Raw genomic sequence first — 55,481 nt, 5'->3', positions numbered from 1 at the left:
CCAGGAAGAGCTGCGCGGCGGCGCCCAGGATCGCCTCGCGATTGGTCGCGGCCACCGCACGGTGGTACGAGGAGCGTCCACGTGTCATCTGTTCAGTATCCCATCGAGGCGAGTTCCTTGACTCACCATGACGAACACGACTAGCCTCATAGAGGTGAGTCGATCGACTCACCTCTATGAGAGAAGAGCGGCTTATGGCTACCGTGATCGTTCACGCGACCATCACCCTTGACGGGTTCCTGGCAAAGCAGGACGGCGGGGTCGACTGGATGTTCGGCCGACCCTCCGCTCCCGAGGATGGCGCCGTCGTCGAGACAGTGATGAGCCGGATCGGCGCGGTGGTCGGCGGCGCGAACAAGACCCAGACCATCGAGGACGGCGAGATCCCGTATGGCGGCATGCTGAAGGTCCCGGTCTACCTGATGACCCATAGCGCCCATGAGCCGATCGAGCGCGACGGCATCACGTACAACTTCGTCGTCGACGACATCAACGAGGCCGTCCGGCTGGCCAAGCAAGCGGCCGGGGACGGCTGGGTCAGCCTGCTCGGAGGAACCATCTCACGACAGTGCCTACGGCTCGGTCTCGTCGACGAGCTCCACCTGCACGTTGCGCCGGTCCTGCTCGGCGACGGCATCTCGCTGTTCGCAGGCCTCGGGCGGCACATCGAGCTTGAACGCCTCGATACATCAGCCTTCGCGAGTGAGGCTCATCTTCGCTACCGAGTCCTCCGTTAAAGACCCACCCCGGACCTGCGAGAACTCCACTAACGGCGGTTTCCGAGTTCCGATTCGCTCCGAGCGAGAAGAGATGAGGCGGCAGGCCGAGGCTGAGTGGGACGCCTAAGCGGTCAGATCTCGTCCTCGTCCTCGGTGGCGTTGGAATGCGGTGGGAGCGTCGCGGCGGGAACACTGTGGGGCCGGCCGGTCATCGCGTCCATTGGGGTGCAGGGCGGCATCCTCGTGTGGGACATCGAAGAGGACGGTCCGGCCGTCGAACTCGACGAGCCCGACGGCCTCGATGACCCGGCCCTCGGCCATTTCGCAGTGGCCACCGTGGACGACCGGGCGTTCGTGGTGGCGGCCGGGGAGCGGAACATCGCGGTCTGCGATGTCAGCGACCCCGACGCTCCGGTGTGGGCCGATCCGCTCAGTGTGCCGGGGGGCGGCATCGAGTGCCTCGACGTCGCCGTCGTGGGCGGTCGCACGATCGCGGCGACCGGCGGCCAGGACGGCGCTCTGTGCGTGTGGGACGTTGCCGACGGGCGCCTGCCGGCGGGGCCGGACACCGCGCACAGGTCGGGGGAACGGGACGCGCTCAGCGAGGTGTTCGCCGTCCGGTTCACCGAACTGAACGGCCGCTCCGCTGCCATCACCGCCGGCCGGGACGGCACTGTCCGTGTCTGGAACCTTCCGGAGTTCGGAAGCGACGAGCATGCCTAGCTGGCCGAGGTGGAGGCGGTCCGGTGGGATGTACAGCGAACTGGACCTGGTGATGCGCAAGCTGGTCGTGCAAGCGCGGCGCGGGTCGGGTGCGCCGCGGTCATGGCGGCCTTCGGCGAGGCGCCGGCGCGGGGCCTGAGGCGGAGTCAGCCGGGTGCGGGCCGTTCGATGATGAAGGCCTTGCGGCGCGGTTCGTCCTCGGCGGGGCCGGTGCCGGCCTGTCGTCGAGGTCAGCGTCAGTCGCGTGGGCTTGGAATGCTCGCACGTCGCGGGTTGGGCGGGGCATGAGACCTCCTGGCCATCGCGGAACCGACTGCGAACGATCAAGAACCAGCTAAGACGGTTCCAACATGCCATCGCGACCACGGGCAACCGGCTAAGGTGGTTCCATGCGAGCCGGGTTCCCTGACTTTCGCCTCGGTAACGTGCCGGCGACCAGCTTCACGGCGACCCTGACCGAGCGCCATGGCGACGCCGTGGAGCGCATTCCCACGCCGCGCCGGCTCGTCGACTGGCTGGCGGTGAACGGCCTGGCCGTGGACTCCTGCACCACCGCCCAGCTCGACCTCGCCCGGGAACTGCGGGAGTCGATCCACGCCGCCGCCACAGCGGCCGCGCTCCAGGAAACTCTCCCCGGCTCCGCCGTCCAAGTCCTCAATGACCGCAGTGCCGGGGGTCGAGCCGCCGCGATCCTGACACCCGAGGGCAAGCGCCGATGGCGGCTCAGCCCGGACTCCTGCGTGGAAGACGCCCTCAGCGTGATCGCCGCCGACGCGATCAGCATCATCGCAGGCGAACGGCCCGGAAGACTGGCCTTGTGCGCGTCACCGACCTGCCGAGCCGCCTTCTTCGACACCAGCCAAAGCCGCACCCGCAAATGGTGTGACATGAACACGTGCGGAAACCGCCAGAAGAAAGCGCGCTTCCACGCCAACCAGCGCAAACACCCCGGATCAGCGGAATGATCATTACGCTCGGTACATCCAAGCAGGTCCTATGTCTGCGACGCATTCATCGCGTTAGGCGCACCCCAACGGCACAGCTGAGAGCCATCCGCCGCCTTCGACCGTGAACTCCTCAGCTGGCTGACACACCGAGCAACCCCGTACTCCCTCCCCCACCCTCACCTGGGAATGCCTGGCCCCCTCGTCGCAGGCAGGGAGCCTCAACCGACCTGGCCATGGGTGCTGTCCCCGGAGCCATGCCGCGCACGCCGCAGCTCCCATACCGGGTCCTCGTGATGGGGACGCCCGGACAGCCACCTCAAAGAATGCCCCCGCGTGCCCAGCTGCCGACGCGTGGCGTTGATGAAGTCCAGCCGACGCTTCTCGGCCCGTCGTGTCTGATCAAAACCTCAGCAGTTGATCTTCAACAGGAACTTGAACACCAGTCTTGTGGAGCAGCTCGGGCAAGAGCCGCTTGACGGGCGCTCGGACGTGGACGCCGCTGAAGCTCTCACCCGGTTGTGCGTCGAGAGCTGGGGATATACGCCGCGCAGGGAGCCACCACGCTTGGCGACGATGACATCGCCATCGCGCTGCGGAGTCTGCGCGCTGTGCTGCGGCGCCTCGGCGTGGAGTTCACGCCCCCCCACCAAGGCGCCCACCGGGCCATCACCGCCGAACTCCACGAAGGAACCACGATCGTCGTGGTGGTCGGAGCAGACCTCCATCATCTGACCGGCACCGAACAGCTGGTGAAACTGATCAACGATCGCATGTTCGGGCTGGTAGCGCGCATGACCTATACCAGCATCCAGCCAAGCCACCCATTCCAGGTAAACCCGCACCGCAGTACGCCGCCAGTGCGGGGTGGCGAAGCGGACACCGGCGTCCGCCCCAAGATCGGGGTTGCTGCGTTCCTCAGGATCGGTGGCGAGCTCGACTGTGTCCGCATCCGCCTGTATCGCGTTCTCGGCACAGACACGGTTGGCCACCAGCGGCCCCTTTGGTCCGGCCCTACATCGGCAGATTCGAACCAGGCTCGACGATCACCCGGGTCGTGATGCGAGTCCGAGGTGATGGCAGGGTTGAGCCCGCGCACTGACGAAGCCGCGGGTTCTCAAGATCTGCCGATGCAGGGCCAGTGGCATCGTTAGGTTGGCAGTTCCTTACCGGGGGAAGAACCGGCCGTTGTACCACGTGCCGTTGCCGTCGTTGGAGTAGTCGTCGACGTTGAAGCTGTAGGCCCCGTGGTTTCCTCCCCACAGGTAGCCGGGCAGGCCCGAGGACGCGTTGATGTCGCAGATGAGGTCGTTGGTGCAGATCGACACGGTGGGGATGTCGCCGTAGAAATCGTCGGCGTGGGCGAGCGGGAACCCGACGAAGGGGGCGACGAGCGGGTGGGCCGCGGCCCCCGCGTTACCCGGGCCCGCCGGGCGCTTGGGGTCGGCGACCAGGACCGCGTTCACGTTGTCGATGGTCGGCCAGTTCTCCGTGACCCAGGTGTGGACCACCGCGGCGCCCAGCGAGTAGCCGAGCGCCTTGATGTGCTGGCCCGGGCACGCGTTGCGCTGGTTGCGGATGAGCCGGTTCAGCTCGTTGGTGCCCTCCCGGACGTGGTAGCCGGTGGGTGGGGAGGCGGGGGCCGGAGTGGCGTTGTAGCCGACCCGCTGGGTGACGTTGCCTGTCCAGATTCTGGAGTCGTTGTCCCAGGTGCCGCCGACCGCGATCGTGTATGTGCCCCCACACGAGGCCGCCTGCGCGGCGGGCGCCATCGGCACGGTGAGTCCGGTCAGCGCCAGCAGACTGGTCGATAGAGCGGAGAGTCTTCTCATTCGATCCCCTCTTCTTGGTGCGTTTGAGGTGTCGACCGAGCAGGGGTGTCGACCGAGCAGCGGCGCCAGGCACTCCCTATCCCTGGCGGATACCGGCCGTGGTCCCCATGTGGACCGCGCGGCTGCTCCGGTGAATGGACTGATGCTCGCTAGATCATCATCGAAACCGGGAGACGCCCTTCAAGCAAACATTTGTGTACTTTTGACGAAGGTCCCATGCCTGCCAGCTCAGCACGACTGCGACCCCCTGCTATAGATGGCGGCTGAGGGATGCTGGAACGGCGTGGCTGCCCCGGTTCCCAGGTTTAGACGTCGTCTCGTTTGGTGAGGTGGCGGTAGCGATTCACCCAGGACACCGTGCGCTCGACCACCCAGCGGTGACGGCCGAGCCGGTTGGAGGTCTCGATGCCGCGGCGGGCGATGCGCGGGGCAATGTTGCGGCCGCGCAGCCATCGGCGCAGGTCGGGGAAGTCGTCGCCCTTGCCGGCATATAGCTTGGCCGGACGCCGTCGGCGCGGACGGTTGCGCGAGCGGATGGGTGGGATGCCGCGCACCAACGGTTCCAGCCCGAGCTTGTCGTGAGCGTTGGCGGCCGAGATCCCGACAGGGATCGGCAGACCAGCACGATCGGTGAGCAAGTGGATCTTCTACCCACGTTTACCCCGGTCGACAGGGTTCGGACCGGTCAGGTCCCCCCTTTGGCGGCGCGGACGCTGACCGGGTCGATCGCGCACCGTGACCAGTCCCGCTCGCCGACGGCGCCGAGTTCCTCCAGCAGGATCCGGTGCGGCTTGGCCCACACCCGCGCGGCGGTCCACTCGGTGAACCGGCGGTGCACCCTCTGCCACGACGCGCCGAAGGCGGGCGGGAGCTGCCGCCAGGTGCAGCCGGTGGTGGCCACGAACACCACGCCGCCAAGATGCTCCGGTCATCGGCACCCCGCCGACCGCCACCTTGCGGCCGCGTCGGCGCGGGCGAGGTCACCCGCTGGAACAACTCCCACAGCCCGTCCGGCACCAGCCGTTCCTCAAAGCTCGCCACGGCTGCTCCAACGAACCTTCACCAACCGGGACACGGTCTTAGCCGATCAGTATCTCGATATACGGCGGAACGGGACCGAGTCCCGGTCGCCCTGGGGGGCGTGCCGGCTTCGGCGTGCCCCCCGGTGCGTGTTCTCTTCGATGTGCGTGAGCCCGCAGGGCGTGTGGGCTTTCGGTGTTGAGATCGTGGGCTGGGCCGGGCTGGGCTGGGCTGGGCTGGGTGCGGGAGAGGGCCGTGGTGCCTTAAGCCCGATCGGGAGTGGGCCAGAACGGGTTGGAAGGGTTATCGGGTGTTGGCGGGGTGGGGGGTGGTGTGGGCCGTCTGGTCGGCGATGACGTTGATGGCGGCGGCGATGGTGTCGGGGGGGTTGGCGACCATCTGGCTGTGGTTGGAGGGCACGGTCGCGAACACGGTGACGTTGGGGTGGGCGGCGAGGACGGGGTCGAGGTTGGCGCGCATCGTGCGGACCTCTTCCTCGGTGGCGCCCATGTGCTTGCCGGTGGCTTTGATGAAGGCCACCGGGCACCGGATGTGGGTGTAGTCGTCGGCGAATTCGGCGAGGATCTCGTTGAACTCGATGTTGGCTTCGGCGGCCTGGGCGGCCGACATGCGAGAGCCCAGGCCGAGCGCGGCCAGGATCTTGATGGGGATGGCGTTGCGCCGAAACAGCTTGCGGACCTTGGCGCGGAAGGCGTCGTCGATGGGGTCCATCGGGTAGCCGCCGTCGACGCAGACCACGCCGGCGACCCTGTCGGGGTGCCGGGCGGCGTAGCGGACGGCGAGTGCGGCGCCGTGCGACCAGCCGGCCAGGATGGGCCGCTGCAGTCCGGTGGCGTCCAGGACGGCGGTGATGTCGTCCAGGCAGCCGGCGAAGGAGTAGTCGCTGGAGGTGCCGGACTTGCCGCGGGCGCGTCCGTCGAAGGTGACCACGCGGTACCGGCCGGTCAGCAGGGGCAGCAGGCCCCTCCAGTAGCGCTGGGTGGCGTACATGCCGTTGAGCAGCAGTATCGGCCGGCCGGGGCCCTCGGTGTCGTTGCAGTCCAGCACGGTGTCGGCGACGGGGACCTTGAGGTTGCGGGACATGGTTGCCTTCCAGCGATGTGGGTCGGTTCGAGGTTGCCGGTGCGGGCGGTGATGCCCGCGATAGGAGGTGGGGGGAATGGATGCCGCGACGGGCTGACGATCGTCGTGGAACGCGTTGCGAGCAGTAGCCGGCAATCGCCGGTGTCAGCTGGTGGGCGGCGGGATCCATTCGGTGAGCTGGATCGTCACCCCGTTGGGGTCGCTGAGCCGCATCATCAGCTCCCCCCATGGCTCTCGCCGGAGCGGAACGGTGATGGCGGCGCCCGCGCGGCGCAGCCGCTCGTGCTCGGCGGCCAGGCCGGTGACGGTGAACACCACGATCGCGTCCACCAGTCCCCGTCCCGCGTGCTGCAGGTGATCTCGCGGAAACCAGCGGCAGGGCTGATCAAAAGGCCTGCGGGGCGCCCTCACGAGGGCTCGGGCCCGGTGGTGAGGGAACTGGGTCAGCCGACCGGGAGGCCGTCAAGGATTATGCGACGGGCGCCAAACCGGATCTGAGCTGTGGTTTCGTCGACATTCGCGGCCGCAGCGACGCTTGCGCTCTTGCCGATTGGTACGGCGGGGGACCGCCACGGACCTGCCTCCAACTTGATCGACCGGCGACAGCAGTGAGGTGGATGTTGGGCGAATGAGGTGACATGGGAACGGGATGTGCGAGCCGAGCCGTCATCAGGGCGGTTCAAGAGGTGCTTTCCGAACCGCCTGAGCGGCTTCCACATATTTTTCATTGACCCCGGTCCTCGCTGGTCAGGGTGAGGGCGATCATCCTGTGGTCGCGGCCGCAGCCGGCATCTGAATGTCAGGGAAGGCCTGCCCTGTTGACAGCCGTTCGATGAGGGTCAGTACGGCCTCTTTCCCGCCGTTCGTCGCTGCCCAACGACTTACCTGGCAGGCGGCTTCGGCGTACACACGGGGATCCGCCGATGCCGCGCGCAGCCAGTCGCCGAGTGTCGCCGGCAAAGCTCGGCGGGAGTCGAGCAGGCAACGGTCGCCGGCCGGGGCGAGGTATCGGGGATCATCACTGACCAGGACGGCCAGACCCTCATCGAACCACTGCGGGACTTTGGCGCCGTCCAGACGGGCGTGAAGCTCCACATGGGTCAGCTCGTGCGAGGCGATCACGGGATCGACGCCACGCGGAGAGAGCATCACCGACCGGTTGAGTACGGCGATGCCGCGTTCCCGGCCACCGCCGATCCTGCGGTAGCAGTCGTCCGAGAGGCAAACGAGGATGTCAGGAGTGCTTGCCCGTCCGCCGAAGAAGTCACGTACCCGCTTGTTCGCCTGCTCGACGACCTCGGCCACGTGCCGGCGCTCGGCCGGCGCCAGGCCGGGTTCGGCGTACACGCCGGGCTGGAGCCGCTCCAGGCCATAACAGCCAGGACAGGCGGTGGCCGCAACAGAGGGGAAGGCGATCGCGGTCAGCGCCACGGCCGCGGTGAGGAGAACCGCGGTGACCATGCCCACGATCCACCAGCCTCTCCGGCGCCGGCTCGCCCCTCGAGGGATCAGGGGCATATGGACCTCCTTGGAGATCGGGTGTCTGAGTGGCGCGGCGCCAGGCCGTGCTCGTAGGCATAGATGACGGCGCGCACCCGCGTGGGCAGCCCGAGTTTGCGCAGCAGACTCGCGACGTGGTTCTTGACCGTGCCTTCCTCGATGGTCAGGGCTCGGGCTATCTGCGCGTTGCTCAGCCCTCGAGCCAAGTGCCGGAGCACCTCGAACTCACGAGCAGTGAGCCGCTTTTGCGCGTCGGCGGGGGACGCGGGCGACAGGCTCGCGAATCGGTGGATCAACCGGGTGGTGACCTGAGGGTCCACCAGCCCGTGCCCGCGGTGCAGCGCTCGCACCGCCTCCAGGAGCAGTTCAGGGTCGCTGTCCTTGAGCAGGAACCCCGAAGCCCCCGACTGGAGTGCCCCGAAGAGGTACTCATCGGTGTCGAACGTCGTCAGCGCGAGCATCCCCGGCGGAGCTTCCATGCCGGCCAGTTGCCGGATCGCGGAGATCCCGTCGACGTACGGCATGCGCAGGTCCAACACCACCACGTCGGGGCGCCGCCACAGCGCCTGGTGGACGGCCTCGGCTCCGTCGGCCGCCTCACCGACCACCTTGATGTCGGGCTCGCCGTCCAGTGTCACGCGCAATGCCTCACGTACGGCCAGCTGATCATCGGCGATCACCACTCGGATCGTCACGCCGCCCTCCTTGAACCGACGGGCCTGATCGGCACCACGGCCTCCACCCGCCAGCCGTGATCCTGCCCCGGGCCTACCACGAACGTGCCGCCATGTTGATCCACACGCTCGCGCATGCCTCTGATGCCCCGCCCCTCCGCTCCGGCACGGCCGTGGCCGTCGTCAGTGATCGAGACCGTCACCGCGGCCGGGTCGCACACCACGTGCACGTCCACGTGGCTGGCTCCGGAATGGCGGACGGCGTTGGTGAGCGCTTCTTGTACGACGCGGTAGACCGTATGGCCGACAGCGGGCGGCAGCGTGATGCCGGACCCGGCGCGGTGAACCGAGATCGGCAGCCGTGGCGTGGAGAGCCGCTTGGCCAGGTTCTCGATCTCTTCCGGGTCCGGTCCGGTGGGTGCCTCACGTAGTGAGTCCAGAAGGGCGCGCACCTCGTTCAACGCGGTTGCGGACAGCTCGGCGATGGTGCCCAGCGCCTTGTCGGCGGTCTGCGCCTGGCCACGCAGGGCTCGGCGGGTGGCGGTGGCCTGCATGCGGATGGCGGTGAGGTGGTGGCCGACGCTGTCGTGGACGTCGCGGGCGAGCGCGGCGCGTTCCTCAGCCATGGCGCGGCGGGCCTCGGCGTGGTCGAGCCGTGCCGCCTGCGCGGCCCGCTCACCGTACAGCTGCAGGGCGAGGCCCATCGCGACCGGAGCGACACCCATGATGACCAGGTCGGTGACCACGGAAAGCCCTGCCTGTGCCCGCGGGATGAGCAGGCCGTAACCGGTGGTCCAGATGATGGACAGGCTCAGCACCAGCCAGGCGCGGCGCGGCAGGCGGAAGGCCGCCGCGCCGAACATGACCATGGTCACCAGCCGGCCTTGCCAGCCTGGGATCGCCAGTCCGAGCAGAGCTATCGCCGCTGACAGCAGCGCTCCTGTCAGCGGGAAGCGGACACACAGCGTCAGGGGCAGGGCTGCGGCGAGGCTGGCACCCGCCAGGAGGGGCAGCTCAGGCCATGGCGGCTCGCCGTCGAGTATGGCGAATGCGGTGAGCGCGGCCGTGGCCGCGAGCACGAAGAGTCCCTGTCTGGCGTACACAGCGGCAACGCTACTTCGCCGGTCCGCAGGAGGCGCCGCGCGGTGGCATCTGGCCCGTGGTCAGGTAGCGGTGCACGTGCTCGCGTACGCACGGGTGGCCGGAGAGGTAGAGCGCATGCCCGCCGATGGCCGGCAGGAAGCGGGCCCCGGGAAGCTGGGCGGCCAGCCGGCGGCCGTCCGCAGTCGGGGTGTTGTCGTCGTGCTCGCCGCCCGCGATGAGCACGGGGGGTAGGCCAGGCGCCTTGATGGGGTGAGGCGCGTACGTCCTGGTTGGCGGGAGGCCGGCGCAGTGATTGGCCATCACCCACACGGCCCGCCACCCGATGTGGGGCGTATCGCGACGCAGGACGCCCTCCAGCTCCTTTACCTTTCCGTAGCCGGGGTAGGGCAGATCCGCGCAGAGGATGACGCGCGACAGGTCGGGGTCCGGCGCTCCTTGCACCTTGGCGAAGAACGAGGCGTCGCCGGCCTGTGCCCGCGCGAGCCCGGCGGCCAGGCGCTCCCAGGTGGCCTCGTGGGTGAAGTGGGCGCGGGAGGCGATCTGGGTGTCGCTGATGCGTACGCCGGGACCGGCTTCGGGGGCGGGGATGGGCTCGCGGCGGGCCTTGGCCATCACCTCTTCCCAGACGGCCACCGGATCCTTGCCGTGCAGCGCGCAGGTGGCGGTGCTCTGGCACCAGGCGGCGAAGCGCTTGAAGTTGGCCTCCAGAGCCTTGGCCCGTGGCTGGAGCCAGGTGCGCAGGTCGGAGGTGGTGTGGTCGAAGACGCTGTCGAGATACATCCGGCCGACCTGGCGGGGGAACAACTCGGCGTAGGCCTGCCCGAGTACGGTGCCGTGCGAGTTGCCCAGGTAGGTCAGCCTGGCCTGTCCCAGGGCCTTTCTGATCGCCTCCATGTCGTGCGCGATCTGCCAGGAGTTGAGGCTTCCCGACAGCGGCCCGGCCTCTTTGGCGCATGCTTGCCCGAAAGCGCGGTTCTTTGCAGCGTACGCGTCGTATGCGTCCTTGTTCGGAAACACCCACTCGGCGGCGAACGGTGCGGGGACAGGGCAGTTGATCACGCCGGACTTGCCGAACCCTCGTGGGTCGAAAATCACCACGTCGAACCATTTGGTCAGATCTGCGAAGGACTCCTTCGCCTGACGGACAAGCGCGATCTGCTCGCCAGGCCCACCGGTGTTGACCAGCAGCACGCCCTTCTTGCCGGCCTGGTCCTGGGCGGGCAGCTTGGCGAGACCGATCGTGGCCTTCTGCCCTGATCGGCGGGCCCAGTCGGTCGGCACCTGGATCTGTGCGCACTGCAGACCGTCTCCGCAGTCCTGCCATGACAGAGGCGTGACCGGAGCGACGGCGGTGACCGGAGCAACGGCCGTGACCGCGCCAGCGACGAGTGAGGCGACGATGTTCATGCCGGAAGGATCGCCGTGGCCGTTCCGCCCACGCCTCCCCCTTTCTGCATATCTTTTCCAGCAGCTCGGTCAAGCCGCGCCGGTAGTGGTTGGTGTGGGAGGCCTTCAGTGCGGTCTGCGCAGTGCGCCGATAGACCGGCCCGTTGGTCTTGAACTCGTGCACCCGCTCGCGCAGCGTCTGTTCGCCGCCCCGCACCGCGGGGAAGATCACCTCGCGCACCGTGCCGTCCGGACTGGTCAGCGAGGCGTCGGCAATGGTCAACAGCAGGCTCTCCTTGCCCGACACCCGCTTGAAGGCGTTGATGAGCTCCTCGGTGACCTTGCGCTCGGCCCGGGCACCCACCCGGTGGACCGTGGCGATCAGTAGCTCGACCAAGGCGTCGGTGACCTCGCGTTCCCGCTCGACCAGCAACGCCGCCAGCAGGGTGATGGTGGCTTCCGGCGCGTTGCGCGCCCGCGTACGCAGGTGCGACGGCGATTCCACCGCGGCCCGGAACCACCACCCGGCCAGCACCTTTGGCTCCGCATCGGCGAATAATCCAGCGGGCAGGCGATGGCCCGGATGGCGGTGGGCTTACGGATCTCGGTGAGCATGAAGACGAGGCTGACGTTGCCCGGCATCGCCTTGATCAGGGACAGCACCGATCCCTGATCCTCGTCTAGGTTCTGTCGTCGAAGTTCACGTCCGCATCAGCGCGGCGGCCAGGGCGATGGGGGCGTGCCCGGCCGCGGGTCAGTCGGTGACCCAGTCCATGTGGTCGATCCAGTGGGTGAACAGCGCCCCATCGCCGTGCACTTCCAGTGCGGGAGCCGCATCCAGCGGGCGACGCCTGCTGAGCACCAGCAGTAGGGCGGCGGCCGGGCCGCGTACCGCGACATCCGCCTTGATGTGCGTGTGCTCCAGGGCGACCCTGTCGGTTTCCCGGCGTACCAGCCACTCCCCGGGCACGTCGGTCGCGTGAAAGTGCAGGGTTTGGCCGTTGCCGCGCATCGCGTCGGCGAAGTCCGGCCTGTTCTCCCAATAGCCGCGGGAGGTCATCGTGTCCAGCCAGTCCTCGACGGCCGCGACGGCAGACTCCGGCGCCAGCTCGTACCGTGCGCCGAGCGCTGCTGCCGCGTCCGCACGATGCACACACGCCTCGCCGAACAGCCGGCGTGACCAGAACGGCACGCCTGCGGCGTCGCCGGACGGATCCCATACCGGCGTGTCGTCGGTGACCGATTCGAACGCCTGCTTCGCCTCGGTCGCGGCGTCGGTCAGCCAGGCGCCCCACTGGGCCGAGTCGGTCGGGGCCTGGACGTAGCCGGCGAACGCCCTGCTCGGCTCGGTCATACGCTCGCCCACGAGCATCGCCACCATGCGTTGTGTCGCGGCGACATGGTCGACGAGATCGGCCAGCGTCCACTTCGGACAGGTCGGCACCGGAGTGGCCGCATCCCTGCCGTTCACCCAGGCGGCGAACGTGTACGTCTGCTCGACGACGCCGTTCAAATACGCGGACGTGTCCATCGCTGCACCTCCAGGTCGGCGTCGAGTTCCAGCCACTCCACTAATGTGAGTGTCTCGAAGGCGCCGCTGACGATCGTGGATGGTGATCCTTTTCTATGCCTGCAAGGCTAGAGCCTTTCCACCGCGTCCGCATCGGTCAAACGACTGGCGCTGAGCCGCCGGAAAACCAGGGAGCGCGGGTGACGACATAGGTCGAATTGCCCTGGCGGCTCGACCCGTCGTCTGCCCCCGGCCCCGGTGCTGGTGGCTGTCGAGAACCGGCTCTGTCCCACTCCATGGGTGACGGTTACGGGATGACAGCCCAGCACGTCGGCGACACCCACGACCAGCCTGCCGAGATGACCGACGACCTCAACACCACCGACGACACGGCCATCGCACGCCTACCAATCGACCCCACCAAACCCAAGGCCAGCTGGCTGTCGATCATCTGATCAAACCGCACACCCACATCAACGGCTCAGGGGGCCCCGTCGTCCTGGGCCGTTCGACATCGGAGATCACCCCAGGCCCCCACTCGGGCACATCGCAACCGTGATTGGCGGCGACCCGTCGCCGCAAAAGCCGCTAACGCCAACGGCTGCTCAGTTGCTCCTGATAGGCCCATTCCCGCCCCCTCGGAGGGCGGTCGCACGTGCAGCGGGTGCAACGCCTGCTTGCGCTCATCCAGTTCCTTGTGGTGGGCCAGGCTGAACGCACGCACCGCGCCCTCGGCCGTGGTGATCAGCATCAACTTGGCGCCCCAGCAGAAGGCATGGTGCGATTGGTCCATGCCGTAACCGGCGATCTCGCCCAGCCCCGAGCGGTTGACCGTGACCCGGGAGGCGCCGCAGCGCACCGGGGTACCGTCCATCAAACGCAAGCGGTCCCACCATGACGGGGTGGCCCGAGCCAGCCACAGCGCGACCGCCGACAGCACCGGGCCCAGATCGCGCAGATGCCGGTCGTACTGCGACTGGCACGGCAGGCGGGGAAACGGGTGCCCGATCCGCCCGGGTGCGACCCGCAGCCAGCGACGCTCGTCGTCACAGCGCAGCAGCACCTGGGCGACCGTGACACAGACCGGCTCGGCATCGCTCAGCGTCCGGGGCCGGCCCCGCCGGGGCAGCGGTTGCCGCCAGGGCAGGACGTGGTCGTCCAGGTGAACGTAGAGTGCGGTCACAAGGGCGTCCAAGTCTGTTTTCACACACCGACCATGGGCGCCCTTCCCCATGCCCGCACCCGGTTCAGCGATTTCCCATCAACGATCTAGTGCTTCGCCAGGCGGCTCTCGACGCAGTCGACGGCGTGCCGCACGGTGCGGATCCGCTTGGCCGTCTCATCGGAGATGTGGACGCCGAACTCGTCCTCCAGGGAAACAACGACCTCGATCACGTCGAGGTCGCCGAGCCCCAGGTCCCCGACGAAGGAGGCCTCCGCGGTGACCCTCGCCGGGTCGAGACCGAACTGCTCCGCGACAAGCCGCTTCACGCGTTCCTCAATGGTCGTCATGTCGACCACTCTCCCCCACCGTCCGCAGAGCACGCAGCGCTCTTCTTCCTGACTGAGGATAAGAGCCCGCTTCCGATCGGGCTCAGCCCCGGGTCCGGCGGTCGAGGGTGGATGCCGGCATTCACGGCTGCTGCTGCTGTGGGGCCTGTTCCTGGGCTTGGGCCTGGGTGAGGGTCTTGTGCACGACGCCGACTGAGACGCCGACGCCGGCGGCGATGGTGCGGATGGATTCGCCGCGGGCGCGGCGGCCGCAGTGGCGCAGGCGGTCTCGGCGGCGGCCGCCAGGGTCGGCAGGTGAACCAGGCCCTCGCCCAGGTGCTCGGGGTCGAAATCGACGGTCACCGGTCGCTGTCCGGCGGCGAACTGGTTGATGTGCTCGCTGGTGTAGACCCCGCGCGGGTAGACCTCCAGGGTTTGGCCGATGAGCTGGTCGATCGCCGCCAGGGCAGCGGGGTGTTGTGCTGGTGGCACAGCATCCGGTCGGCGTTGGCCTCGTCCAGCCGCGCTTCCAGCCAGCCGGTCAGCCGGGCCTGGCCGCGCCGCCAGCGGGGCCGCTCGCCCGCGCGTTCGCCCTCTTCATGGGGGAGGGCGAACGCCAGGTACCAGGCTTCAGCGGGGTCGGCGTGGGCGGTAAGTGCCTGTTCCTGAACCCGGAGCGTCGCTGATCATCATGGACACGATGTCGGCAGGTGAGCAGGTGGCCATGCCGACCCGGTGAGGGCGATACTGAGTCGGTGTTCGTCGTCCCGCTGAGCCCGTTTGCCTACCTGATGCTCGGCCTCGCCTTCACTGGTCTGGGCTGTTGGATGGCCCTGACCGCCCTGATCACCTTTCTGGCTGTGTTCGGGGGGCTGTTCCTGCTGATGGGTGTGGGCTCGCTGGCTGTTTGTGCCTGGCTGCGCCGGTCGGGTGTGGACTGGTTCCAGACCCGGTTCTAGCCACCGCTCCGGGCGGTAACTGGCTCGGCGGTGATCGCCTTCGCCGAGAACCGTTGGGGTGGCCGTCATTGTGGCGCCAGACCGAGCGGCGGCGTCGGGCACCTCGTGTGGGTGGTTCAGTCGGCGTACCGGTCGACGAAGAGATGGATGTGCTTGCGGTGGCCGCCGAAGGCGTTCACGGCGGTCATCAGGGCTCGCCAGCCATCCGGCGTCGCGGGGTACCGGTCGTCGAGGAACGAGAACTCGACTTCACCCCTGCTGTTCACGGACGCGTCGAAGTACGCGCCCATGCCGTGCTCGTCGCGGACGTCCCAGTGGTATCCGGGGGTTTCCCACACCTGGTAGGACATGTCGTCGTCGATCCGGTGGCGCGGCTCGGTGTGAAGGCGGTCCCGGGACGTGCTGATGAACGCGGGCTCCGGCAGTTCACCGCCGGGGATCCTCGGTACGGCACCGGCGTCGCGCAGGGCCGCGGCCAGCCGGGCGTCGGCGTCTCCCCCGGGGTCGGGGACGCGGCCTCGTTCCCATTCCTGGATGGAGTACGGCACGGGGCCAAGGTCACGGCCTACGCGCAGGTCGTACAGCGTGCTCATCAGCAGGTCGATCGAGCGCAGCCTCGGATCGTTCGCGCGGTCCCGCTGGAGTGCCGCCAGCCGTTCGGCCGCCCGGGGGTCACCTCCGGCGGCGCGGACGCGGAGCAGGGCCAGCGCCCTGTCGATGTCGCCGGCGTCGAGGGTCCGGTCGACCATCGCGGCGGCCTCGTCGGGGGACGCGCGGACGATCTCGATGCGGTCCGGCCGGGACGCAAGGTCGGCGAGGTGCTCGGCCGCCCACCGTTCGGGACGGCGGCGCAGGACCGACAGGGCGTCGTCCAGCGCGCCGTCCCGGACGATCATCAGCTCGATCAGGCAGGAGGTGGTGAACCGGTCGGCCGCGTTGGGGTGGTCCCGAAGCACGCGCATGGCGTCGTCCATCCGGCCGTTCTCCAGGAACAGGCCGATCAGGGGGCGCGCGTCGTAGTCGTTCAGGGTCCCGGACCGCAGGCGGTACGCCTCGGCGGCCCCGGCGGCGTCACCCTGTTTGCGGCACAGGTCCACGAGCCGGTGCGCCGCGCCGGGGCTCCGCTCGGCGAAGGCGCGAAGCAAGGGGATCGCCTCTGCGTAGCGGCGCTGACGTTCCATCTCCGCGACCAGGGGTTCGGCCGAGGCGTAGCCGACCTGGTCCGGATGTTTCCGGACGGCGAGGTCGGCCAGCTTCCGGTATCCCTTGTGGCGCAGGGCGAGGATGATCCGGTCCGACACATAGACGCCGCCGGACGACACGTGGGCGCGCAGGTCGGTGCCGCGGTCCCGGTCGAGCAGCCACATGACCAGGCGCTCGGCCGCGTCCGGATCACCGGCCCCGGCCCGTTCCCGCAGCTCGTCGGTCCTGTCGTGCTCGGCCAGCAGGTGCGCCAGCGAGCGGGCGGCCAGGGTCCGTTCCGCGGGCGACTCCGCTCGTTCGGCGCAGCCGCCGAGCACGGCGATCGCGTCGTCCACCCGGTCCCGGGCCAGGAGCAGGTCGGCCACCTGCGCGGCCGCGGCCGCCTCGGCGATCCCGTGGTCGCGGAGGAGAGCCAGCGCGGCCGGGGAGTCATCACGTTCGACGTGCTCGGAGGCCAGGGCGTCGACACGGCGGCGGACGTCACCCGGCCGGAGTCTGGTACGGAGCCACTGCCACGAAACGGCCACAACCAGCGCCTCGCCTCACGTAGGTCCCGGCAATGACGCCATGGTACGGGCCGTACACGATTCGGCACCGGGAGGGCAGGCGGGCGGGAAGGGGTACCGGCTCGCCTGCCCGGCTCTCTTGGAAGCCGCGGTCGGCAGAGCCGCCCCATGGCCGCCAACGCGGAACCGTTCGCGGTGGCGTCACCATGACGGACTCACGAACGGCTCGTACATCTCTGCCGTGCGGCCTGGCAGGGTCTGGGACCAGCAAGAGTCCAAAGTTCAGGAACAGGCACTTATATCGCTGCTGGCGGAGTGGCACGCTTCGAGTCGTGCATCGCGATCAGTTCTGGGTGTTCATCGATGACGCCCGTGCCGCGGCGGCCGGGAACGACGCTGACAGCGTCGCCACCAGCGCCATGAAGCTCATGGCCGGATGGGTCGGCCGCCGAGATCGCCGCGCTGGAACAGCCCCTCTGGGACGTGCTCACCGAGTCCTACCGCGGTGACCTGTGGGGAGCCGCCTACCTGATCAACGGCGGGGCATCCGATGACGGCTTCGACTACTTCCGCGGCTGGCTGGTCAGCCAGGGCCGCGCCGTGTACGAAGCCGCCCTGGCCGACCCCGACTCCCTGGCCGCCGTCCCCAAGGTCCGCGAAGCCGCATCGGCCGGGCACTGCCTGGAAGACGGAGCGATCCTGAGCCTTGCCTGGAACGCCTACGAGCACAAGACCGGTGAACAACTCCCACCCGACAACGCGACCTACTCCTGTCCCAACATCGATTCCGACTGGGATTTCGACAACGCCCCCGAGACCGAGCGTCGCCTCCCCCACCTCTGGGAGTTGTTCGGCAGGTAGTCCTCCCGATCGTTGGCGGCCCGTCGAGGCATGACCCCACACCTACACACGCGGCGCTCACCACCAGGACGACGGACGCCCCACCGCAACGGGCCGGGCTGCATCTGCTGGCTCGCACGCTGGCGGCGTTCCCGACCCTCTCGGCGCCTGCCTCTACCCCGGCACGACCGCCGAACGCGGTGGCCGGGTGTGCGGTCCTTCGGGACCGTCCTGGGCGCCGCGTCCGGCGCTTTGCGGCCTGACCCCATGCGTGCCCACCACCCCATGCGAAGCCGCTGCACTAGGCTGAGGGGCAGCGGCGGCCGCGCGCCCGCCCGCTCCGAGCCGTCAGTGCCTACGCCGCCGACGGCGACGAGGACAAGGGTCCACGACTCGCCCGCACCCGGTTCGGCTTCATGGTGTCGCGATCTCACCGGCCGGTGCGTAGGGCCTGCTGGGATGTGGAGCGAGCGATGACCGACAACAAGGCGTTCAAGCCGTGGCCCGGGCCCTGGCGGCCCGCCAGGGGCTGCCCTACGCCGAGGCCCGCCGGCGGCTGCTGAGCCAGCCGCATCCTCTGGCGCGCGGGTCGTCGAGGCCATCGCGCTGACCGGGGCCCGCATGGAGGCCGTCGCCGACACCGACAGCATCAGCGGAGACGGGGCCGCCGCTGTCTATGCCGACCATGCCGAGCACCTGCAGAGCATGCTGGACCTGGACCCGGCCGCGCTGCGCGTGGCACTGCAGAAGGTGTTGTCGTCCTGGGAGCGGCAACTGGCCTGGAAGGGCCAGCCCCTCGACGACGAGCGGGAGCGCGGCAAAGCCGCCGCCTACGTCCGCGACATCGCCACCATCCGCGCCGTGCTGGAGAACACCGAGAAAGGCCCATGAGGAGGATTGGTCCAGGAATTAGCGGCAGACGCTGTCACCTATGGTGATGCTGGGTGGCAAAACCGACGGCGCGTCGATCCTGTCCGGTCCACCGCCCGCATTACCGCAGGTAGCGGCGCCTGCCGCTAGCCGTCGTTCCGATCCTCCTCGCTGGCCGAGTTTCAGTCAGTGGCGCGTCCTCGCTGGAGTGACCAGGCGCTGTACGAGCCCGACCGGCCGTCGGCCGAAAGTCGGTGCGCGCTGCCAGGCCGCCCACCTCCAGCGGCGCGGGCAACTCGAAGATGGGTCAGTGCAGCTGTTTGAGCCACCGTTCCTGTCGCGGCGGGACCGGCCACAGTTGCAGCAGATGCTCCTCGACCACGCCGTCCTCGGCCAGGGTGAGGTGTTGCAGCTCGGCGCCGCGTTGGCGGCCGCGAGCGTGCAGTCGCAGGCGGTACCACCTGCCCTGCCGCTGGGCCGCTGTTCGGTCCGCTGTTCGGCCTGCTGGTGATCGAGTTGATCGGTGGCCTGGCGGACGCCGGGGGTGGAGGGCAGGGGGACGGTGAAGGTGCCCTCGCCCGTCAGCAGCGACTCCACTGTGATCGCGTCCGCCAGCTGCAGGCTGACCTCGATCACCTCCTCCCACTCCTGCAGGTCCGCGGCCGGGGGATGGGAGTGGACCTGAACGGTGACCGGCAGATCAAAGCCGTACATGCCGGTGAACGCACACGCCATGCGGTCGCTGACATCGACGGCGATCAGCGGGTGAGGGCCGGAGCCGCGGTCATACAGGGTGTCCAGGTCGGGCACATCCTGCTCGTCCTCGCCACCTTCCTCGCCGGCTTCCTTGGCACCGTCGGTGTGGGTGGTCAGCCAGTACTGGTGGTGGCTGGGATGCACGGTGCCCACGTCGGCGTGACCGTCGGCGCGGGCCCAGACCACGGCGGCGCGGAAAGCGGCGGCCTGGCCCTGGTCGCCGTCGCGGTCCAGGTTGTCGGCCGAGGCGGCCAGGTAGTCGGCCAGCCAGCGGCGCGCGATCAGCTGGTTGCCGACCGAGATCGTATGGAGCGTTCGGGCCGGGCCCACCGGGGGACCTGGTGCCGCGCGAGCGCGGCAGCGGCGAGCGGGCACCGCGGGGCCGCCCGCTCCTACCCAGGCGACTCGGAACGCCCTTGCAGCCGACAGCTCCATTCCCGTTACACACTGTCACTGTCTGGATCGGTGACGCTCCTCCTCGGGCGCGGAGTTCGGCCGGGATCGACGGCGCCCCGGTGACAAGGCCCGGTCGCAGGAGGGAGGTGGCAGCAGGGACGTCGCCGCGTCCGCCGGGTGGGCGGCGTCCTGGCCGCGCATGGTTGCCGCTGCTATTCGTCGAAGGGCCTGATGCAGGTCCTGGCGAGGGGACTGGTGGCGGAGCGGGCGCGGGCGGCGGGCCGCACCACACCGCACCGCACGCGAGACGACCCGCCTTTCCAGGGGGAGCAAGCCTGTGGGGCAGGAGCACCGGCCAGGGCCTTGTCTGCCCCGCCCCTGCGCAGGACCCGGCCGGCGCCGGCGCCGAGTTCCAGGATCGTCCCGCCCGGGCCGGTGCCGTGCACGTCCCTCACCGTCCCCGCGCGTGTACCGGAACGCTCATGCTCAGCGATCCGGGAGGCCCTGTCCAGACCAACGGCGCTCCCGCCTGACGGCAGGGGTCCCGGCGGGCGGAACCGGGCCTCTCCCCCACGGATGTGCCTAGGGGCACGCCTGCCGAGCCGCCGGGAGGTCGAGCGCCTTGCGGATGGAGCTGAATCCGAGGCGCTTGGTGCGCGCGCAGAACTTCTTCAGCGGCAGCTCGTACTCGGCGTGGAACACCGGCTTGCCCGCTTTGATGAACGGCTTCAGCGCGTCGCACTCGTCGTACTGCGCGCACTGCTCGTTCACCGCGAAGTCCATGACGCCCACCAGCTGGGGGATCTGGTCCAGGTCGTTCTTCAGCCCGATGGCCAGCCCGCGCTTGTGCGCCTCCTCGGCCAGCATCCGGTTGAACGCCAGCTGGTGCGCGGCGGTCAGCGGGAACCCGGTGTCGTGCTTGTAGCCGTCCATCCAGTCGGGCTCGACCCCGTCGAACCCCTTCTTCTTGCACTGGTCCAGCCGCGCCGCCCAGATCGGCCGCACGGCGTCGATCCGCCGGATGTCGACCCAGCGCTCGTCCTCCCAGCCCTGCACCTTCTTGCCGAGGACGTTCCTGGGGAACCGCTCGAAGTCCGGCCGCCACGTCTCGGCCGACCCGATCGCGGTGTAGCAGATGACCTTCCGGCCCGCCCGGTGCAGCGTGGCGACGGTCTTGGCGGAGGTCTCGAACAGGTCCACGTCGTACACGGCGGCGCGAACGGACGTGTCGACCTTCCCGCTGAGCTGCCACTGCCACGACACCCCGGCCTTCGGGCGCCACCACGACCGCGCCTGGGCCTGCTGCCCCGCGGGCGCCTTCCCGTTGGACGGGAGTGCCGTCACGTTCGCGCTGCACGCCACGGCCGTCAGCGCCACCGCGCCGAGCCAGCCCGCCAAAAAGATCTTCACGTCGCCCCATCCTGCCCGGTTCGCCGGGAACGAGAGGGGTTTTCCGCCAAACGCGCGGTGGCGACGGACGACCGGCCGCGGCCCTCACGGCCCTGGCCGTGCCCCTCTCCGCGGGTATGGCCTGGTGGGTCACCATCCGATCGGCCAGAGCGCCCCGTCCCCCGAGAGCATCGCGCCCCTTCTGGATCTCCGGCTCAGTGGTGGTGTGCGCGCGGGGACGGGTCCCCACCGGCGCAGTGGCGCGGGTCGTGCGTCAAGGCGTAGGACCGGTCGATCAGGTCGGCCATCGCCCGCTGGAAGTCGAGGCGCCGTTGCTCGCTCCAGCCTTCGGTCAGCCGGTCGAAGACCTGCTCCTGCCAGTCATGCGCGTGCTCCAGCATCGTCCGCCCGGACGGGGTGACCGTCATCTGGCGTCGGCGACCGTCCGCCGCCGACGTCCGTGTCTCCAGATAGCCGGCGTCCGTCGCGCTCTTGACCAGGCGGGACGCCCCGCTCTGGTCGATTCCGATCTCGTGGGCGACGGCGTTGACCGTCGCGGCGATCCCGCGCCGGGTCAGGGAGTGCACGGCCTCGGTGACCAGGACGAGCCGGCCCCGCTCGGCGACCTCGTGGTCTGCGGCCGACGCCCTGCGCGACCAGTGCCGGACGAACGCGAACAAGAGCCGGCCCGGTCCCGCCCCGCTCATTCGGTGGCCGCCATCTCGCGGCAGATGTAGGCCAGGTCCAGCGCCGCTCTGAGGTCGGGCAGCCGGAGGGCGGCGGACACCTTCGCGCCGGTCACCCGGAACACCGTCGCCACGCGGGTGGGAGCCTCGCTCCCAGGCCAGGTGGCGTCCTGTTCCACGACCATCAGCCGCTCACCGACCGGATGCCAGGATCGGGGCACCAGCCTGATCCCCGAGCGCTCCACCCACCCCGCGAACTGCTCGGGCGTGATCGGGCCCGCGCCCTTCGGCCCCAGGACGACGATCGGATCGGCGACCGCCTTCGCCGATCGCTCCAGGTCACCGTCGTTCACGCTCGCGTGCCACTCGTTGATGGCCGCTTCCAACGCCGCGCTCATGGCACAAGTCCATGCGAAACGCATACATCTCCGGAACGCCGGAGCCGGTCGGCGCGTCGCCGTGATCGTTTGAATGATCGGCGCTCTGGTGGACGTGACACCCCGGTCAGGCGACCGATTTCGCGATGACGTGGCGTCGGCCAACCTCCACGAGTGGACCTCGTGCGAGAGCGCCGCCACGCTGCGGTGCGCCGGGCTGTTCGACGTCCACAGCAAGTACTTCGACGACATGTACGGCCTCGCCATGTCGACCGGGGACAACGACTACGGCGGGAAGTACCAGGTCTCCCCACGTTCCCGCGTGAGAAGGCCTACGGTCAGGACTTCAAGAGCGTGTCCAGGGACGCGGACGCGCCGATCGCCGCGGGCAGGCGCCGCGGCAGCAGGACGAGGACATCCTCCGCCTGGTCGGCTTCCCGCTGGACGCGCGCCACACCGACCGCTTCGAGAAGGTCCGCGCCTGCTGCCCGCTGGTGCGTGTGGCCTCCGGCCCCCTTCGGGGTCGGTCCCGCCTGCGGACGTCGCCGTTCCTCGCCGTCGCCTCACCCGGCCGGGAGGTCGGTCAGTTCCTTGCGGACCTCGGCCGCCTGGATGTCCTCGCCGATCTGGAGGTAGCCGTCGAGGGCCGTCTGGAAGGCCCGGCGGGCCTCGTCGAGGCGTCCCAGGCGGCGCAGCGCGTCGCCCAGCATCTGGGCGACGACGGGGACCCCGGAGACGATGCCCTGGTCGCGCAGCGGGGGGATGGCCTGGGCGTAGTGGTCGGCCGCCTCGTCCCAGCGGTCCAGGGCGGCGTAGTCCTCGCCGACGCGGCGCAGGGTGAGGCCGAGGCTGAACTCCCGGACGCCGGGCGAGCCGCCGTAGCCGGGGGCCCGCAGCGTGGCCAGGAGCGTCAGGTGGTGGTGGAGCGCCTCGTCGGGGCGGCCGAGGTTGCGCAGGGCGTCGCCGAGGACGTTCACGGCCTGCGGGTAGCCCTCCTTGTCGTCGATGGACGCGAAGATCTCGGCGGCCTGCCGGGCGTGGGCGGCGACCTGCTCCCAGTCGCCCAGGTCGCGGGTGGCGTAGGAGGCGTAGGCCAGCGCCCACGCCTCCTGGGCGCGGTCGCGGGCGGCGCGGGCCAGTTCCAGGGCCTCCAGGGCGTGGGCCAGGCCGTCGCGGGGGCGGCCCTCGGCGGTGGAGGCCGCCCAGGACAGGTAGTTCAGGTGGGTGGCCTCGACGCGGGTGTCGCCCAGGGCGCGGGCGGCGGAGCGGGCCAGGCCGAACACCTCCGACCAGTGGCCCCAGTGGATCCAGCGGTCGGAGAACCAGTGCATGGCCTCGGCGGTGTCGATCACCTGGCGGTGGCGTCCGGCCGCGGCGGCCGCCCGCAGGGCGGGCAGCCAGTGGATGCTCTCGGTCTCCAGCCACGCCTGCGCCTCGGCGGGGGTGTCCAGCGCGACGAGGCGGCCGGGGTCGGCGGGCGGGGCGCCGTAGCCGGGCTCGAACCAGCGTCCGGCGGTGACGGCGGTGTCCAGCAGCCAGTTCTCCAGCTTGTCCCGGGCCGCCCGGTGCGCCTGCGGGGCCTCCTCGGCCAGCAGGCGGTCGCGGGCGAACAGGCGCACCAGGTCGTGCAGGCGGTACCGGGTCGGGTAGGGCGACTGCAACAGGCCGAGTTCGACGAGCTCGTCGAGGGCGTCCTCGCTGACCCGGGGGTCGCCACAGGTGAGGACGGCGGCCGGGGCCGCGTCGAAGTGCGGGCCGGGGATCAGCGCCAGGCGGCGGAACGTCAGGCGCGCCTCGTCGGAGAGCTGCCGGTAGGACAGCATGAACGCGGTGGCGACGTGCAGGTCCCCGGCCGACAGCGCCTGGAGGCGCCGTTCCTCGTCGGCGAGCCGGTCGGCCATGTGCGCGGCGGTCCAGGAGGGGCGGCTGAGCAGCCGGGTGGCGACGATCCGCAGCGCCAGCGGCAGGTTGCCGCACAGGCGGGCGATCTGGTCCAGCTCGGCGTCGGCGGCGGGCCGCACCGCGGTGATGATCTTCTGGAGCAGGCCGACGGCCTCGGCCGGTGACAGCTCGGCGAGCGGGAGGTGGTGGACGCCCTCCAGCCCGGCCAGCGTCCGGCGGCTGGTGACCACGACCATGCCGGGCCCGTCGGCGGGCAGCAGCGGGCGCACCTGGGCCTCGTCGGCGGCGTTGTCCAGGATGATCAGTGTGCGGAGGTCCCGCATCAGCGCCCGGTAGTGCCCGGCGCGCTCGTGCGGGTCCTGCGGGACGTGCCGGTCGACGACGCCCAGGCCGCGCAGCAGGCGGGCCAGCGCGTCGGCGGGGGTGAGCGGGGACTCGTCCATGCCGCGCAGGTCGACGAACAGGCGGCCGTCGGGGAAGGCGTCGGCCAGCCGCTCGGCCGCCCTGAGGGCCAGGGCGGTCTTGCCGAGGCCGGGGCCGCCGGAGACCACGACGGTCACCGTCGGGCCCGGGTCGGCGGCCGACTCCGCCAGGCGGGACAGCGCGGCCAGCTCGCCGGTCCGCCCGGTGAAGTCGCGCACACCGCGGGGCAGCTCGTTCAGGGGCGCGCGCGAACGCCGGCGGCGGCCGGTCCGGACGGCGTCCTCCAGCGCGCGCCGCTCCTCGGGGGACAGCCCGAGGGCGCCGGCGAGCGCGGCCACGGTGCGGCGCTGGGGCGCGCGACTGCGGCCGCGTTCCATGTCGCCGATCGCCCGGACGCTGACGCCGGAGGCGTCCGACAGCTCCTCGATCGTCAGGGCGGCGGCGTGCCGGTGGCTCCGCAGCAGCGCGCCGAACGTCGCCGGTCCCCCCATGCCGTCTTCCCTCACACCCCGCCCCGCGGCCGGCCCCCGGCCGGTCCTCCCTCCAGTTCTACCGTCGGCGCTCGCGGGCGAGAGCCGTGATGACCTGCCGTGTTGGTCACACTCGGGCGGAAGGTAGCGTTTCTGCCTGTTGTTCTGCCTGGTGCCGCCGGGATGGTCCTGGTCGGATGGCGGGCACGGACGGCTCGCCGCCGATCCGGCGGACGGAAAGGGGCATGGTCTCGTTGCAGCGCGAGTCCCGCGACGACGGGTGCGGCACGCCGCTGGTCGGCCGCGCCGCCGAGCTGGGCCGCGTGCTGGCGCCGGGCCGCCCCGACTGGCGGGGCCCGCGCGACCTGCTGGTGCTCGGCGAGGCGGGCGCCGGTAAGACGGCGCTGCTGGAGACCGCCGCGCACCGCCTGCGGCAGGCCGGGACGCTGGTCCTGCGCGCCCGGGGCAACGAGGCCGAGTCGCGGTTCCCCTTCGCCGGGCTCCACCAGCTGCTGCTGCCGCTGTCGGGGGAGCTGGGCGGGCTGCCCGAGCATCTGCGCGCGCCGCTGGAGGCCGCCTTCGGGACGGTCGCCGCGCCCCGGCCGCCCGATCCGATGCTGCTGCGCATCGCCGTCCTGACGCTGGTGACCCGGACCGCCGCGCGGCGGCCGGTCGCGCTCGTCGTCGACGACGTGCAGCACTTCGACCGCGACTCGGCGGACGTGCTGGGGTTCGTGACGCGGCGGCTGGCCGACCCGGGCGTCACGGTGCTGCTGGCCGCGCGCGGCCACGTCCCTCCCCCGCGGGTGAACGCCGAGACGCCGGTGCTGACGCTGGGGCTGCTGACCGAGCGCGCGGCGACGCGGCTGCTGGACGCCCAGCTCCGGCCGCCGGTCGGCCGGGCCCGGCTGGAGCTGCTCCGGCAGGCGCGGGGCAACCCGCTGGCGATCATCGAGCTGTGCCGCGCCGCGGACCGGTCCGGGGCGCCCCTGGAGGGCGTCGCGGAGGCGCGGCTGTCGCGGCTCCAGGAGACGTTCGCCGCGCGGGCGCGCGAGCTGCCGGACGCCACGCGGCGGGCGCTGCTGTACGCGGCCGCCGACGACCACGGCGACCTGGCGACGATCACGCGGGCGGCCGGGCACGGCGCGGACCTCGGGGTGTGGCGGCCCGCCGAGGAGGCCGGGCTGGTCGTCATCACCGCCACCGAGGTGGAGTTCCGGCACCCGCTGGTGCGGTCCGCCGTCTACCGGACGGCGCCGGCGCAGTCGCGCCGGCAGGCGCACCACGACCTGGCGGCGGCGCTGGAGGACGAGCCCGAACGCGCGGCCTGGCACCGCGCCGGGGCCTGCCTGGGGCCCGACGAGTCGGTGGCCGCCGCGCTGGAGGAGGTCGCCGAGCGGGCCGCGCGGCGCGGCGGCCGGTTCGCCGCGGCGCGGGCGCTGGAACGCGCGGCCGAGTGCTCCCCGGCCGACCACGACCGGGCCCGCCGCTACGTCCGGGCGCTCGGCGCCGCCGACCGGGCGGGCGACCCCCGGTGGGTCCGCGAGCTGTACGAGCGGGTCACCCGGCTGAGCCGGGACCCCGACATGCTGGGCGCGGCGGCCTGCGGGGCGGGGCTGGCGCTGTCGATGGGCGCCCGCCAGCGCGAGGCGTTCGGGCTGATGGCGTCCGCGCTGGAGCACCGGCCGCCGCGCGACGGGCGCGTGACGCTGGCGCTGGTGTCGGTGATGGCGGCGGTGGCGTTCCAGTCCGGGCTGCCCGAGATGCGCCGGCCGCTGCCGGGGCTGCTGGCGGAGGTCCGGATCGGCCCGGCCGTTTCCGCGCCGTTCGCGGAGATGGACGGCCTCGCCTGCGAGCTGGTCGGCAAGGTGGTCCTGGCCTCGGCCGACCCCGTCGCCCACGCGCCGGCGCTGCTCGACCCCGCCGCGCGGACGCCGCTGCGCGAGCCGGCGGAGGGCGCGGCGGAGATGACGCGGCTGCTGGCGCTGGGCGCGGTCGCCTGGTACGCCGACGAGTCCGACCTGTGCGTGGAGTCGTTCCGCGCGGCGTTCGCGGGGCTCCGCGCCGGGGAGGCCATGGGAAGCGGGGCGACCTGCCTGGTGCCGATGGCCGCGGCGCTGATCGACACCGGGCGGTGGGGCGAGGCCGACGCGATGCTGGAGGAGGCCGCGGCCGTCGCGGCCGTGCACCGCCTGGAGCACGTCGCGGTCGACGTGCGGGCCCTGCGCGCGACGCTGGCGGCGCTGCGCGGGCGGCACGAGCCGCTCGGCGACGACGCCTGGACGGCGGTCGACCTGGCCGAGAACCGCGCCACCCACGCCCACCTGCTGCGCGCCGCCGCCGCGCAGGCCGAGGCGGCGGGCGACCTGGAGGACGCCTACCGGCACCTGCGGGCGCTCTACGACGACGGCACCGCCCTGCACTACGTGCTGTCGATGCGCTCGATCGTGGAGCTGGCCGCCGTCGCGCGCCGGACCGGCAGGCAGGAGGAGGCCGCCCCGCTGGTGGAGGCGGCGCGGGCCGAGGCCGGGCCGCGACCGACGGCCCGCATGGCGCTGCTGCTGCACCACGCCACGGCGCTGCTCGACGACTCCCCCGACGCCGAGCGGCACTTCCGGCTCGCCATCGTCAACCCCGCCGCCCAGCAGTGGCCGCTGCAACGCGCCCGGGCCCGCCTGGACTACGCCCGCTGGCTGCGCCGCCGTCGCCGGCCGCTGGAGGCGCGGCCGCTGCTCAGCGCCGCCCTGGAGACCTTCACCCGGCTCGGCGCGCGGGCCCCGGCCGAGCAGGCGGCGGCCGAGCTGCGCGCCAGCGGGGTGTCCGGCGAGTCCGCCCGCGCGTCCGGCGACGACCCGCTGGCGTCGCTGACCGCCCAGCAGCAGCAGATCGTCCGGCTGGCCGCCGAGGGGCTGGGCAACCGGGAGATCGCCGAACGCCTCATGCTGTCCCCCCGCACCATCGGGTCCCACCTCTACCAGGCGTTCCCGAAGCTCGGCGTGAGCAGCCGCCACCAGCTGCGCGACATCCTGGAACGCGGCTGACCCGGTCCCCGCCGCGACGTGGGCGTCCGGGACGGAGGAGGGGCGGCGACGGGGGGCTACAGTGAACCGAACGAATCGACATGCTCCCGACTCGATGGCCAGGTGCGGATGATGGGACCGGCTCTCCCGCCGGGCGGGCACGACCGTGACCGGCCGGCGTTCGTCCCCGATCCCCTCGTGCGGCGGCTGCTCGACGCCTCGGCCGAGCCCCCCTACCTGCACCAGATCGGCCCGGTGGACGGGCGGCTGGCGCTGCTGGAGGCGCAGGGGCACGCGCCCGACGACCCCCGCGTGGCGGCCGCCTTCCACGCCGCGCCGGTCGGGCCGTCCGGGCTGACGGGCTTCTGGGTGTTCCGGCCCGCCGGAGCGGCCGGGCCGCTGCCGGCCGTGGTGTACGCGCACGGCGGGCGGTGGATGCTGGGCGACGCCCACACCCACTGGCGGCTCATCAGCGCGCTGGTGCTGGCCAGCGGCGCGGCGTTCGTGGTCCCCGAGTACACCCGCACGCCCGAGGCGCGCTACCCCGTCGCCGTCGAGGAGTGCTACGCGGTGCTGGAGTGGGCCGCCCGCAACGCGGGCGGGCTGGGCCTGCGGGGCGACCGGATCGCCGTCGCCGGGGACTGCGCGGGGGCGACCATGGCCGCCGTCCTGCCCATGCTCGCCAAGCGGCGCGGCGGGCCGCGGCTGCGCGCCCAGCTGCTGTACTACCCGATGACCGACCCGCGCTGCGACAGCGGCTCCCAGGAGCGCTTCGCCGAGGGGTACCTGCTGACCCGCGAGGCGCTGCGCTGGTACTGGCAGGAGTACACCGACGACGACCGCCAGCTCGGCGAGGCCGCCGTCGCGCCGCTGCGCGCCACCGCCGAGGACCTGGCCGGACTGCCGCCCGCGTTGATCATCTCGGCCGAGGCCGACGTCGTGCGGGACGAGGCCGAGCAGTACGCGCGCCACCTGAGCCTCGCGGGCGTCCCGGTGACGTGCGTGCGCTACCTCGGCATGGTGCACGACTTCGTCTCCCTGACCGCGCTGCAACCCAGCCCGTCCTCGCGCATCGCCCTCCGGCAGGGCGCGTCGTTCCTGGCGGACGCGCTGTTCGACCGGTAGCGGGACACCGGTGACCCGGTACCGGTCGATGACCGGGAACGACTGAGTCCGGGCCGACCAGTCGACCGACCGATGCGTCCCCGGGGGCGTCGCCCCGAGGCTGGACGCATGACGAACACCGAACCCGTACTCGAAAAGGCCGCCCGCGACTTCGCCGAGGCGACCAAGAACCCTCCCTACCTGTACGACCTGGGCCCCGTCGAGGGCCGCAAGACCGTCGACGAGGTGCAGGGCGGTGACGTCCCGGTCCCCGACGCCGACGTCGAGGACCTCACCATCCCCGGCGGCCCCGGCGGAAGCGTCCGGATCCGGATCCTCCGCCCGGCGGGCGGCGAGGGGCCGCTGCCGGTCCTGCTCTACATCCACGGCGCGGGCTGGGTGTTCGGCAACGCCCACACCCACGACCGCCTGGTCCGCGAGCTGACCGTGCGGGCCGGGGCCGCCACCGTCTTCGTCGACTACAGCCTCTCCCCCGAGGTCAGGTACCCCCACGCCCTGGAGGAGATCTACGCCGCGCTGCTGTGGGTCGCCGACCAGGGCGCCGACCACGGCCTGGACGCCTCCCGCATCGCGATCGCGGGCGACTCGGTCGGCGGCAACATGACCGCCGCCACCACCCTGCTGGCCAAGCGGCGCGGCGGCCCGGCCCTGGCCGCGCAGCTCCTTTACTACCCGGTCACCGACGCCGCGTTCGACACCGGCTCCTACGAGCGGTTCGCGACCGGCTACTTCCTCAGCCGCGAGGGCATGCGCTGGTTCTGGGACCAGTACACCACCGACGAGGCGCAGCGCGCCGAGATCACCGCCTCGCCGCTGCGCGCCACCCCCGAGCAGCTCGCCGGGCTGCCGCCGGCGCTGGTGATCGTCGCCGAGGCCGACGTGCTGCGCGACGAGGGCGAGGCCTACGCGGCCAAGCTGCGCGAGGCCGGCGTCCCGGTCACCGCCGTCCGCTACCAGGGCGTCATCCACGACTTCGTGATGCTCAACGCGCTGCGCGACACCAACGCCGCCAAGGCCGCCACCCGGCAGGGCGGCGAGTTCCTGCGCGACGCCCTGCACCCCTGATCCGGCCCGCGCGAACCGCAGGAGCTCATCACATGTCCACACCCACCGTCGTCCTCGTCCACGGGGCCTTCGCCGACGCCTCCGGCTTCGCCCGGCTCATCCCCGAGCTGCGCGCCGACGGCGTCCCGGTGCTCGCGCCGGCCGTCCCCAACCGCGGCCTGAGCGGCGACGCCGCCTACATCGCCTCGGTCGTCCGCCAGATCGACGGCCCGGTCGTGCTGGTCGGCCGCTCCTACGGCGGCGCGGTCATCACCGTCGCCGGCGTCGAGGACAACGTCACCGCCCTGGTCTACCTGGCCGGCTACGCGCTGGAGGAGGGTGAGAGCCTGGGCGAGCTGCAGGGGCGCTTCCCCGACCCGCCGCTGGCCTCGGCGCTGGTGCGGCGCGAGTACCCCACCGGCGTCCCGGGCGGGACCGGCACCGACGTGTACGTGGACCCCGACCGGTTCCACGCCGTCTTCGCCGCCGACGTCGACGCCGAGCTGGCCGAGGTCCTCGCGGTGACCCAGCGCCCGCTGGCGGCCGCGGCGTTCGCCGAGCCCGCCACCGCGGCTGCCTGGCGGACCAGGCCGTCCTGGGGCACGGTCTCGACCGCCGACCAGACCATCAACCCCGACGTCGAACGCTTCGGCTACCAGCGCGCCGGCGCCACCACCGTCGAGATCGACGCCTCGCACCTGGTGATGCTGTCGCGCCCCAAGGAGGTCGCCGCGGTCATCCGCGACGCCGTCCGCGCCACCGCCTGACCCGCACCACCCTCTTTCCGATCAGGAGCAACCCATGACCTCTCCCACCGTCGTCCTCGTGCACGGCGCCTTCGCCGACGCCTCCAGCTGGCGCCCGGTGGTCGCCCGCCTGCGCGCCGCGGGGACGAACGCGCGCGCCGTGGCCAACCCGCTGCGCGGCCTGACCCACGACGGCGAGTACGTCGCCTCCCTCGTGAGCCAGATCGACGGCCCCGTGGTGCTGGTCGGCCACTCCTACGGCGGCCCGGTCATCACCCACGCCGCCGCCGTGGCCGCCAACGTCACCGGCCTGGTCTACGTCGCCGCCTTCGGCCTGGACACCGGCATGAGCGCGCTGTCGTCGGTGGAGGGCTTCCCGCCCGCCGAGCTCGGCACCGCGCTCGTCCCCGCCGCCTACCCCGACGGCGAGGGCTCGGCGACCGAGTTCACGATCGACCCGGCGAGGTTCCACTCGGTGTTCTGCGCCGACCTGCCCGCCGAGGACGCCGCGTTGATGGCCGCCTCCCAGCGCCCGGTCGCCGAATCGGCCCTCGCCCAGCCCCTGGCGGTCGAGCCCGCCTGGAAGCGCCTGCCGAGCCGGTTCGTCGTGGCCGCCGCCGACCACGCCATCGACCCCGGCGCGCAGCGCGCGGCGGCCGCGCGCGTCGGCGCCGACACCGTCGAGCTCGACGGCGCCTCGCACGCCGTCGCCCTGTCCCGCCCCGACGAGGTCGCCCAGGTGATCGGCGCCGCCGCCGGCGCGTGACCACCCGCCACGGGGCCCGGCGCGACGTGACCGCGTCGCCGGGCCCCGTGGAGTGGTGGACGGTGGCGCGCCGGCGGGCCCGGCCCCGGCCGATGGTCAGCCCTGTTCCGTCGCGGGTTCCGGGTCGCGGTCCGAGGGCGGCCAGACGTACGGCAGGTCGCCGGGCACGCCCGGGAAGATCGGGCCGTAGTGGTCGGGGTCCTTGCGCACCAGCGCCGACCGGTGGCTGAGGTGCAGGGCGTCGTCGCCCAGCCACGGCGGGAGCTCGCCGGCCGCGCCCAGTTCCCGCTGGGCGCGGGGCTCCGCGATGCCCCGGACCGCGGCCAGCTCGGCCGTCAGGGTGGCGTTGCAGGTGTCCCGGTGCCCCAGCGAGCACCAGTGCCGGCAGACCTCCATCCCGTAGCGGACCAGGGCCTCCTCGTACCCGGCCCACATCCGCACCGCCGGATGGCGCCGCCAGCCGTAACCCGGCACCGTCAGGGCGCGCAGGATCTGCAGCGTCTCGACCCGCTGCTTGCCCAGCCTGCGCCAGTCCAGGACGCGCGCCGTGGCGGCGAAGTCCGCGTACGGCAGGAAGGTCTGCACGATCGCCCCCACCCTCGATCATGGTCGTCGATTCGTCACCCACCGTAGCCGCACCCCGCCGCCGGGACGGGACGGGGGTCCGTGCGGCCCGTCCTGGCGCCGGTGTCAGCCGGGCCAGGACGGGTAGCCCCCACCTGGAAGATCGTTGAACGTGAGGGGGCGTCCATGGAGTACGAGGCCGAACGGGAGATGCCGGCCGACAGCCGCACGGTGTTCGGCGTCGCCGCCGACGTGGGGACGATGGAGCGGTGGCTTCCCCAGGGGATCGACGTGCGGCGGATCGCGACCGACCTGGTCGAGGGCGAGGCCGACGGGGACGAGGTGCTGATGCGGGCGGTCCCGGACCAGCTCCGCCTGGAGTGGGGGCTGCACGGGCGCCCGGACTACACCGGCTGGATCCAGGTGATGGACCGCGCCGACGGGGCCAGCACCGTGGTGGCGCACCTGTCCTTCCTCGGGGGCCAGCCCGAGGCGAGCGGCGCGACGCGCGACAGGGAGGCCACCCAGCGGCTCCTGGAACGGTCGCTGGACCGCCTCGCCGACCTGGTGGGGCAGCAGGCCGCCCGGACGGCGCGCTGACCGCAGCGCCGGTTCACCGCCCGCCGCGGGGGCGGAGCCGGTCCGGCAGCGGCGCCAGCGGGAACACCCGCCAGAAGTAGGCGTCGGCCGCGTGCTGGTCGCCGGGGTAGTTGACGGCCTCGGCGATGCGGCCCCGCTCGATCCGGAAGGCCAGCGCCCAGGTGGTGTCCAGGCCCCGCGGGGTCGTGCTCCAGCCGCGGTGCAGGTCGACGACCCACGGCCCGTCGGCCGCCAGGAAGATCGGCTCGGCCCGGAACCCGGCCCGGGCGAGCTCGGCGAAGAAGGCCAGGACCTCGTCCACGCCCCGCTTGACGCCCGCCAGCGGGTGGTGGCCGGGGATGGTCCACCTGATGTCCGGGGCGAAGAACCGGTCGCGCAGCGCCCGCAGGTCGTTGGCGGCGTAGGCGGCGTAGTAGCCGCGGATCAGGGTGACGTTCGGGTGCTCGGCCGCGGGCGGCGCGGCCGCCGCCTCCCTGGCGGGCAGGGCGGCGGCGGCCGCCATCCCGGCGGCCGACACGCCCGCGGCGCGCAGCAGGGTCGTACGGGAGATCTCGGACATGGGGAGGACTCCTTGCAGTGTTCTGTGAGGGGCGCGGTTCAGCGGTAGCGTCCGACGACGTCACGGATCAGGCCGTCGCGGACCAGGAACGCGTAGAAGAAGGTCTCGCCGGCACCGCCGCGGGTGGAGAAGCGGTAGTCCAGCACGTACCGCCCGCCGTCCCACCGGCTCCCGGTGATCTCGTAGCGGCCGCCGGCCCGGAGCACCTCGGGCACCAGGAAGCGGTCCATGATCTCGGCGCGCGAGGGGTAGATCCGCCCGACGCTGTCGAACCGGGCGTCGGCGGCGAAGGTGGCCGCCACCGCCCGCTCGTCACCGGCGTTGGCCGCGTCGGTGAAGCGCCGCGCGACCCGTTCGGCCTCCGCCCGGCCGGCCGGGGCGGCCGCCGGCGCCGCGGCCGGAGGGGCGCCGTCCTCCGGCGCGCTCGAACATCCCGTCACCGCCGTCAGGGCCGCGGCCGCGAGGGCGATACGCCGGCCGAATCGCATCTTCGTCTCCGTTCCGCCGGATCCGCTCCACGGGGCCCGGCCTGTCCAGGAAAACGCGGTTTCCGGGGATGCGTCCAAGACCTTTCGCCATACAGTTGGCGCATAGGTCATCGCCGGACGGAGGGCGGCGCCATGGACGTGGACACCGGTGCGCTGCGCTGCTTCGTGATGGTGGCCGAGCAGCTGAACTTCACCCGCGCCGCCGAACGGCTGTTCCTGTCCCAGCCCACGCTCAGCCGCCGGATCCGCCGCCTGGAGGAGGACCTGCGCACCCCGCTGTTCGAGCGGACCGGCCGCGAGGTCCTGCTGACCCCGGCCGGGGAGGCGTTCCTGCCCCTGGCCCGCGGCCTGCTCGCCGACTGGCTGACCGCGCAGCGCACCGTGCGGACCGTGGCGGCGGTCGGCTCCCGCGTCCTGCGGGTCGGCTTCGAGGCGTCCGGCGCGGGCTCGCTGGCGACCCGCGCCTACACCGAGTTCATGCGCCGCCACCCCGACTCCACCGTCGAGCCCAAGCGGTTCGACTGGGGCGGGGAGGTCGCGGCGCTGCACGAGGGGCTCGTGGACGTCGCCTTCGTCTGGCTGCCCGCCGACACCACCGGGCTGCACACCGAGATCGTGACCGTGGAGCGCCGCATGGCGGGCCTGGCCGCCCGGCACCCCCTGGCCGGCCGCGCCGACGTGTCGATCATGGATCTGGCCGACGAGCCGATCGTGTGGACCAGGCGGGCCCCCCGGGCGTGGGTCGACTGGTGGGCGGTCAACCCCCGCCCCGACGGCCGCGAACCGGTCTGGGGCCCCGAGAACGACAACGTCGAGGAGATGCTGGAGCACGTGGCCTCGGGGCAGGCGATCTGCATCAGCCCCGAGTCGATGAGCCTGAACTACGGCAGGCCCGACCTCACCTGGCTCCCCGTCCGGGACATCGCGCCGCTGCGCGTCGCCCTGTGCTGGCCGGTGACCAGCGCCAGCCCGTCGGTGGCCGCCTTCGCCGCCGTCGTCAGGCGGCTGTCGGGGCGTTCCTGACCCGGGGGCACGAGGTGTCGTCCTCGTTCATCCCGGCGGCGCCGCCCACGCCCCGTCCGGTCTCCCGGACCACCCGGCCTGGCGGACGTCGCGTCGCGTGGCGGTGGCACCGGGGCCGCGGGGTCCCGGTGCGCATATTCGTTCAAGACCGGCGCCACTCCTCCAGCCCATGATCGACGGCACGACCGCCATGCGTTGCAGAGGAGAGAACTATGCGTCGTGTCGTCATGGCCCTGGTCACGGCCGGGGTGATCGCGGGCGGGCTCGTCGGCGTCTCCGCCCTTCCCGCGGCCGCCGACGAGACCGGGAGCGTCCGCATCACCTCCGACACCCCGAAGAACCGCGAGTGGTAGGGCTCTAGCCGCCCGAACGGCCGCAGACGCGAAGGCGCCCTCCCGGAGGTCCTCCGGGAGGGCGCGAGCGTCTCCGGCCCGCTCGCGGCGGCCCGGCCGAGCGGGTGCCGGTCCGGGTGCCGCCTACCCGAATGGGGCGGTACGCGTCGCAGGGCGAAAGGGCGGATGGACGAGACTGCCGGCCCTCCCCCCGCACCCACGAGTCTCCTTGCATGACCGAGCTTCGGCGGCAGATCGTCCGGCTGACGGTACCGATGATGGCCGCGCGGCTCCTGGCCATCCTCGTCCCCATCCTGATCATCGGGATGCTGGGCTGGATGGACGGTGAGGCCCTCCAGATCCGTTCGCTCTACATGCCGATGGCGTTCCTGTTCTTCGCCCTCCAAGCGATCTTCGATGTCGCCACCCAGACGATCATGGCGTTGCGGAGCGGGCGCGGCGAGCACGACGCCGGGCCCACGCTCGCGAGCATGGCGCTCGTCTGGCTCGTGGGCGGGCTCGTGTTCGCGGGCGCCCTGAGCGCGGGCGCCCCGGCGCTGGCGGAGGTGCTGGGCGCGCCGCCGGAGAGCGCGGACCACTTCGCGTGGTTCCTGCGCTGGATGGCGTTCGCGAACATGACCCTGGCCGGGCCGGTGCTGTGCGCGGCGGCGCTGCGCGGTACGGGCCGGGCGGGAACCGCGGCGCTGATCGTGCTGGTGGGCAGCGTGCTGGAGGTGGCGGGCCTGGCGGTGCTGGGGTTCGGCGCCGACATGGGCACCGCCGCCCTGCCGCTGGCCACCGTGCTCAACGGTCTCGTCGGGGGCGCGCTCGGCATCGTCCTGGTGTCCCGGGCCGGGCTTCTGGGCGGGTGGGGCTGGCAGCGCGAGGTGCTGCGCTACCTTCCGCAGACCGGCCTGCCGGTGTGCATGTCCAGCCTCGTGATGTTCGGGATGAACCTGGCCTTCGTGCGCATGCTCAGCCCCTTCGGCCCGACCGTGATCGCCGGGTTCGCCACCGCCGCCACGGTGCAGAACCTGCTCGTCATGCCCGCCCTCACCCTCGGCTCGGCGTCGGCGATCGTCATGAACCAGCGGCTCGGCGCGGACCGGCCGCAGCTCGCCCCGGTCCTGCGCACGGCACTCCGGATCACCGTGGCGGTCTACGCCGTGATCACCCCGGTGGTGTGGCTGTCGCGCGGTCTCATCGGGAGCGTGACGGCCGAGAACGGGCGGATCGCGGAGGAGACGGCCCGGTACTTCGCGATCGTCGCGCCGAGCTACCTGGCCCTCGCCCTGGTCCTGGCCGTGATGATGGCGCTCCAGCAGGTCGGCGGTGTGCGGATGGCGCTGTCGGCGACGGTGCTGTACGTCGTGCTGACGGTCGCCGTCGGCGCCTGGGCGAGCCAGGGCGCCGACGGTCCGGTGCCGCTGTACTCGGTGATGAGCGCGATGAACGTCGGCGGCCTGCTGGCGGTGGCCGGGGCGCTGGCCTTCGTGCGGCGGCAGGACCGGCGCCGGCTGGACCGCCCTGCGGCGCAACGGGTCCGGGCCTAGTTTGACGGGCCGGCCGGTGGGCCAGTTGCGCCGGATGGCGGCGTTGAGTGCCACGATGCGTTGCCGCAGCCAGAACGGGAACGCCTGGCCAGAGATGGGCCAGGCTGAAGGCGCGCACCGCACCCTCGGCGGTGGTGCTCGGCATCAGCCGCGGCCCCGCCCGCGCCGCCGCGTTGGCAGGACGTGGTCGTCCAGGTGGACGTAGAGCGCGGTCACCAGGGCGTCCAGGTTTGTCTTCACGCACCGGCCATGGCGTGAAACGCCGACGGGCGGTGGGGCGACCGCCGTGTGGAGGTCGCCCCACCGCCCGTCGGGCGTTGCGGCCGGGATCTGTCAGGAGCGCTTGGGGGCGACCCGGTCGCCGGTCCGGACGTGGGTCCGGATGATCTCCGCGACGCGCTCCAGGTGGTCGTCCAGGAAGAAGTGCCCGCCCGGGAACACGAACGCGTCCCCGCCCCGCGTGCCGTGCTCCCGCCAGGCCATCGCGTCCTCGACCGGGGTCAGCGGGTCGGCGTCGCCCGCCAGGACGACGATCGGGCAGTCCAGCGGCGGTCCCGGCTCGTACCGGTAGGTGTCGATCGCCTGGTAGTCGCCCCGGGCCACGGGCAGGATCATCCGGACGAACGCGGGGCTGTCCAGCAGGCGCGCGTCCGTGCCGCCGAGCCGGGCCATCTCGTCGAGCAGCTCGCGGTCGCCCATCGGGTGGGCGCCTTCCTGCCTGCTGCGCGAGGGGGCGCGGCGGCCGGAGACGATCAGCACCGGGGGTGGCGTCTCCAGCCGCCGCGCCACCTCGAACGCCACGATCGCGCCCATGCTGTGCCCGAAGAACGCGGCGGTGGGGAGGGCGGCGGCCTCGGCGGCGATCCGGTCGGCCAGCTCGCGCAGGTCGACGACGACCGGTTCACGGCGGCGGTCCTGCCGTCCGGGGTACTGCGTGACCGTCACCTCGACGGCCGGGCCGAGCGCGGCCGACAGCGCGTGGTAGGCCCCCGCCGATCCTCCCGCGTAGGGGAAGCAGAGCAGGCGGGGCGCCCCCTCCCCGGCCGGATGGAACCGCCGGAACCATCCGCCCGTGTCGGTCCCCATCGGTCAGCGCGCCGGAGTCGTGTGCTCGTCCAGCATCGCCTCGAAGTCGTCCTGCCCGTTGGAGCGGGGGAACGGCTCGTCCGGCACCGGCACCCCGAGGAACCGGCACAGCGGCTCCCAGCCCTGGGTGACCTGGAAGACCAGCAGGCGCCCGGGGTCGACCTCCGCGCGGACCGCCCGGTTGTGCTCGGCGAAGACCCGCTTGGCGTGGTCGGCGTCGGTGAACCTCCCGCCGAACTGGCCGTCCCACACCACTTCGCGGGACATCTTTCGCATCTCGGTCAGCACGGGGCTGGCCGCGGGCGAGTCGTCCATCGCGGCGCGGTGGATGGTGGAGCGGGCGCTGTCGTACCAGCCCTCCGGGTCGCGGACGGTGTGGATCACCTTGGCCTGCGGGTAGTGGGCGACCAGGTCGCGCCAGAACCGGGCGCCGGGCCAGTCGACGCTCGACCGGTAGCCGCGGTACACCTCGTCCCAGTCGGTGGGTCCGCCCTGGGCCGCCTTGCTCCACAGCGGGATCTCGTCGGGGCGCTCCAGCATCCCCAGCATGTGGTGGCAGGGTCCGAACCCGAGCGTCTCCAGCGCGGCTTTGAGGGAGAACGTTCCGGTCCGGCCGAATCCGGTGCCGATGACTTCGAGCATGCCTCACTCCTTCGAGGTGACGGGTTGTCTTCGAGAGCTGGTCGGGGCGCGGTCAGGCGCCGCGCAGCAGGACGGCCCACACCGTCGCGCCCGGCCCGAAGGCCATCGCGACGCCGTGCTCCCCGGGGCCGAGGGGGCGCTCCTCCTGGAGCCGCGCCAGGACCGCGAGGACGGCCGGGGCCGCGGTGTTGCCGTACTCGCGCATGACGGCGCGCGACGCGGCGACCGACTCGTCCGGGAGGCCGAGCTCCTCGGTGACGCGGTCGATGATGCGGCGTCCGCCCGGGTGGGTCGCCCACCAGACGATGTCCTCGCGGCGCAGGCCGTGGTCGGCCAGCAGCGCGTCGACGGGCTCGGCCACGGCGGCGGCGGTGACGTCGGGCATGGTCGGCGCCAGCCGGATGTCGAGGCCCCGGTCGCCGACGTGGACCTGGAGGTCGTCGGCGTGGCGCGGGACCCGCAGCAGCCGCGAGCCGAGGACGTCCAGGCCCGCCGTGCCGTCCCGCCCCGGCCGCATGACCACCGCCGCGGCGGCGTCGCCGAACAGGGTGAGCACGACGGCCTGTTCCTTGTCGTAGGGCGGCGGCTGGAGGTGCGGGGAGAACAGGTCGACGCACAGCAGCACCGCGGGGCGGCCGTGCGCCCGCACCCAGTCCCGGCCGGCGGTCAGGGTCGGGACGGCCGCGTAGCAGCCCATCGGGCCGAGCGAGAGGAACTCGGTGTCGGGGCGCATGCCGGTCTCGTGCACGAGGGCGTCCAGGCCGGGGGCCGAGTGCGTCGTGGTGGTGGTCGTGACCAGCAGGCCGACCTCGTCGGGGCGGAGCCCGGCGCGGTCCAGCGCCTGCCCCACCGCCTGGCGGCCGAGCAGGCGCGCCTCGGCGAGCCCGCGTTCCATCCGGCGCGCCGGGCCCCAGGTGCGGGGGTCCTCGACGAGCGGGTTCAGCGCCATTCCCTTGGTCTCGATCGCCGAGCCCCGGACGATGTCGGCGACGTCCCCGCCGCCCTCATCTCCCCGGAGGAACATGGCGAGCTCGTCCATCTTGACCTGGGGGGGCGACACGAAGGTGACAGAGGTGATCCTGGCCGACGCCATGCGGACGTCCTTCCTGGGCGGTCTCTCGCAGCTCAGGCCATGCTCGGTCCCCCCGGGGCGGGGGCATAAGGCACCGATGGACGCGCGTGCAGCCGGTTGAAAGTGCATACCCGGTTGGCCGGGTGTCCCCCGGAGGGCCGCCGGCCGTCCGGGGGGCGGCTCAGGCCGCCGAGATCATCCCCTGCTTGATGGCGATCACCACGGCGGCGGTGCGGTTGGGCGCGCCGAGCTTGAGCATGACGCTGGTGACCAGCCGCTTGGCGCCGTGGTCGGAGATCGACAGGCGGCGCGCGATCTGCTTGTTGCTCAGCCCCTCGGCCAGCAGCGCCAGCGTCTCGTTCTCCCGCGGGGTCAGCACCGCGGGCCGCGCGGCGCCGCCGGGCAGCGGCGAGCCCACCCGGGCCAGCAGTTCCCGGCCGACCCGCGCCGGCATCGGCATCTCCCCCAGCATCATCCGGTCGATCGCCTCCCCCAGGTCGTGCGCGGTCAGGTCCTGCTGGATCAGGAAGCCGTCGGCCGCCGTCCCGCCGAACGCCGAGCCCGACGCCTCGACCTCGTCGAGCAGCAGCAGCACCTTGGTGCGCCGCGCGGCGGTGAGCTCGGCCGCGTCCGCGACCTCCGCCCCGGTCACGACGAGCACGTCCACCTCGTCGGCGGCGACGACCTCGTCCGCTCCCCATCTGGTCGTGCAGTAGCGCACCTCCTCGACGCGCGGCAGCATCCGCAGCACCGCCTCGAGCCCGCGCCCCACGACCACGTTCTTGGCGTAGATCACAACATTCAGCCGGCAGGTCACGATGTTCTCCGTCATCGACGCGTATCCCTCTGGTGTCGCCCGGACTTGTCGTTCCTCCGCCATCAAAAGTGATCACTAGTCGGTCAGGCCAGAGTGGTGTCGTCTTCCAGCCATCCCCGAAGGAACGGCATCCGCTCCAACGCGCGCACGACGGTGGCGCCGAGATCGGACAGGCCGGGCCGCCAGGCGGCGAACGCGCCGGGCCGCCGCAGGCACGGCCCCTCGGGGACCGCGACGAAGGTGCCCCCGGAGGCGGTGACCAGCACCCGGCCCGCGGCGTGGTCCCAGGCCAGCGCGTCGGGGACGACGGCCATGTCGGCCCGGCCGGTCGCCACGTAGGCGAGGGCCAGCGCCGACGAGCCGATCCGCCGCACGTCGGCGGCGGCGAGCAGCTCGGCGAACAGCGCGAACTCGGCGGGGTCCGGGGTCGTTCCGGCGCGGGGCAGGTCCGCCAGGATCATCGGCACCGGGCGCTCGGGCGGCGGTTCCACGGCGCGTCCGTCGCGCAGGAGCACGCCGCCCGCGGCGGTGTGGAGCTCGTCCCGCGCGGGCTCGTACACGCAGCCCCCGACCGGCTCCCCGCGCACGGTCAGGCCGATGGACACGCAGTACAGCGGCAGGTCCCGCGAGAAGTTGTGGGTGCCGTCGATCGGGTCGACGTACCAGAGGACCTCCCCGTCGCCGTCGGCCCCGCCCTCCTCCCCCACGACTGCCGAGCCCGGGCACGCCGCGGTCAGCTCCGCCCTGAGCATCTCCTCGACGGCGGTGTCGGCCTCGGTGACGACGTCGTGGGCGTGGCCGCCCGGCTTGCCGCGGGCGCCGGTCCCGGCCCCGGCCAGCAGCGCGCGGCCCGCCCGGCGGGCGGCGTCCGCCGCCGCGCGCACCAGGGCCCCGATGTCGTCGGCTGTCTCGTCCTGGATCGTCATCCGGGCACGGTAACGCCGGTGTGCGCGGTTCGCGCGCCCGAACGGGCAGGCCCGTTCGGGCGCGGCTCAGACAAGGCAGAGTTCGGCCAGTCTGATCCCCAGTTCGAACCGGGTGCGCGCGTCCAGTTGCGCCATCGTCCGCCGCACGTGACGCTGCACGGTCCGCTGCGACACCCTCAGCCGGGCCGCGACCGCGGCGTCGGTCAGGCCGGCCGCCAGCAACACCATGATCTCCCGCTGTAGACCGCTGAACGGCTCCCTCGTGACCGGCGGACGTACAACGTCGTTCACTTCGCCCCCTCGTGTGTTCCCCGTGACCACGCTCCCGAAAGTACGACACGGGTCGGACGGAAATAAGGCGTTCTCCGCTTTCACATGATCACTCAGCGTGCTTTCCTCCGCTTTGACTTGGAATGACGGAAAGTGTTGCTATTCCTTTCCGGGAATTGCCGTCCAGGCATGCCCATCCAGGCAGTGCACAAGCGCGGCTGGTCAGGGGTGACGCCGCCGCCGGGCCGGTGGCGACACTGATCGCGCACCGGCTGACCAAGCGAGGCGAGGAGGCTTCCATGACGGGGCAGACCCTGACCGAATCCATCGACGAGACGCGGACCTGGCTGATCCAGCGGATCGCCGAGTACCTGCAGAAGGACGCCGCGGAGATCGACGTCGACGCGACCTTCGAGGCGCAGGGCCTGGACTCGATGGCCGCGCTGAGCCTCTGCGACGACATCGAGGACCAGATGGGGCTGGTGGTGGAGCCGACCCTCGCCTGGGACCACCCCACCATCGACGCGATGGCCGCCTTCCTGGTCAAGACGGCCGCCGAGTCCGGGGCCCGCTGACCGATGGACCTGGAGCGGCGTCGCTGGCCGCCGGAGCCCACCGCGGGCGAGCTGAAGCTGCTCGCCGAGGTGGCCGTGTCCCGGGTGTGGACGGACGGGCCGTGGACGGCCGAGGTCGAGCGCCGCATGGAGCGGCTGACCGGCGCCCCGCACGCCGTGGCCTTCAACAGCTGCACCTCGGCGCTGCACGCCGCCCTGCACGCGATGGGCTGCGCGCGGGGCAGCCGGGTGGCGGTCCCCTCGCTGACGTTCGCGGGCACCGTCACCGGAGCGGCGCACATCGGCGCGGAGCTGGTGTTCACCGACGTGCGGCCCGACACCCTCACGCTCGTCGACGACCCGCCCGAGGCCGACCTCGTGATCGCCGTCGACCTGCACGGGGTCCCGCACGGCCTGCCGCGCGACCGGGTGGCGGGACGGCCCGTCCTGACCGACGCGTGCCAGTCGATCGGCACGCTGTGGGACGGGCGGCACGTCGGGGCGGTGGGCACGCACGCCTGGTCGTTCTCCTCGGCCAAGCTGGTGGCCGCCCCCGACGGCGGCGCCGTCACCACCGACGACGCCGGCCTGGCCGAGCGGCTGCGGGAGCTGCGGGACTACGGCGTGCCCGCCGGCGCCTCGCGCTCGAACGCGGGCGTGGTGTGGGCCGGCGGCCACAACTGGCGGCCGTCCGAGCTGACGATGGCCATGGTGGCGCACCGGCTGGCGGAGACCGGCCGGTGGGCCGCGCGCGCCCGGGACGTCACCGACCGCGTCCACGCGGCCATGGACCGGGCCGGGCTGTGGCACCAGACCGCCGCGGGGCCGGCCGCCCCCGCATGGCACAAGATCCGCTTCGGGGTCCCCGGCTGGCACCCCGAGCGCGCCGACCGCCTGGAACGGGCGCTGGCCGGCGCGGGGGTGCCGACGCACCGCTGGGGCCGGTCACCCCTGCACCTCCACCCGGCCTTCGGCCGGGCCGGCGGCGACCGGCCGCCGGTGGCGGAGGCCGCGGCCGCGGGCACGCTGTGCCTGGGCACCGAGGCCGCACCCCCTATGACCTGGAACGACGATGAGGTGGACCGGGTCTGCCGCATCCTGGAAACGATCGTGGAAGGCTGACGATGGAGAACCCTGTCGTTCGGATCGGCATCATCGGCGTGGGCAACTGCGCCCGCGCACTGCTGGAGGGCACGGCGTACTACCGTTCCGCACCCGACCTCACCGCCGGGCTGATGTTCCCGGAGGTCGGACCGTACGGCCCCGGCGCCCTGGAGCCCGTCGCCGCCTGGGACGTGGACGTGGAGAAGGTCGGCAAGGACCTGTGGTCGGCGCGCACCGCCGGGCAGAACCTCGACGTCGGCATCCCGCAGGGCGACCTGCTGCCGGTCGGCGCGGACGTGCGCGTGTCGCGCGCGCCCGCCCTGGACGGCGCCGGCGCCAAGTACCGCGAGCGCGTCACCGTCGCCGACGAGGAGCCCGCGGGGCGGGCCGACGACCGCGAGGAGATCATCGAGCGGATCCGGTCCACCGGGGTGGACGTGCTCCTCAACTACCTCCCGGTGGGCTCCCAGGGGGCCACCGAGTGGTGGGCCGGGGTCGCCCTGGAGGCGGGCGTCGGGTTCGTCAACAACGTGCCGGTGTTCATCGCCCGCAAGGACGAGTGGCGGGACCGGTTCCGCGCCGCGGGGCTGCCGCTGATCGGCGACGACATCAAGTCGCAGCTCGGCGCCACCTACCTGCACCGGGTGCTGGTACGGGCCTTCTCGGACCGGGGCATCACCCTGGACCGCACCTACCAGCTCAACGTCGGCGGCAACATGGACTTCTACAACATGCTCGAACAGGGCCGGCTGGCCTCCAAGCGCACGTCGAAGACGTCCGCGGTCACCGACGCCTACGACGGCGAGCTCGCCGCGGAGGACGTGCACATCGGCCCCTCCGACTACGTGCAGTTCCTCGGCGACACCAAGAAGGCGTTCATCCGCTGCGAGGGCCGCGGGTTCGGCGGCGCGCCGATCGACATGGAGATCCAGCTGACGGTGCCGGACTCGCCGAACTCGGCGGGTGTGGTCATCGACGCCGCCCGGATCGCCAAGCTGGCGATGGACCGCGGCGACACCGCCGTCGACGAGTGGGTGTCGGCGTGGCTGTTCAAGGCCCCGCCGCGCGCGGTGGCGCAGGAGTCCGACCAGGTGGCCCGCGAGCGCCTGGCGCTGTGGACGGCCGGCCGGGAGCGGGACTGACGGAGGCCGGGTGAGGGGACGGCCGAGCCGCCGCGGGCGGCCCGGCCGTCGCCGTGCCCGCGGGCGGAGGTGACGATCCTTGAGCACGACCACCACGATCACCAGTGACCTGGCCGGTCCGATCCGGCTGGTGTTCGTCTTTCCGGGTCAGGGGGCGCAGTGGGTGGGCATGGGCCGGGGGCTGCTGCGGTCCAGCCGGGTGTTCGCCGAGACGCTCGACGAGTGCGCGGCGGCCGTCGAGGCCGAGCTGGGCTGGTCGCCGCGGTGGCGCCTGGAGCAGGACGCCCCGCTGTCGGCCGTGGACGAGATCCAGCCGACGCTGTGGGCGTTCCAGGTCGCGCTGAGCGCGGTCTGGTCCGACTGGGGGGTGCGGCCCGACCTCATCGTCGGGCACAGCATGGGTGAGATCGCCGCCGCCACGGCGGCCGGCGCCCTGAGCGTCGCCGACGCCGCCGCGGTCGTGTGCCGGCGGGCCGTCCTGCTGCGGCGGCTGGGCACGGTCGGGGCGATGTGGGCGGTCGGGCTCGGCGAGAAGGAGGCCGAGGCCGCGATCGGCGCGTACGCCGACCGGGTGTGCGCCGGTGTGCTCAACAGCGACCGGTTCACCGTGCTGTCGGGCGATCCCGAGGCGATCGGGCGGATCGTCGCGCCGCTGCGCGAGCGCGGGGTCTTCTCCCGGCGGGTGGCCGTCGGGTACGCCTCGCACGGGCCGCAGGTCGAGCCGATCCGGGACGCCCTGCTGGAGGCGCTGGCCGGGGTCCGGTCCCGGCCGCCGCGCGTCCCGCTGCGCTCGACGGTCTGGGACCGGGCGGTCGAGGGCGCCGAGCTGGACGGCCCCTACTGGATGGAGAACGTGCGGCGGCCCGTGCGGTTCGGGCCCGCCGTCCGGTCCGTCCTCGGCGACGGCGGGCCGGCGCTGTTCGTGGAGATCAGCCCCCATCCGCTGCTGGTGTCCGCCGTCGGGGACGCCATCGAGGCCACGGGCGCCACGGCGGCGGCCGTCCCCTCGCTGGTGCGCAAGCAGCCGGACCTGGAGACCCTGCTGGCCGCGCTCGGCACCGTGTACGCGGCCGGCCGCGACCCCGACTGGTCCCGCGTGCGCACGGGCGGGCTGCGGGTGCCGCTGCCCGCGCAGCCCTGGCAGCGGCGCGGCTTCTGGCTGGACCTCTCCCCTGCGTGACGCCCCGGGAACCGCGTCACGCGCAACGGCGGCGGCCCTGGACTCCTCGGAGTCCAGGGCCGCCGTCGCGTCCGGGCGCGGGAGCGCCGCCGACTCAGCCCAGCGCCGGGACGCGGGCCGTCGACTCGGTGACGATCCTGCGCAGCTCGCCCGAGCGGACGACCTCGGCGACCCGCGCGATGTCGTCCTGGAGCGGGCGGTCCCCCGACAGGAACGGCGACAGCTTGCGGATCATGATGTACGCGGCTCCGGTCGCCGGGCTGAGGCAGTCGAGCCCGCGCAGGTCGGCGGCCTGGCACAGGGCGATCAGGTGGATCGCGGTCACCTCCCGGACCAGCTCCACGACCGTCCGGGCGTCCCGCGCGGCGATCGTGCCCATGCTCACCTTGTCCTGGTTGTGCGCCTCGGTGGAGCGGGAGAAGGAGGTGGCCGGGGTCGTCCCCCGCAGCGCCTCGGCGACCAGCGACGACGCGCTGAGCTGCATGCCCTTGAACCCGTGGTGCAGCCCCGCGTCCCAGCTGCCGGTCTCGTAGCGGGGGATGAGGTTCGGCGTCAGCCCGTTGTTGAACTTCTCGTCGACGACCAGTTCGAGCTGGCGGTCGAGGAGGTCCCCCACGCTCGCCACCGCGATCTTGAGGGAGTCCATCACCTGGCCGACGTGCCCGCCGTAGAAGTTGCCGCCGTTCAGCACGCGTCCGGCCGGGTCGAACAGCGGGTTGTCGTTGGAGGAGTTGACCTCGATCTCCAGCATCCGCTCGGTCCACCCGAGGGTGTCGCGCAGCACCCCGACCACGTGCGGGGCGCACCTGATCGAGTACCGGTCCTGGATCGGCCGTTCGAGCTGGCGGTAGCCCTCCCCCGCCCAGTCCCCGTCGGCGCCGTTCCCGGTGCCGGCGGCGTCCGGGTCGTCCAGCAGCTCCCGGACGGCGCGGGCGCTGGCGAGGACCCCCTCGAACGGCTTCTGCCGGAACAGGAACTCGTCGAAGTGGGCCGGGTTCCCCATCAGCACCTGGCTGGCCATCGCCGTGCACAGCTCGGCGGCGTAGGCCAGCTCGGCGGCGTCGTGGGCGGCCAGCGCCGCGAAGCCCGACATGAACGAGGTCCCGTTGACCAGCGCCAGGCCCTCCTTGGCCTCCAGCGTGACCGGGGCCAGCCCGGCGTCGGCCAGCGCCTCGGCCGCCGGTCGGCGCTCGCCGGCGTGGCTGACCTCCCCCTCGCCGGTCAGCATCCGGGCCACGTAGCTGAGCGGGACCAGGTCGCCGCTGGCCCCCACCGACCCGCGCTCGGGGATGACCGGCAGGATGTCGTGGTTCAGGCAGTCCAGCAGCAGCTCGACCACGCGCGGCCGGATCGCCGAGTAGCCCCGGGCCAGGCAGTTCGCGCGGATGAGCAGCGTGGCGCGGGTGACGTCGGGCTCGGCGGCGTCCCCGGTCCCGCAGTTCAGGAAGCGCAGCAGGTTCTCCTGGAGCGCGGCGCCCTTGTCGTGGTGGACCTGCCGGGTGTTGCTGTCCCCGAAGCCCGCCGTCACCCCGTAGATCGGCAGGCCCCGCGCCATGAGCTCGTCTCTGACCTCCGTCGTGGCGTCCATCCGCCGCACGGACTCGGCGGTGAGGCCCACCCACGGCCGCCGTTCGCCCCGCGCGACCCGGACGGTGTCCGGCAGCGTCAGCCGGTGGCCGTCGATGAGCAGCGGCGAGTCGTGCAGCGGCCGCGGGCCGGACGCGGAAAAGTCGTCCGCCATTTGGCACCCCATTTCCGTGTGCATCCTTTTCCGGCAGTGTGGTGAACGGGGAAAGTCCCGCGTAATCCCTGAGCCGCCGCGCTCACGCGCTGCCCGGATGGGCATGCCCGGTGCCGCGACCGCGCCGGGCTGCGCGAAACGGCCGGATGAACGGCGCGGTTCCCGCGGCGGACCTGCCCGAACGTGCGCCTGTTCGACGATGGGCCGACGGCGGGGGCCGCACTAACGTGGCGCTGATCCCGCCCTTTTCCAGGAAAGGAAGAAACCGCATGCGAATGCTGTCGGCCGAGCAGTATGTGGCGTCGCTCACCGAGCCCCCCGACCCGGTTCTGCGGGACCTGACCGCGGAGACGGTGGCCACGGCCCCGAACCTGCAGAGCACCCACTACGAGGGCCTGATGACCGCCATGCTCACCCGGGTCGTCGCGCCGCGGCGCGCGGTGGCGCTGGGGACGTTCACCGGGTACAGCACGCTGTGCATGGCCCGCGCCATGCCGCCGGGCGGGCGGATCCTCGCCTGCGAGATCAACGCCGAGTGGGCCGCGGTCGCCGAGAAGTACTGGGCGCGGGCCGGGGTCGCCGACCGGATCGAGCTGCGGGTCGGACCGGCCGACGCCTTCCTGCGCGACCTGCCCGGCGATCCCCCGGTCGATCTGGCCTACGTCGGCGCGGACAAGGTCAACCACCTGCGCTACTACGAGCTGCTCCTGCCCCTGCTGCGCCCCGGCGGAGTGATGATGATCGGTGACGCGCTGCGCGGCGGGCTGGTCCTCGACCAGGAGTGCCTGGACGAGGACGTCGTCGCGGTGCGCGAGTTCAACACGGCCGTCGCCGGTGACGACCGGGTCCACTCCATCACCTATCCCGCCGGGGACGGCGTGACCATCGTCTACAAGCGCTGAGCGCCCGCCGGCCCGCGCCCGACCATCCGGGCATGGCCGTTCCTGCGGCCGGTCGCGCCTTACGGCGGGCGCGGGCCGCCGCCGACGATGAGGACTCCGGCCGAACGCCCCCACTGGAGGTACACGTGAACCATGTCGCAGCGGAGCCGGACGTTCCCGCGACCACGCCCATGCCCGACTACTCGGAGATCCCGCGGATCACCGTGACGAGGTCCAGCGCGGACGTCGCGCCGGGCTTCCTGTTCATCTCCCCGCAGTCCATGTTCGAGCCGGCCGTCCCGCACGGCCCGCAGATCGTCGACAACCAGGGCCGGCTGGTGTGGTTCCGCCCGGTGCCGGAGGGCCAGTACGCCACCAACGTCCGCGTCCAGCGGTACCGGGGCGAACCGGTCATCACCTGGTGGCAGGGGACCGCGACCGACACCGGCGTCGGAGTCGGCACCGCCTACATCGCCGACCTCAACTACCAGATCATCGCCAGCGTGCAGGTCGGCGGCGGGCACTCGGCCGACCTGCACGAGTTCCTGCTCACCGACCGCGACACCGCGCTGGTGGTCAGCTACCAGGAGCGGTCCGTCGACCTGTCGGAGCTCGACGGCCCCGCCGACGGCACGCTCATCGACGGGGTGGTCGAGGAGATCGACGTGGCGACCGGGGAGGTGCTGCTGCACTGGAGCGGCCTGGAGCACATCCCGGTCCAGGAGAGCGACATGCCGGTGGTGATGTCGCTGGCCACCGGGCAGCCGTACGACTACCTGCACCTGAACGCGGTCAGCATCGACGACGACGGCCATCTGCTCATCACCGCCCGGATCTCCTCGGCCGTCTACAAGGTCCACCGGCAGACCGGCGAGGTCCTGTGGAAGCTCGGCAGCGGCTACAGCACCTTCGTGCTGGGCGTCGGCGCGCGGGTCAACTGGCCGCACGACGGGCAGGCGGTCGGCGACGGCGTCTACCGGATCTTCGACAACGGCGCCAACAACATGATCGAGGGTTACGAGTCGCGGGTGGTGTGGGTCCGGGCCGACACCGAGACGGGGGTCGCCACTCACGTCCGGACGCTCACCCATCCCGAGCACCTGTCGTCGGTGGCCGAGGGCAACGCCCAGGAGCTGCCCAACGGCAACGTGCTGGTCGGCTGGGGCCGGGTGGGGCGGATCTCGGAGTTCTCCCCCGACGGGGAGCTGTTGTTCGAGGCCGAGACGCCCTCCGGGCCCGGCTGGACCACCTACCGTGCCTTCCGGCAGGAGTGGGAGGGCCGCCCGGCGACGCCGCCGGAGGTCCGGTTCGACGGCGAGCACGTCCACGCGTTCTGGAACGGCGCCACCGGCGTCGCCCGGTGGCGGCTCCTCGCCGGCGACACCGAGGACGCCCTGCGGGAGGCCGACGTCGTCGACTGGGACGGCCTGGACACCACCATCAAGCTGCCGGAGGCGGGCCGGGCCGGATTCGTCCGGCTGGAGGCCCTGGACGCCGACGGCAAGGTGATCGACGCCTCTCCGGTCACCCGCGTCGGGGCCTGACCCCGGCCGGTCCTACGCCGACAGCTCCCACGGAGTCTCCGTGGGAGCTGTCGCGTTGGGGGCGGACGAACGGATCAGTGCGCCCGGTGGTAGGCCGCGACGGTCGCGGCGCGGCGCTCCTCCGCGTAGAGCGTTTCGAGCGCCGGCGGCACGATCCGCGGGTCGGGGTGCGGGGACAGGAAGGAGGGGACGAGTCCCCTCCGGTACCGCGTCCAGGGCGCGTCGGCGCCGCGCCGGCGGGTGGAGGCCGGGAGCGTGCGGCCGGCCGCGCGCCCGGGGTCGGTCACCCACCGCTCGGCCGCGTCGATCGCCTCCAGCGCCGCGGCCAGGCCCCGGTGGGACGTCTCGGACCAGGCGAGGGCGCGGGTCCGGAACGTGGCGCCGCGCAGCGCGGGGAAGCGTTCGGCCACGACGACGATGGGCAGCACCGCCCGTGCGGTGACGCTCTCGCAGGCCAGCATCCGCAGTACCGGAGCGGCGTCCGACCCGTCGTCGAAGGGCGGCGCCCACCCGCGCGCGTCCGCGTGCGCGCCGCAGGCGGGGCACGGCACGAGCAGCGGGCGCACGGAGGGGCCCTTCGCCCCCCACTCCACGCGCGGGGCGGGCAGGAGCGCCGCGGCGGCCTCCCGCCGCGCCATCGCCCGCACCGTCTCGCTCACCGGGTCGGTGGGCACCGGGTCAGTGGACATCGGGTCAGTGGACATCGGGTCAGTGGACATCGGGTCAGTGGACATCGGTTCGCCTCCGGTCTCGCAGTCCCCGCCGTACGGCCGCGTCCGCCAGGCGCAGGCAGTCGGCCCGCAGCCCGCCGCCCGCCCTCGCGTCCCGTTCGGAGAGCCCCTGGTCGAGCCATGACCCGAGCGCCACCGGGGTGAGCGGGCCGGGCCCGGCCAGCGCCGGCGCGAGGCCGCCGACGTCCGCGCCGAGCAGGTAACCGGCCGCCCACACCGCCGTCATCGTGGGGAGCAGCCGGTCGGGCGAGCGGGACAGGTACGGGGCCCCCGCGTCCAGGACCGCCTCGGGGTCGAGGCCGGTGAGCGGACAGGCGTCGTACCAGTACCAGGGGAACTGGTGCTCGACCGGGTCGCCGTACGTCGGCCGGACCGAGCAGACCGAGTCGTACAGCTGCACCGCGTACGGCCCCGGCGGCAGCTCCGCCGTGCCCGCGCCCGCCGTCCAGGGCCGGCCCGGCGTGTGGACGGCGGCGCGCAGCCCGTTGTGGTGGCCTTCGACCAGGGAGCGTTCGTGCCCGCTGTCCATCAGGTGCGGGACGGTCGCCACCACCGGCACGCCCCGCTCCCGGCAGAAGACCGCGATCACCTCGTCGTCGTCCTGCACCTCGTCGGGGATCCCGGCGAGGTACTCGGCGAGTTCGCGGGCCAGGCGGGCGGGCAGCACGAAGCCCTGGGTGGGGGTCCACTCCCGGGGCGACAGCGGCGCGTACCCCTCGCCCGCCACCGCCGCCCGCCGGACCAGGTACGAGTTGTGCGGCGTGTGCCACAGGCAGAACAGCGATACCCCGTGCCGGGGACGCCCCCGGACGGCGTCGCGCAGCTGCTCGGCGAAGCGCGGGACGAGGCGCACGTCGTCCTGGAGGACCAGGTGGTGCGTCGCGTCGCGGCCGACGGCCGCCCAGGCGCGCTTGGCCGTGCGAAGCGGGCTGGGCCGGCCGTCGGGCTCGGGGTCGGGGACGACCACCGGGTCGAGCGGGGCGCACGCGCGCACCAGGGCGGGGATCCGGTCAGCGCGACGCGGGTGGTGCATGATGGCCACGCTGATGTCGATCATCGGGTCGCCGTGGCCTTCGCGGCGGCCTTCGCGGCGGCGTGGATGCGGTTCAGCGTGGTCACGTCGTGGGCGGCGTCCTCCGCGGTGCTGAGGCAGGGGCGTCCCTCCGTCAGCACCTCGAAGAAGTGCTCCAGCTCGGCCTTGAAGGGGTCCACGTAGGAGCCGAACACCGTCGAGCTCGTCAGCGTCCCGTCGCGCAGTCCCGTCCGCGACAGCTTCGCCGGCCAGCTCTTGAGGTAGATCGACGGGTACTTCAGCAGGAAGGTGTCGGACCGCGTCACCGCCCGGAACTCCTCCACGTAGCCGCCCGCGACGGTGTCGAGGGTCAGCACGCTCAGGCTGGCGTGCACCCGGTCCCCGTCGCGCCAGGTCGCCTCGACCCCGCGCCGGTCCAGCACGTCCCCGGCCGTCGTGATCTCCGGGGTGGCGATCCCGGTCAGCGCCCGCAGGCAGTAGACCTCGTGGATCGCCAGGTTGAACAGGACCTCCTCGTAGAAGTAGTCCCACGACCCGCCCCACTGGGGCGCATGGGACGGCGGGGTCCAGTCCAGGGGCCTGACGACGTCGTGGTGCGCCCGGTAGTAGTAGTCCATGGGCAGCGACGCCTCGGCCCTGACGTACAGCGGGCCGTCCTGCTCGTCGAGGGCGGCCCGCAGCGTGTCGAACGCCGAGTCGAACAGCCGGCTGTAGCCGACCATCACCGTCCGCCCGACCTCCTTCGCCCGCCGCGCGATCGCGTGCGCGTCCTCGGCCGAGTAGCACAGCGGCTTCTCCACGAAGACGTGCATCCCGGCGTCGAGGGCGTCATGGATGATCGACGCGTGGTCGCCCGAGGTGAGGACGACCAGGACGTCCGCCGGGCTCTCCTCCAGCATCCGGCGGTGGTCGGTGTAGGCGGCGGTGACGCCGAAGCGCTCGGCCACCCCCTTGAGGACGTGCGGGTCCCGCTCGCAGACCGCGCGGACCGTGCACACGTCCGACAGTTCGAGCAGGTGCGGCAGATGCATGATCTGCGCGATCTCCCCGCATCCGACGACGTCGACCGTCAGTTTCCGGCGCATGTGGTGATCCTTCCGTCGGTCAGAGCCCGTGGGCGTCGGCGATCTTCCGCAGCGCGTCGCGCAGGTCGCGGAAGTCGTCGTGGTCGCCGAGGAGCAGGAAATGGGGCAGGGTGAGGAACTGGTTGCGGGCCCGCAGCGACTCGGGAAGCTCGAACCCGCGCGGGTCGAGCCGTCCGAGCAGGGCCGGGTCGTACTTCTGGGGCGAGCCCATCGGGTTGTAGAGGGCGCAGTCGTTCAGCGGGTCGTGCAGCGGCTCGCACGTGACCCCGAGCTCCCGGCAGAGCTCGACGCGCATGGTCTCGACCTCGTCGGGCCGGACGGCGTCGTCGACGCGGATGCAGTAGCGGTAGTACGTGCGCTTGGTGCAGCCCTCCTGCAGCGGGACGGGCGAGAACGCGTCGATCGTGGTGAGGAACTCGTCCAGCAGCGCGGCGGTCTCGCGGCGGCGCTCGTTCTCGGCCTCCAGGTGGTTCAGCCGTCCCAGCAGCACCGCCGCGTGGATCTCCGAGAGGCACAGGTTCCGCCCCTGGACGTCCCCCAGGTCGCGCAGGTTGGGCTCGCCCAGCCCCGGGTCGTCGGTGTAGACCCGGCCGTCGGCCCGGTACTGCTCCATCAGCCCGGCCAGGACCGGGTCGGAGGTGATGGACGCGCCGCCCTCGCCGCAGGTCAGCACCTTCGACTCCTGCATGCTGAAGGTGCCCACCGCGCCGATCGTGCCGACCGGCCGGCCGCGGTGCTCGGCGCCGTGCGCCTGCGCGCAGTCCTCGATCAGCGCGAGGTCGTGCCGCCGGGCCAGCTCGACGAAGGCGTCCATGTCGGCGGTGTTGCAGGCGTAGTGCACCAGCAGGATCGCCTCGGTCCGGGGCGTCACCGCGGCGGCCGCGGCCTCCGGGGACATGCACAGCGTGTCCGGGTCGACGTCCACCAGGACCGGGACCAGTCCCACGCCCGCCACCGCCGACGCGCACGCGACCCAGGTCAGCCCGGGCACCAGGACCTCGGCGCCGCGGCTCAGCCCGAGCCCCTCGAACGCGATCGTCAACGCGCTGGTGCCGCTGGTGGTGGGAACGCAGTATTCCGCGCCGTGGTATTTCGCGAACGCGCGGGCGAAACGGCGTTCGTACAGTTCTTCGCCGTTGTGCATTTCGCTGATCGCCCAGCGGCCGCTTCGCAGGGCGCCGAGGACGATGCGTTCCGTCTCGTCGTCGAGCGGCGGCCACGCGGGCCAGGGGGTCGTGCGGACCGGGGCGCCGCCGTAAGCGGCGAGCCCGGCGGCGGGCGCCTTGTCCATTGGGAGGGCTTCACTCATGTAGAGCCACCTGACTCTCGAATTCGTCGGCAACGAAATTCATCATGAGGATCGCGGCGCCGCTCCGTAATCTCCCGATGGCCGCTCGGGCAGGCGCACGAATGGTCATGCCCCCGTAATCATTCCGGCGGCGACGGTGTTGTGGGTGGCCTCGTCGATGAGGATGAACCCGCCGGTCAGCCGGTTGCGGCCGTAATCGTCGACGAACAGCGGCTGGGTGACCCGCAACGAGATCCGCCCGATCTCGTTCAACCCCAGCCCGGTCGCGGTCTCATCGCGGTGCAGGGTGTTGACGTCCAGCCGGTAGTGCAGGTCCTTGACCATCGCCCGCGCGGTGCGGGTGGTGTGCTTGACCAGCACCTTCATCCGCGGCGACAACTGCCGCTCCGGGGTCATCCAGCACACCATCGCCTCCAGATCCTGGGCGACCTCGGGCCGATTGCCCGGCCGGGCGATCATGTCCCCCCGCGAGATGTCGACGTCGTCGGCCAGCCGCAACGTCACCGACATCGGCGCATACGCCTCGGCCACCGGCCCGTTGGGCCCATCGATATGGGTGATGGTGGTGGTCAACCCCGAGGGCAGGTGGACGACCTCGTCGCCGGGCTTGAGCACCCCACCGGCGACCTGCCCGGCATAGCCCCGGTAGTCGTGCAGCTCAGGATCGGTCGACTTGTGCGGGCGGATGACGTACTGCACCGGGAACCGCACATCGATCAGGTTGCGGTCCGAGGCGATGTGCACATGCTCCAAGTGGTGCAGCAGCGAGGGCCCCTCATACCAGGGCGTGTTAGGAGAGCGTTCGACCACGTTGTCACCGTGCAGCGCCGACAGCGGGATGAAGGTGAGATCCCTCGCGTCCAACCGGGCTGCGAACGTCGCGAACTCATCCACGATCTGCTCGTAGACCTGCTGGTCGTAGTCGACCAGGTCCATCTTGTTGACCGCCACCACCAGGTGCGGGACCTTCAGCAGCGTGGTCAGGAACGCATGGCGGCGGGACTGTTCCAGGATGCCCTTGCGGGCGTCGACCAGGATGATGGCCAGGTCGGCGGTGGAGGCGCCGGTGACCATGTTGCGGGTGTACTGGATGTGGCCGGGGGTGTCGGCGATGATGAACTTGCGCCGCGGGGTGGCGAAGTAGCGGTAGGCCACATCGATGGTGATGCCCTGCTCCCGCTCGGCCCGCAGGCCATCGGTCAACAACGCCAGGTTGGTGTACTCCTCACCCCGATCGGCGCTGGTGCGTTCCACCGACTCCAGCTGATCCTCAAAGATCGACTTGGAGTCGAACAGCAGCCGCCCGATCAGGGTGGACTTGCCGTCATCCACCGAGCCGGCGGTGGCGAACCGCAGGATGTCCATGTTCTTGCTGGGGGCGGCCATCAGAAGTAGCCCTCCTTCTTGCGGTCCTCCATGGCGGCCTCACTGGCCCGATCATCAGCCCGGGTCTGGCCGCGTTCGGTGACCCGGGTGGCCGCGATCTCCTCGATCACCTCATCCAGACTCACCGCCGCCGACTTGACCGCCCCGGTGCAGGAGGCATCGCCCACGGTGCGGTAGCGGACGCTGGCCTCAAACTCCGGCTCATCCTCCCCCCGGTTGGCGAACCCGGTTTCGGCGTCCAGCAGCATCCCATCGCGTTCGAACACCCGCCGGGTGTGCGCGAAGTAGATCGAGGGCAGCTCCAGGCGCTCGCGGCGGATGTAGTCCCAGATGTCCAGCTCGGTCCAGTTCGACAGCGGGAACACCCGCACATG

56 protein-coding genes and 3 pseudogenes (1 of these 59 running past the window's edge) are annotated in these 55,481 nt (G+C 72.2%); 23 read left to right on the top strand and 36 right to left on the bottom strand.

All coding sequences use genetic code 11. The features are described from left to right. On the bottom strand, positions 1–55 hold the 5' portion of the coding sequence (locus tag HNR61_RS41825) for a TetR/AcrR family transcriptional regulator (RefSeq protein WP_312898351.1). Its footprint begins 536 nt before the window's first position; only the first 55 of its 591 coding nucleotides appear in the window; its start codon is at positions 53–55; the stop codon falls past the left edge of the window. Positions 56–194: 139 nt separating this feature from the next. Here HNR61_RS41825 and HNR61_RS41820 point away from each other — a divergent pair, with 139 nt between their 5' ends. The 3 genes from HNR61_RS41820 (at position 195) to HNR61_RS41810 (ending at position 2,407) form a co-directional block, all read left to right on the top strand. Next, positions 195–737 (top strand): dihydrofolate reductase family protein, encoded by a 543-nt coding sequence (locus tag HNR61_RS41820; protein ID WP_182848692.1) that lies wholly within the window; start codon positions 195–197, stop codon positions 735–737. A gap of 207 nt (positions 738–944) precedes the next feature. After that, positions 945–1,442, top strand: a complete 498-nt coding sequence (locus HNR61_RS41815; protein ID WP_182848691.1) for a WD40 repeat domain-containing protein — start codon at positions 945–947, stop codon at positions 1,440–1,442. Positions 1,443–1,831: 389 nt separating this feature from the next. Beyond that, the gene (locus HNR61_RS41810) at positions 1,832–2,407 is read left to right on the top strand and encodes a CGNR zinc finger domain-containing protein (protein WP_182848690.1); all 576 of its coding nucleotides are present in this window, start codon (positions 1,832–1,834) and stop codon (positions 2,405–2,407) included. 389 nt (positions 2,408–2,796) lie between these two features. On the opposite strand, the gene HNR61_RS41805 is transcribed toward HNR61_RS41810, so the two are convergent. The 10 genes and pseudogenes from HNR61_RS41805 to HNR61_RS41755 form a co-directional block, all read right to left on the bottom strand. Continuing rightward, positions 2,797–3,378: a hypothetical protein gene (locus HNR61_RS41805; protein ID WP_182848689.1), complete on the bottom strand. Its 582-nt coding sequence runs from the start codon at positions 3,376–3,378 to the stop codon at positions 2,797–2,799. A gap of 174 nt (positions 3,379–3,552) precedes the next feature. Further along, the gene (locus HNR61_RS41800) at positions 3,553–4,218 is read right to left on the bottom strand and encodes a cutinase family protein (RefSeq protein WP_182848688.1); all 666 of its coding nucleotides are present in this window, start codon (positions 4,216–4,218) and stop codon (positions 3,553–3,555) included. Positions 4,219–4,535: 317 nt separating this feature from the next. Next, positions 4,536–5,259 (bottom strand): annotated as a pseudogene (locus HNR61_RS48790) (IS5 family transposase); the annotation flags it as partial. A 282-nt stretch (positions 5,260–5,541) separates the two neighbouring features. Continuing rightward, positions 5,542–6,342 carry an alpha/beta fold hydrolase gene (locus HNR61_RS41785; protein ID WP_182848685.1) on the bottom strand — a complete coding sequence of 267 codons (801 nt, stop codon included), beginning with the start codon at positions 6,340–6,342 and terminating at the stop codon, positions 5,542–5,544. Positions 6,343–6,486: 144 nt separating this feature from the next. Next, a complete protein-coding gene (locus HNR61_RS41780; RefSeq protein WP_312898350.1) occupies positions 6,487–6,672 on the bottom strand; it encodes a VOC family protein in 186 nt (61 codons plus the stop codon). A gap of 432 nt (positions 6,673–7,104) precedes the next feature. Continuing rightward, on the bottom strand, positions 7,105–7,809 hold the full coding sequence (locus HNR61_RS41775) for a hypothetical protein (protein ID WP_182848684.1): 705 nt from the start codon (positions 7,807–7,809) through the stop codon (positions 7,105–7,107). 41 nt (positions 7,810–7,850) lie between these two features. Further along, positions 7,851–8,537: a response regulator gene (locus HNR61_RS41770; RefSeq protein WP_182848683.1), complete on the bottom strand. Its 687-nt coding sequence runs from the start codon at positions 8,535–8,537 to the stop codon at positions 7,851–7,853. Beyond that, positions 8,534–9,619, bottom strand: a complete 1,086-nt coding sequence (locus HNR61_RS50300) for a sensor histidine kinase (protein ID WP_182848682.1) — start codon at positions 9,617–9,619, stop codon at positions 8,534–8,536. The genes HNR61_RS41770 and HNR61_RS50300 overlap by 4 nt, the downstream gene beginning before the upstream one ends. A 10-nt stretch (positions 9,620–9,629) precedes the next feature. Then, a complete protein-coding gene (locus HNR61_RS41760; RefSeq protein WP_182848681.1) occupies positions 9,630–11,027 on the bottom strand; it encodes an alpha/beta hydrolase in 1,398 nt (465 codons plus the stop codon). A 733-nt stretch (positions 11,028–11,760) separates the two neighbouring features. Further along, positions 11,761–12,537 carry a maleylpyruvate isomerase family mycothiol-dependent enzyme gene (locus tag HNR61_RS41755; RefSeq protein WP_182848680.1) on the bottom strand — a complete coding sequence of 259 codons (777 nt, stop codon included), beginning with the start codon at positions 12,535–12,537 and terminating at the stop codon, positions 11,761–11,763. Between the two features lie 293 nt (positions 12,538–12,830). On the opposite strand from HNR61_RS41755, the gene HNR61_RS41750 reads away from it, so the two are divergent. After that, positions 12,831–12,971: a hypothetical protein gene (locus HNR61_RS41750; protein ID WP_182848679.1), complete on the top strand. Its 141-nt coding sequence runs from the start codon at positions 12,831–12,833 to the stop codon at positions 12,969–12,971. Between the two features lie 179 nt (positions 12,972–13,150). On the opposite strand, the pseudogene HNR61_RS41745 reads toward HNR61_RS41750, so the two are convergent. Then, a pseudogene (locus HNR61_RS41745) lies at positions 13,151–13,723 on the bottom strand (IS982 family transposase); the annotation flags it as partial. A gap of 62 nt (positions 13,724–13,785) precedes the next feature. Beyond that, the gene (acpP, locus tag HNR61_RS41740) at positions 13,786–14,028 is read right to left on the bottom strand and encodes an acyl carrier protein (protein WP_182848678.1); all 243 of its coding nucleotides are present in this window, start codon (positions 14,026–14,028) and stop codon (positions 13,786–13,788) included. A 464-nt stretch (positions 14,029–14,492) separates the two neighbouring features. Between acpP and HNR61_RS41735 the strand changes: the two genes are divergently transcribed. Further along, positions 14,493–14,693 (top strand): hypothetical protein, encoded by a 201-nt coding sequence (locus HNR61_RS41735; RefSeq protein WP_182848677.1) that lies wholly within the window; start codon positions 14,493–14,495, stop codon positions 14,691–14,693. 69 nt (positions 14,694–14,762) lie between these two features. Continuing rightward, positions 14,763–14,966 carry a hypothetical protein gene (locus tag HNR61_RS41730; protein WP_182848676.1) on the top strand — a complete coding sequence of 68 codons (204 nt, stop codon included), beginning with the start codon at positions 14,763–14,765 and terminating at the stop codon, positions 14,964–14,966. Between the two features lie 116 nt (positions 14,967–15,082). On the opposite strand, the gene HNR61_RS41725 is transcribed toward HNR61_RS41730, so the two are convergent. Then, on the bottom strand, positions 15,083–16,696 hold the full coding sequence (locus tag HNR61_RS41725) for a tetratricopeptide repeat protein (protein WP_182848675.1): 1,614 nt from the start codon (positions 16,694–16,696) through the stop codon (positions 15,083–15,085). Positions 16,697–17,158: 462 nt separating this feature from the next. Between HNR61_RS41725 and HNR61_RS47075 the strand changes: the two genes are divergently transcribed. Both HNR61_RS47075 and HNR61_RS41715 read left to right on the top strand, forming a co-directional pair. Further along, positions 17,159–17,536, top strand: coding sequence for a DUF4240 domain-containing protein (locus HNR61_RS47075; RefSeq protein WP_220510438.1), 378 nt, complete (start codon positions 17,159–17,161; stop codon positions 17,534–17,536). Between the two features lie 600 nt (positions 17,537–18,136). Further along, complete coding sequence (locus HNR61_RS41715) at positions 18,137–18,406, top strand: hypothetical protein (protein ID WP_182848674.1); 270 nt, start codon at positions 18,137–18,139, stop codon at positions 18,404–18,406. Between the two features lie 165 nt (positions 18,407–18,571). On the opposite strand, the gene HNR61_RS41710 is transcribed toward HNR61_RS41715, so the two are convergent. The 5 genes from HNR61_RS41710 to HNR61_RS41690 form a co-directional block, all read right to left on the bottom strand. Beyond that, complete coding sequence (locus HNR61_RS41710) at positions 18,572–19,471, bottom strand: hypothetical protein (RefSeq protein ID WP_182848673.1); 900 nt, start codon at positions 19,469–19,471, stop codon at positions 18,572–18,574. A gap of 648 nt (positions 19,472–20,119) precedes the next feature. After that, entirely contained in the window at positions 20,120–20,947 is an 828-nt protein-coding gene (locus tag HNR61_RS41705) for an endo alpha-1,4 polygalactosaminidase (RefSeq protein ID WP_220510437.1), read from the bottom strand. Between the two features lie 194 nt (positions 20,948–21,141). Further along, positions 21,142–21,633 (bottom strand): MarR family winged helix-turn-helix transcriptional regulator, encoded by a 492-nt coding sequence (locus tag HNR61_RS41700; protein WP_182848672.1) that lies wholly within the window; start codon positions 21,631–21,633, stop codon positions 21,142–21,144. Further along, positions 21,630–22,010: a hypothetical protein gene (locus HNR61_RS41695; protein WP_182848671.1), complete on the bottom strand. Its 381-nt coding sequence runs from the start codon at positions 22,008–22,010 to the stop codon at positions 21,630–21,632. Before HNR61_RS41695 ends, HNR61_RS41700 begins: the two co-directional genes overlap by 4 nt. Positions 22,011–22,552: 542 nt before the next feature. Continuing rightward, positions 22,553–24,805: an ATP-binding protein gene (locus tag HNR61_RS41690; protein WP_182848670.1), complete on the bottom strand. Its 2,253-nt coding sequence runs from the start codon at positions 24,803–24,805 to the stop codon at positions 22,553–22,555. Between the two features lie 224 nt (positions 24,806–25,029). Here HNR61_RS41690 and HNR61_RS41685 point away from each other — a divergent pair, with 224 nt between their 5' ends. The 5 genes from HNR61_RS41685 to HNR61_RS41665 all read left to right on the top strand — a co-directional run bounded on the left by HNR61_RS41685 (position 25,030) and on the right by HNR61_RS41665 (position 31,485). After that, positions 25,030–27,825 carry a helix-turn-helix transcriptional regulator gene (locus tag HNR61_RS41685; RefSeq protein WP_182848669.1) on the top strand — a complete coding sequence of 932 codons (2,796 nt, stop codon included), beginning with the start codon at positions 25,030–25,032 and terminating at the stop codon, positions 27,823–27,825. A 111-nt stretch (positions 27,826–27,936) separates the two neighbouring features. Further along, on the top strand, positions 27,937–28,929 hold the full coding sequence (locus tag HNR61_RS41680) for an alpha/beta hydrolase (RefSeq protein WP_182848668.1): 993 nt from the start codon (positions 27,937–27,939) through the stop codon (positions 28,927–28,929). Between the two features lie 108 nt (positions 28,930–29,037). Continuing rightward, positions 29,038–29,994 carry an alpha/beta hydrolase gene (locus tag HNR61_RS41675; RefSeq protein WP_182848667.1) on the top strand — a complete coding sequence of 319 codons (957 nt, stop codon included), beginning with the start codon at positions 29,038–29,040 and terminating at the stop codon, positions 29,992–29,994. 32 nt (positions 29,995–30,026) lie between these two features. Further along, on the top strand, positions 30,027–30,740 hold the full coding sequence (locus tag HNR61_RS41670; protein WP_182848666.1) for an alpha/beta fold hydrolase: 714 nt from the start codon (positions 30,027–30,029) through the stop codon (positions 30,738–30,740). Between the two features lie 34 nt (positions 30,741–30,774). Further along, positions 30,775–31,485 (top strand): alpha/beta fold hydrolase, encoded by a 711-nt coding sequence (locus tag HNR61_RS41665; RefSeq protein WP_182848665.1) that lies wholly within the window; start codon positions 30,775–30,777, stop codon positions 31,483–31,485. Positions 31,486–31,581: 96 nt separating this feature from the next. Here the strand turns inward: HNR61_RS41665 and HNR61_RS41660 are convergent, their stop codons facing one another. Then, positions 31,582–32,082: an MSMEG_6728 family protein gene (locus tag HNR61_RS41660; RefSeq protein ID WP_312898348.1), complete on the bottom strand. Its 501-nt coding sequence runs from the start codon at positions 32,080–32,082 to the stop codon at positions 31,582–31,584. Positions 32,083–32,235: 153 nt separating this feature from the next. Here HNR61_RS41660 and HNR61_RS41655 point away from each other — a divergent pair, with 153 nt between their 5' ends. Next, positions 32,236–32,649 carry an SRPBCC family protein gene (locus tag HNR61_RS41655; protein ID WP_182848664.1) on the top strand — a complete coding sequence of 138 codons (414 nt, stop codon included), beginning with the start codon at positions 32,236–32,238 and terminating at the stop codon, positions 32,647–32,649. Positions 32,650–32,662: 13 nt separating this feature from the next. Here HNR61_RS41655 and HNR61_RS41650 read toward each other — a convergent pair whose 3' ends face one another. Beyond that, positions 32,663–33,208: a nuclear transport factor 2 family protein gene (locus HNR61_RS41650; RefSeq protein WP_182848663.1), complete on the bottom strand. Its 546-nt coding sequence runs from the start codon at positions 33,206–33,208 to the stop codon at positions 32,663–32,665. A 38-nt stretch (positions 33,209–33,246) separates the two neighbouring features. Then, positions 33,247–33,696, bottom strand: coding sequence for a hypothetical protein (locus HNR61_RS41645; RefSeq protein WP_182848662.1), 450 nt, complete (start codon positions 33,694–33,696; stop codon positions 33,247–33,249). Between the two features lie 132 nt (positions 33,697–33,828). Here HNR61_RS41645 and HNR61_RS41640 point away from each other — a divergent pair, with 132 nt between their 5' ends. The 3 genes from HNR61_RS41640 (at position 33,829) to HNR61_RS41630 (ending at position 36,604) form a co-directional block, all read left to right on the top strand. Next, the gene (locus tag HNR61_RS41640) at positions 33,829–34,719 is read left to right on the top strand and encodes a LysR family transcriptional regulator (protein WP_157419825.1); all 891 of its coding nucleotides are present in this window, start codon (positions 33,829–33,831) and stop codon (positions 34,717–34,719) included. A gap of 212 nt (positions 34,720–34,931) precedes the next feature. Then, positions 34,932–35,072, top strand: a complete 141-nt coding sequence (locus HNR61_RS41635) for a hypothetical protein (protein WP_182848661.1) — start codon at positions 34,932–34,934, stop codon at positions 35,070–35,072. 212 nt (positions 35,073–35,284) lie between these two features. After that, positions 35,285–36,604 carry an MATE family efflux transporter gene (locus HNR61_RS41630; protein ID WP_182848660.1) on the top strand — a complete coding sequence of 440 codons (1,320 nt, stop codon included), beginning with the start codon at positions 35,285–35,287 and terminating at the stop codon, positions 36,602–36,604. Positions 36,605–36,751: 147 nt separating this feature from the next. Here HNR61_RS41630 and HNR61_RS50730 read toward each other — a convergent pair. The 7 genes and pseudogenes from HNR61_RS50730 to HNR61_RS41600 form a co-directional block, all read right to left on the bottom strand. Continuing rightward, positions 36,752–36,844: pseudogene (locus HNR61_RS50730) on the bottom strand (IS982 family transposase); the annotation flags it as partial. Between the two features lie 93 nt (positions 36,845–36,937). Next, a complete protein-coding gene (locus HNR61_RS41625; protein WP_182848659.1) occupies positions 36,938–37,690 on the bottom strand; it encodes a thioesterase II family protein in 753 nt (250 codons plus the stop codon). Positions 37,691–37,693: 3 nt separating this feature from the next. After that, on the bottom strand, positions 37,694–38,332 hold the full coding sequence (locus HNR61_RS41620) for a sulfotransferase family protein (protein WP_182848658.1): 639 nt from the start codon (positions 38,330–38,332) through the stop codon (positions 37,694–37,696). A gap of 52 nt (positions 38,333–38,384) precedes the next feature. Further along, entirely contained in the window at positions 38,385–39,425 is a 1,041-nt protein-coding gene (locus tag HNR61_RS41615) for a type III polyketide synthase (protein WP_182848657.1), read from the bottom strand. A 160-nt stretch (positions 39,426–39,585) separates the two neighbouring features. Further along, positions 39,586–40,236, bottom strand: a complete 651-nt coding sequence (locus HNR61_RS41610; RefSeq protein ID WP_083999520.1) for a helix-turn-helix transcriptional regulator — start codon at positions 40,234–40,236, stop codon at positions 39,586–39,588. A 68-nt stretch (positions 40,237–40,304) separates the two neighbouring features. Further along, positions 40,305–41,147, bottom strand: coding sequence for an inositol monophosphatase family protein (locus HNR61_RS41605; RefSeq protein ID WP_182848656.1), 843 nt, complete (start codon positions 41,145–41,147; stop codon positions 40,305–40,307). Positions 41,148–41,213: 66 nt separating this feature from the next. Beyond that, the gene (locus HNR61_RS41600; protein ID WP_220510436.1) at positions 41,214–41,438 is read right to left on the bottom strand and encodes a helix-turn-helix domain-containing protein; all 225 of its coding nucleotides are present in this window, start codon (positions 41,436–41,438) and stop codon (positions 41,214–41,216) included. 278 nt (positions 41,439–41,716) lie between these two features. On the opposite strand from HNR61_RS41600, the gene HNR61_RS41595 reads away from it, so the two are divergent. The 4 genes from HNR61_RS41595 to HNR61_RS41580 all read left to right on the top strand — a co-directional run bounded on the left by HNR61_RS41595 (position 41,717) and on the right by HNR61_RS41580 (position 45,397). Further along, on the top strand, positions 41,717–41,992 hold the full coding sequence (locus tag HNR61_RS41595) for an acyl carrier protein (RefSeq protein WP_182848654.1): 276 nt from the start codon (positions 41,717–41,719) through the stop codon (positions 41,990–41,992). A gap of 3 nt (positions 41,993–41,995) precedes the next feature. Further along, positions 41,996–43,093 (top strand): DegT/DnrJ/EryC1/StrS family aminotransferase, encoded by a 1,098-nt coding sequence (locus HNR61_RS41590; protein WP_182848653.1) that lies wholly within the window; start codon positions 41,996–41,998, stop codon positions 43,091–43,093. Positions 43,094–43,095: 2 nt separating this feature from the next. Beyond that, positions 43,096–44,217 (top strand): inositol-3-phosphate synthase, encoded by a 1,122-nt coding sequence (locus HNR61_RS41585; protein ID WP_182848652.1) that lies wholly within the window; start codon positions 43,096–43,098, stop codon positions 44,215–44,217. 79 nt (positions 44,218–44,296) lie between these two features. Next, complete coding sequence (locus HNR61_RS41580) at positions 44,297–45,397, top strand: acyltransferase domain-containing protein (RefSeq protein ID WP_182848651.1); 1,101 nt, start codon at positions 44,297–44,299, stop codon at positions 45,395–45,397. Positions 45,398–45,491: 94 nt separating this feature from the next. Here HNR61_RS41580 and HNR61_RS41575 read toward each other — a convergent pair whose 3' ends face one another. After that, positions 45,492–47,138 (bottom strand): HAL/PAL/TAL family ammonia-lyase, encoded by a 1,647-nt coding sequence (locus tag HNR61_RS41575; RefSeq protein ID WP_182848650.1) that lies wholly within the window; start codon positions 47,136–47,138, stop codon positions 45,492–45,494. 269 nt (positions 47,139–47,407) lie between these two features. Between HNR61_RS41575 and HNR61_RS41570 the strand changes: the two genes are divergently transcribed. Together HNR61_RS41570 and HNR61_RS41565 are read left to right on the top strand one after the other, a co-directional pair. Further along, a complete protein-coding gene (locus HNR61_RS41570; RefSeq protein WP_182848649.1) occupies positions 47,408–48,040 on the top strand; it encodes an O-methyltransferase in 633 nt (210 codons plus the stop codon). Between the two features lie 125 nt (positions 48,041–48,165). Then, positions 48,166–49,563 (top strand): arylsulfotransferase family protein, encoded by a 1,398-nt coding sequence (locus HNR61_RS41565; RefSeq protein ID WP_182848648.1) that lies wholly within the window; start codon positions 48,166–48,168, stop codon positions 49,561–49,563. A 74-nt stretch (positions 49,564–49,637) separates the two neighbouring features. Here the strand turns inward: HNR61_RS41565 and HNR61_RS41560 are convergent, their stop codons facing one another. From HNR61_RS41560 to HNR61_RS41535, 6 genes are all read right to left on the bottom strand, one after another. Beyond that, positions 49,638–50,252 (bottom strand): hypothetical protein, encoded by a 615-nt coding sequence (locus HNR61_RS41560; RefSeq protein ID WP_182848647.1) that lies wholly within the window; start codon positions 50,250–50,252, stop codon positions 49,638–49,640. A 34-nt stretch (positions 50,253–50,286) separates the two neighbouring features. After that, entirely contained in the window at positions 50,287–51,351 is a 1,065-nt protein-coding gene (locus HNR61_RS41555; protein WP_182848646.1) for a hypothetical protein, read from the bottom strand. Beyond that, positions 51,348–52,412 carry a Gfo/Idh/MocA family protein gene (locus HNR61_RS41550; protein WP_182848645.1) on the bottom strand — a complete coding sequence of 355 codons (1,065 nt, stop codon included), beginning with the start codon at positions 52,410–52,412 and terminating at the stop codon, positions 51,348–51,350. The genes HNR61_RS41555 and HNR61_RS41550 overlap by 4 nt, the downstream gene beginning before the upstream one ends. Before the next feature lie 19 nt (positions 52,413–52,431). Beyond that, a complete protein-coding gene (locus HNR61_RS41545) occupies positions 52,432–53,721 on the bottom strand; it encodes a DegT/DnrJ/EryC1/StrS family aminotransferase (RefSeq protein ID WP_182848644.1) in 1,290 nt (429 codons plus the stop codon). A gap of 105 nt (positions 53,722–53,826) precedes the next feature. Next, the gene (locus HNR61_RS41540; protein ID WP_182848785.1) at positions 53,827–55,086 is read right to left on the bottom strand and encodes a sulfate adenylyltransferase subunit 1; all 1,260 of its coding nucleotides are present in this window, start codon (positions 55,084–55,086) and stop codon (positions 53,827–53,829) included. 20 nt (positions 55,087–55,106) lie between these two features. After that, positions 55,107–55,481: phosphoadenosine phosphosulfate reductase domain-containing protein (locus HNR61_RS41535; RefSeq protein WP_182848643.1), on the bottom strand; the 375-nt coding region annotated here is incomplete at its 5' end.

It is taken from the genome of Actinomadura kijaniata (assembly GCF_014138665.1).
Classification (GTDB): domain Bacteria; phylum Actinomycetota; class Actinomycetes; order Streptosporangiales; family Streptosporangiaceae; genus Spirillospora; species Spirillospora kijaniata.
The sequence above is the reverse complement of the archived record's forward strand: the minus strand, read 5'-3'. Positions and strand labels throughout refer to the sequence as shown.

Bases quoted from the DNA above. Each gene is read 5' to 3' on its own strand.
- HNR61_RS41620 (WP_182848658.1), bottom strand. From the start codon at position 38,332: ATGCTCGAAGTCATCGGCACCGGATTCGGCCGGACCGGAACGTTCTCC.
- HNR61_RS41820 (WP_182848692.1), top strand. From the start codon at position 195: ATGGCTACCGTGATCGTTCACGCGACCATCACCCTTGACGGGTTCCTG.
- HNR61_RS41645 (WP_182848662.1), bottom strand. From the start codon at position 33,696: ATGCGATTCGGCCGGCGTATCGCCCTCGCGGCCGCGGCCCTGACGGCG.
- HNR61_RS41665 (WP_182848665.1), top strand. From the start codon at position 30,775: ATGACCTCTCCCACCGTCGTCCTCGTGCACGGCGCCTTCGCCGACGCC.
- HNR61_RS41755 (WP_182848680.1), bottom strand. From the start codon at position 12,537: ATGGACACGTCCGCGTATTTGAACGGCGTCGTCGAGCAGACGTACACG.
- HNR61_RS41810 (WP_182848690.1), top strand. From the start codon at position 1,832: ATGCGAGCCGGGTTCCCTGACTTTCGCCTCGGTAACGTGCCGGCGACC.
- HNR61_RS41750 (WP_182848679.1), top strand. From the start codon at position 12,831: ATGACAGCCCAGCACGTCGGCGACACCCACGACCAGCCTGCCGAGATG.
- HNR61_RS41560 (WP_182848647.1), bottom strand. From the start codon at position 50,252: ATGTCCACTGACCCGGTGCCCACCGACCCGGTGAGCGAGACGGTGCGG.
- HNR61_RS41590 (WP_182848653.1), top strand. From the start codon at position 41,996: ATGGACCTGGAGCGGCGTCGCTGGCCGCCGGAGCCCACCGCGGGCGAG.
- HNR61_RS41550 (WP_182848645.1), bottom strand. From the start codon at position 52,412: ATGCGCCGGAAACTGACGGTCGACGTCGTCGGATGCGGGGAGATCGCG.
- HNR61_RS41800 (WP_182848688.1), bottom strand. From the start codon at position 4,218: ATGAGAAGACTCTCCGCTCTATCGACCAGTCTGCTGGCGCTGACCGGA.
- HNR61_RS41715 (WP_182848674.1), top strand. From the start codon at position 18,137: ATGGAGGCCGTCGCCGACACCGACAGCATCAGCGGAGACGGGGCCGCC.
- HNR61_RS41655 (WP_182848664.1), top strand. From the start codon at position 32,236: ATGGAGTACGAGGCCGAACGGGAGATGCCGGCCGACAGCCGCACGGTG.
- HNR61_RS41555 (WP_182848646.1), bottom strand. From the start codon at position 51,351: ATGATCGACATCAGCGTGGCCATCATGCACCACCCGCGTCGCGCTGAC.
- HNR61_RS41690 (WP_182848670.1), bottom strand. From the start codon at position 24,805: ATGGGGGGACCGGCGACGTTCGGCGCGCTGCTGCGGAGCCACCGGCAC.
- HNR61_RS41685 (WP_182848669.1), top strand. From the start codon at position 25,030: ATGGTCTCGTTGCAGCGCGAGTCCCGCGACGACGGGTGCGGCACGCCG.
- HNR61_RS41675 (WP_182848667.1), top strand. From the start codon at position 29,038: ATGACGAACACCGAACCCGTACTCGAAAAGGCCGCCCGCGACTTCGCC.
- HNR61_RS41640 (WP_157419825.1), top strand. From the start codon at position 33,829: ATGGACGTGGACACCGGTGCGCTGCGCTGCTTCGTGATGGTGGCCGAG.
- HNR61_RS41540 (WP_182848785.1), bottom strand. From the start codon at position 55,086: ATGGACATCCTGCGGTTCGCCACCGCCGGCTCGGTGGATGACGGCAAG.
- HNR61_RS41575 (WP_182848650.1), bottom strand. From the start codon at position 47,138: ATGGCGGACGACTTTTCCGCGTCCGGCCCGCGGCCGCTGCACGACTCG.
- HNR61_RS41635 (WP_182848661.1), top strand. From the start codon at position 34,932: ATGCGTCGTGTCGTCATGGCCCTGGTCACGGCCGGGGTGATCGCGGGC.
- HNR61_RS41760 (WP_182848681.1), bottom strand. From the start codon at position 11,027: ATGAACATCGTCGCCTCACTCGTCGCTGGCGCGGTCACGGCCGTTGCT.
- HNR61_RS41615 (WP_182848657.1), bottom strand. From the start codon at position 39,425: ATGGCGTCGGCCAGGATCACCTCTGTCACCTTCGTGTCGCCCCCCCAG.
- HNR61_RS41625 (WP_182848659.1), bottom strand. From the start codon at position 37,690: ATGGGGACCGACACGGGCGGATGGTTCCGGCGGTTCCATCCGGCCGGG.
- HNR61_RS41695 (WP_182848671.1), bottom strand. From the start codon at position 22,010: ATGAGCGCGGCGTTGGAAGCGGCCATCAACGAGTGGCACGCGAGCGTG.
- acpP (WP_182848678.1), bottom strand. From the start codon at position 14,028: ATGACGACCATTGAGGAACGCGTGAAGCGGCTTGTCGCGGAGCAGTTC.
- HNR61_RS41595 (WP_182848654.1), top strand. From the start codon at position 41,717: ATGACGGGGCAGACCCTGACCGAATCCATCGACGAGACGCGGACCTGG.
- HNR61_RS41680 (WP_182848668.1), top strand. From the start codon at position 27,937: ATGGGACCGGCTCTCCCGCCGGGCGGGCACGACCGTGACCGGCCGGCG.
- HNR61_RS41570 (WP_182848649.1), top strand. From the start codon at position 47,408: ATGCGAATGCTGTCGGCCGAGCAGTATGTGGCGTCGCTCACCGAGCCC.
- HNR61_RS41605 (WP_182848656.1), bottom strand. From the start codon at position 41,147: ATGACGATCCAGGACGAGACAGCCGACGACATCGGGGCCCTGGTGCGC.
- HNR61_RS41630 (WP_182848660.1), top strand. From the start codon at position 35,285: ATGACCGAGCTTCGGCGGCAGATCGTCCGGCTGACGGTACCGATGATG.
- HNR61_RS41585 (WP_182848652.1), top strand. From the start codon at position 43,096: ATGGAGAACCCTGTCGTTCGGATCGGCATCATCGGCGTGGGCAACTGC.
- HNR61_RS41610 (WP_083999520.1), bottom strand. From the start codon at position 40,236: ATGACGGAGAACATCGTGACCTGCCGGCTGAATGTTGTGATCTACGCC.
- HNR61_RS41785 (WP_182848685.1), bottom strand. From the start codon at position 6,342: ATGTCCCGCAACCTCAAGGTCCCCGTCGCCGACACCGTGCTGGACTGC.
- HNR61_RS41650 (WP_182848663.1), bottom strand. From the start codon at position 33,208: ATGTCCGAGATCTCCCGTACGACCCTGCTGCGCGCCGCGGGCGTGTCG.
- HNR61_RS41700 (WP_182848672.1), bottom strand. From the start codon at position 21,633: ATGAGCGGGGCGGGACCGGGCCGGCTCTTGTTCGCGTTCGTCCGGCAC.
- HNR61_RS41670 (WP_182848666.1), top strand. From the start codon at position 30,027: ATGTCCACACCCACCGTCGTCCTCGTCCACGGGGCCTTCGCCGACGCC.
- HNR61_RS41545 (WP_182848644.1), bottom strand. From the start codon at position 53,721: ATGAGTGAAGCCCTCCCAATGGACAAGGCGCCCGCCGCCGGGCTCGCC.